The organism is Prosthecobacter vanneervenii (assembly GCF_014203095.1).
GTDB classification, from domain to species: domain Bacteria; phylum Verrucomicrobiota; class Verrucomicrobiia; order Verrucomicrobiales; family Verrucomicrobiaceae; genus Prosthecobacter; species Prosthecobacter vanneervenii.
Genome location: NZ_JACHIG010000003.1, coordinates 346,029 through 403,699, shown reverse-complemented (window position 1 = coordinate 403,699; position 57,671 = coordinate 346,029). Strand labels below are relative to the sequence as shown.

Annotated in this window: 36 protein-coding genes and 1 tRNA gene (2 of these 37 cut by a window edge); 16 read left to right on the top strand and 21 right to left on the bottom strand. The window is 59.8% G+C overall.

Going from position 1 to position 57,671, the window contains the following annotated elements:
• Nucleotides 1–131: the 5' portion of a sulfatase family protein gene (locus HNQ65_RS09515; protein ID WP_184339289.1), read on the bottom strand. 1,363 nt of this gene lie to the left of the window's left edge; 131 of the gene's 1,494 nt are visible here — the first part of the coding sequence; it begins with the start codon at nt 129–131; its stop codon lies off the left edge, out of view.
• 13 nt (nt 132–144) lie between these two features.
• Nucleotides 145–936 carry a 3-keto-disaccharide hydrolase gene (locus HNQ65_RS09510; protein WP_184339288.1) on the bottom strand — a complete coding sequence of 264 codons (792 nt, stop codon included), beginning with the start codon at nt 934–936 and terminating at the stop codon, nt 145–147.
• A 107-nt stretch (nt 937–1,043) separates the two neighbouring features.
• Between HNQ65_RS09510 and HNQ65_RS09505 the strand changes: the two genes are divergently transcribed.
• The 3 genes from HNQ65_RS09505 (at nt 1,044) to HNQ65_RS09495 (ending at nt 6,194) form a co-directional block, all read left to right on the top strand.
• Entirely contained in the window at nt 1,044–2,366 is a 1,323-nt protein-coding gene (locus HNQ65_RS09505) for an alpha/beta hydrolase family protein (RefSeq protein WP_184339287.1), read from the top strand.
• A 64-nt stretch (nt 2,367–2,430) separates the two neighbouring features.
• Entirely contained in the window at nt 2,431–3,702 is a 1,272-nt protein-coding gene (locus tag HNQ65_RS09500) for a DUF1552 domain-containing protein (RefSeq protein WP_184339286.1), read from the top strand.
• A 5-nt stretch (nt 3,703–3,707) separates the two neighbouring features.
• Nucleotides 3,708–6,194: a DUF1592 domain-containing protein gene (locus HNQ65_RS09495; protein ID WP_246437984.1), complete on the top strand. Its 2,487-nt coding sequence runs from the start codon at nt 3,708–3,710 to the stop codon at nt 6,192–6,194.
• A 59-nt stretch (nt 6,195–6,253) separates the two neighbouring features.
• Here HNQ65_RS09495 and HNQ65_RS09490 read toward each other — a convergent pair whose 3' ends face one another.
• On the bottom strand, nt 6,254–7,147 hold the full coding sequence (locus HNQ65_RS09490) for a ThuA domain-containing protein (protein ID WP_184339284.1): 894 nt from the start codon (nt 7,145–7,147) through the stop codon (nt 6,254–6,256).
• Nucleotides 7,148–7,319: 172 nt separating this feature from the next.
• On the opposite strand from HNQ65_RS09490, the gene HNQ65_RS09485 reads away from it, so the two are divergent.
• From HNQ65_RS09485 to HNQ65_RS09475, 3 genes are all read left to right on the top strand, one after another.
• A complete protein-coding gene (locus tag HNQ65_RS09485; protein WP_184339283.1) occupies nt 7,320–9,518 on the top strand; it encodes a heavy metal translocating P-type ATPase in 2,199 nt (732 codons plus the stop codon).
• Nucleotides 9,519–9,613: 95 nt separating this feature from the next.
• Nucleotides 9,614–13,360, top strand: a complete 3,747-nt coding sequence (locus HNQ65_RS09480) for a protein kinase domain-containing protein (RefSeq protein WP_184339282.1) — start codon at nt 9,614–9,616, stop codon at nt 13,358–13,360.
• A 218-nt stretch (nt 13,361–13,578) separates the two neighbouring features.
• The gene (locus HNQ65_RS09475; protein ID WP_184339281.1) at nt 13,579–13,980 is read left to right on the top strand and encodes a hypothetical protein; all 402 of its coding nucleotides are present in this window, start codon (nt 13,579–13,581) and stop codon (nt 13,978–13,980) included.
• A 328-nt stretch (nt 13,981–14,308) separates the two neighbouring features.
• Here the strand turns inward: HNQ65_RS09475 and HNQ65_RS09470 are convergent, their stop codons facing one another.
• The 9 genes from HNQ65_RS09470 to HNQ65_RS09430 form a co-directional block, all read right to left on the bottom strand.
• Nucleotides 14,309–15,919, bottom strand: coding sequence for an ABC-F family ATP-binding cassette domain-containing protein (locus HNQ65_RS09470; RefSeq protein WP_184339280.1), 1,611 nt, complete (start codon nt 15,917–15,919; stop codon nt 14,309–14,311).
• A gap of 211 nt (nt 15,920–16,130) precedes the next feature.
• Entirely contained in the window at nt 16,131–16,679 is a 549-nt protein-coding gene (gene nusG / locus HNQ65_RS09465) for a transcription termination/antitermination protein NusG (protein WP_184339279.1), read from the bottom strand.
• 241 nt (nt 16,680–16,920) lie between these two features.
• Nucleotides 16,921–18,024, bottom strand: a complete 1,104-nt coding sequence (locus tag HNQ65_RS09460) for a hypothetical protein (RefSeq protein WP_184339278.1) — start codon at nt 18,022–18,024, stop codon at nt 16,921–16,923.
• A 15-nt stretch (nt 18,025–18,039) separates the two neighbouring features.
• The gene (locus HNQ65_RS09455) at nt 18,040–19,338 is read right to left on the bottom strand and encodes a DUF1552 domain-containing protein (RefSeq protein WP_184339277.1); all 1,299 of its coding nucleotides are present in this window, start codon (nt 19,336–19,338) and stop codon (nt 18,040–18,042) included.
• Between the two features lie 19 nt (nt 19,339–19,357).
• A complete protein-coding gene (locus HNQ65_RS09450) occupies nt 19,358–22,048 on the bottom strand; it encodes a DUF1592 domain-containing protein (RefSeq protein WP_184339276.1) in 2,691 nt (896 codons plus the stop codon).
• 104 nt (nt 22,049–22,152) lie between these two features.
• Nucleotides 22,153–23,376 (bottom strand): hypothetical protein, encoded by a 1,224-nt coding sequence (locus HNQ65_RS09445; protein WP_184339275.1) that lies wholly within the window; start codon nt 23,374–23,376, stop codon nt 22,153–22,155.
• A 35-nt stretch (nt 23,377–23,411) separates the two neighbouring features.
• On the bottom strand, nt 23,412–24,773 hold the full coding sequence (locus HNQ65_RS09440) for a DUF1552 domain-containing protein (RefSeq protein WP_184339274.1): 1,362 nt from the start codon (nt 24,771–24,773) through the stop codon (nt 23,412–23,414).
• Between the two features lie 18 nt (nt 24,774–24,791).
• Nucleotides 24,792–27,227, bottom strand: a complete 2,436-nt coding sequence (locus tag HNQ65_RS09435) for a DUF1592 domain-containing protein (protein ID WP_221306099.1) — start codon at nt 27,225–27,227, stop codon at nt 24,792–24,794.
• A 64-nt stretch (nt 27,228–27,291) separates the two neighbouring features.
• Entirely contained in the window at nt 27,292–27,771 is a 480-nt protein-coding gene (locus HNQ65_RS09430) for a methylated-DNA--[protein]-cysteine S-methyltransferase (protein ID WP_184339272.1), read from the bottom strand.
• 171 nt (nt 27,772–27,942) lie between these two features.
• On the opposite strand from HNQ65_RS09430, the gene HNQ65_RS09425 reads away from it, so the two are divergent.
• Nucleotides 27,943–29,397, top strand: coding sequence for an AlkA N-terminal domain-containing protein (locus tag HNQ65_RS09425; RefSeq protein WP_184339271.1), 1,455 nt, complete (start codon nt 27,943–27,945; stop codon nt 29,395–29,397).
• On the opposite strand, the gene HNQ65_RS09420 is transcribed toward HNQ65_RS09425, so the two are convergent.
• The gene (locus HNQ65_RS09420; protein ID WP_221306098.1) at nt 29,398–30,351 is read right to left on the bottom strand and encodes a glycosyl hydrolase; all 954 of its coding nucleotides are present in this window, start codon (nt 30,349–30,351) and stop codon (nt 29,398–29,400) included.
• Between the two features lie 111 nt (nt 30,352–30,462).
• Nucleotides 30,463–30,552, bottom strand: a tRNA-Ser gene (locus tag HNQ65_RS09415).
• Between the two features lie 118 nt (nt 30,553–30,670).
• On the opposite strand from HNQ65_RS09415, the gene lpxA reads away from it, so the two are divergent.
• A complete protein-coding gene (gene lpxA / locus HNQ65_RS09410; RefSeq protein WP_184339269.1) occupies nt 30,671–31,462 on the top strand; it encodes an acyl-ACP--UDP-N-acetylglucosamine O-acyltransferase in 792 nt (263 codons plus the stop codon).
• Between the two features lie 126 nt (nt 31,463–31,588).
• A complete protein-coding gene (gene lptD, locus HNQ65_RS09405; RefSeq protein WP_184339268.1) occupies nt 31,589–34,081 on the top strand; it encodes an LPS-assembly protein LptD in 2,493 nt (830 codons plus the stop codon).
• A gap of 562 nt (nt 34,082–34,643) precedes the next feature.
• On the opposite strand, the gene HNQ65_RS09400 is transcribed toward lptD, so the two are convergent.
• Nucleotides 34,644–35,660: a hypothetical protein gene (locus tag HNQ65_RS09400; protein ID WP_184339267.1), complete on the bottom strand. Its 1,017-nt coding sequence runs from the start codon at nt 35,658–35,660 to the stop codon at nt 34,644–34,646.
• A 141-nt stretch (nt 35,661–35,801) separates the two neighbouring features.
• Here HNQ65_RS09400 and HNQ65_RS09395 point away from each other — a divergent pair, with 141 nt between their 5' ends.
• Nucleotides 35,802–36,773: an SDR family NAD(P)-dependent oxidoreductase gene (locus HNQ65_RS09395; protein WP_184339266.1), complete on the top strand. Its 972-nt coding sequence runs from the start codon at nt 35,802–35,804 to the stop codon at nt 36,771–36,773.
• Here the strand turns inward: HNQ65_RS09395 and HNQ65_RS09390 are convergent.
• From HNQ65_RS09390 to HNQ65_RS09380, 3 genes are all read right to left on the bottom strand, one after another.
• Complete coding sequence (locus HNQ65_RS09390; protein ID WP_184339265.1) at nt 36,770–37,648, bottom strand: HAD family hydrolase; 879 nt, start codon at nt 37,646–37,648, stop codon at nt 36,770–36,772. The genes HNQ65_RS09395 and HNQ65_RS09390 overlap by 4 nt on opposite strands.
• Before the next feature lie 64 nt (nt 37,649–37,712).
• The gene (locus HNQ65_RS09385; RefSeq protein WP_184339264.1) at nt 37,713–38,609 is read right to left on the bottom strand and encodes a TIGR01777 family oxidoreductase; all 897 of its coding nucleotides are present in this window, start codon (nt 38,607–38,609) and stop codon (nt 37,713–37,715) included.
• A 16-nt stretch (nt 38,610–38,625) separates the two neighbouring features.
• Nucleotides 38,626–39,693, bottom strand: coding sequence for a class I SAM-dependent methyltransferase (locus tag HNQ65_RS09380; RefSeq protein ID WP_184339263.1), 1,068 nt, complete (start codon nt 39,691–39,693; stop codon nt 38,626–38,628).
• 75 nt (nt 39,694–39,768) lie between these two features.
• On the opposite strand from HNQ65_RS09380, the gene HNQ65_RS09375 reads away from it, so the two are divergent.
• Entirely contained in the window at nt 39,769–42,285 is a 2,517-nt protein-coding gene (locus tag HNQ65_RS09375) for a transglycosylase domain-containing protein (protein WP_184339262.1), read from the top strand.
• Nucleotides 42,286–42,319: 34 nt separating this feature from the next.
• Here the strand turns inward: HNQ65_RS09375 and dctA are convergent, their stop codons facing one another.
• Nucleotides 42,320–43,609, bottom strand: coding sequence for a C4-dicarboxylate transporter DctA (dctA, locus tag HNQ65_RS09370; protein ID WP_184339261.1), 1,290 nt, complete (start codon nt 43,607–43,609; stop codon nt 42,320–42,322).
• Between the two features lie 107 nt (nt 43,610–43,716).
• On the opposite strand from dctA, the gene leuC reads away from it, so the two are divergent.
• From leuC to HNQ65_RS26555, 5 genes are all read left to right on the top strand, one after another.
• Nucleotides 43,717–45,132 carry a 3-isopropylmalate dehydratase large subunit gene (leuC, locus tag HNQ65_RS09365; RefSeq protein WP_184339260.1) on the top strand — a complete coding sequence of 472 codons (1,416 nt, stop codon included), beginning with the start codon at nt 43,717–43,719 and terminating at the stop codon, nt 45,130–45,132.
• Nucleotides 45,133–45,236: 104 nt separating this feature from the next.
• The gene (locus tag HNQ65_RS09360; RefSeq protein WP_221306097.1) at nt 45,237–46,331 is read left to right on the top strand and encodes an alpha/beta hydrolase fold domain-containing protein; all 1,095 of its coding nucleotides are present in this window, start codon (nt 45,237–45,239) and stop codon (nt 46,329–46,331) included.
• Nucleotides 46,332–46,339: 8 nt separating this feature from the next.
• Nucleotides 46,340–47,437: an SGNH/GDSL hydrolase family protein gene (locus HNQ65_RS09355; protein WP_184339258.1), complete on the top strand. Its 1,098-nt coding sequence runs from the start codon at nt 46,340–46,342 to the stop codon at nt 47,435–47,437.
• A gap of 18 nt (nt 47,438–47,455) precedes the next feature.
• Nucleotides 47,456–48,778 (top strand): neutral/alkaline non-lysosomal ceramidase N-terminal domain-containing protein, encoded by a 1,323-nt coding sequence (locus tag HNQ65_RS09350; RefSeq protein ID WP_184339257.1) that lies wholly within the window; start codon nt 47,456–47,458, stop codon nt 48,776–48,778.
• Between the two features lie 3 nt (nt 48,779–48,781).
• Nucleotides 48,782–50,404, top strand: a complete 1,623-nt coding sequence (locus tag HNQ65_RS26555; protein ID WP_221306096.1) for an SGNH/GDSL hydrolase family protein — start codon at nt 48,782–48,784, stop codon at nt 50,402–50,404.
• Between the two features lie 7 nt (nt 50,405–50,411).
• Here the strand turns inward: HNQ65_RS26555 and HNQ65_RS09335 are convergent, their stop codons facing one another.
• Both HNQ65_RS09335 and HNQ65_RS09330 read right to left on the bottom strand, forming a co-directional pair.
• Nucleotides 50,412–51,461, bottom strand: a complete 1,050-nt coding sequence (locus HNQ65_RS09335; RefSeq protein ID WP_184339256.1) for a ComEC/Rec2 family competence protein — start codon at nt 51,459–51,461, stop codon at nt 50,412–50,414.
• A gap of 53 nt (nt 51,462–51,514) precedes the next feature.
• A protein-coding gene (locus HNQ65_RS09330; RefSeq protein ID WP_221306095.1) for a hypothetical protein crosses the window boundary here: on the bottom strand, nt 51,515–57,671 show its 3' portion. Its footprint extends 113 nt past the window's final position; 6,157 of the gene's 6,270 nt are visible here — the last part of the coding sequence; its start codon lies beyond the right edge, outside the window; it ends in the stop codon at nt 51,515–51,517.

Genomic DNA, 57,671 nt, shown 5'->3' with positions numbered 1-57,671 from the left:
GGATGGCCATTGTAGCCGGTCTCCTCCCAGCCATGGTCGTCCCCCATCATGAGGATGATGTTGGGCGGTGGCTCCGCCGCCGATGAAGCGCCAAGACAGGCAAGAAAGGAGAGAGCGAGCAGGTGTTTCATAAGCGGGTGCAGATCACTTCTTGGTGGCCGGTGGCAGCACTGGTCCGGTGCCCTGAGGGCTCTTGGTGCGGGGCTTTTCAATTTTCTGCGCTCCTGCGGGGAGCTTGGCGGCATCAAACGGCTGCGGGGCCTCCACCGGCAGCACCTTGATGCGCAGGTCTTTAATGTGCACGCTGTTGGGATTTCCGCGATGAAGCTGAATGGCGAGCAGACCTGCGAGGGCAAGCTTGCTCTCATCGCAGTCGGTCAGTTCGGAGGTGATCCTGCCATTGATCTTGTGCACCAGGTGGTTTCCACGGGCGATGACGGTGTATTCATTCCATTGCAAGACGTCCACCTTCACCGGCTCATGCATGGAGAGCTTCCAAAGCGCGCCAGCGGGGTCGAGCAGGACATTGGTGCCGTTGAGGCCGAAGATACCGCGCCCTTTTTCCTCATAGGTCATGCCGGTGTGCTCGGTGGCAGGGTGGATGTCGATCTGGTAACCGGTGATCACCCAAGGCGCGACCTCTGGCAGCTCGCGGCTGCGGTATTGAATGCCGGAATTGTTGTCGCCTTCCACACGGACAGTGGCGTGGAGTTCGAAATCTTTGACCTCGCCGCCACGCCAGATGAGGAAAGAATTGTGCGGCATGGCGTCTGGTCCGGTGCAGGTGCCGATGATTTCTCCGTTTTCCACCTTCCACAGCTTGGGGTCACCATCCCATCCCGTGAGGTCTTTGCCATTGAAGAGTGCGGTGAAGCCGTCTTCAGCGGAAGCTGTGGCGGCGAAGATGAGGAGGGAAAGAAGCGCGGGGAATCTCATGAGGGGAATGGCAGGTGAAAAGGTCGGGTGAGGGAAAACGAGTGCGGCGTGCCAGTTTCTCTTCATGCATGCAACTTTCTCACTTCATTCCGTGTAGGTTTGCTCCCATGCGTTCACTTGCCCTTCTCTCCCTCCTGGCGCTCACTGCCCCTCTGCTGGCACAGCAGCCGCCGTATGATGTCTTTCCTGCGGCTGATCCGCCCTACTACCGGGTGCGTTATGAAGCCTCGACCACCCCAGGAGAACTGATTTTCCCCGTGAACTACACGGTTTGGGTGCCTCCGGGGGTGAAGAAACTGCGCGGAGTCATCGTGCATCAGCATGGCTGTGGCGAGGGCTCCTGCAAATCTGGGCTGACCGGGGCCTTTGACCTGCACTGGCAGGCACTGGCAAAGAAGCACGGCTGCGCCCTGCTGGCTCCCTCCTATGAGCAGCCGGAGAAGGCGGATTGTCAGATGTGGTGTGATCCGCGCAATGGCTCGGACAAGGCCTTTCAAAAAGCCCTTGCCGATCTCGGTGCGAAGTCCGGTCATCCTGAACTCTCCAAGGTGCCCTGGGCCCTGTGGGGGCACAGTGGCGGTGGCCACTGGACCGGCGGCATGACCATCCTGCACCCCGATCGCGTGGCAGCCGCCTGCCCGCGCTCCGGCGTGCCGCTGCTGGAGGAGAATCCCACCCGGCCCACGATCAAGGCCTACACGCTGCCGGATGCCATCTCTGGCGTGCCCATCATGTGCAATCTCGGCACCAAGGAAGGTGTGACTGTCAAGGAGGGCCGGTTTGCGGGAGCGTGGGCCGCCAATGAAAAGTTCTTCACCGCCGTGCGTGCCAAGGGGGGACTCATTGGCATTTCCGTGGATCCTTTCACCAGCCACGAATGCGGCAATCAGCGCTACTTCACCATCCTCTGGCTGGACGCCTGCCTCAGCGCGCGCCTTCCCGAACAGAGCGGCGACCCGCTGAAGCCCATGCCTACCAAGAATGCCTGGCTGGCCCCGCTGCTCGGGACGGAGGCCACCCCGTCCGAGAAGTTTGCCGGAGACAAGGCCCAGGCGCTCTGGCTGCCAAACGAGGCTATCGCCAAAGCCTGGATGACTTATGTCAAAGACACCGCGATTGCTGATACCACACCGCCGCCTGCGCCCACGGGCCTGGAGGTGAAGGATAACGTGCTGACCTGGAAAGCTGAGGCCGATCTCGAAAGCGGTCTGGCGCATTTCATCATCATGCGCGATGGCGAGCAGGTCGGGACTGTGCCGGAGCAGCCGAAGAATCCCTTTGGCCGCCCGATTTTTCAGGGACTGCAGTACAGCGACACTCCTACCAATCCGTTGGTGGAGATGCGTTTTGCCGACACCAAGGCCGAAGCAGGCAAAAAGCACCAGTATCGCGTGATTTCCGTCAACACCGCAGGTCTGAAATCTGAGTAAAAAGGGCGTGTTTCCTGCTGCAACACTGAGGGGTCTGGCTACGTAGTAGTCAGACCCCCAAATCATGAACAGACGCCGCTTTATCCTTCAATCCCTGGGCACCTCGCTGGCCCTGCCAGGACTCCCCTCCCTCATGGCCGCGAATGTGGGTGGCAATTCCGCCTTGAAGGCCACCAAGGGTGCAGGTGCCGGAGCGCGTCGGTTTGTGGCCATCGGCAATCTGCTGGGCTACCAGACCAAGCAGCTTTTCCCGACCACCAAGGGACGCGACTACGAGAAGACCACGCTGCTGGAGCCGCTGTGGGACATCCGCGACCACATGACGGTCTTTCGCGGCCTCGATCATGGCGTGAAGGGCGGGCACTTTGCCGTGCATTCCTTCCTTTCCGGCGTGCTGAACTCCGAGGCGCAAAACCGCCCAGACGGCAATGTGACGATTGACCAGTATCTAGCGGACGAGATCGGCTTTGAGACGCGCTTTCCTTCGCTGACCGTTGGCTCCGAAGGCGGCATCCATGGCGGCTGCCAGATCGCCTGGACGAAGTCGGGCGTGCGTGTGCCGCCTGTGACCAATCCTTCGCAGTTGTTTGAAAAGCTTTTTGTCAGCGACTCCAAGGAGCGCCAGGCACGCCGCGTGCAGGAAAACCAGGTGCAGGCTTCCATCCTCGACTCCGTGCTGGATGAAGCCAACCGCCTCTCCAAGCGTGTGAACAAGGAGGACAAGGACAAGCTGGATGAATACCTGACCTCTGTGCGCGACGTGGAAAAGCGCCTGGAACTGCGCCAGCGCTGGGTCAGCCAGCCGAAGCCGAAGGCCCCCTTTGACAAGCCTGCGAACCACAACGCGGTGGAAGACCTGCCGATCCTGTATGAGCTGATCGCGCTGGCTCTGCAGACAGACAGCACGCGCATCGCTACGCTGGAGATCGGCGGTGACTTCATGCCGCAGCATCTCGGCATCAAGAAGGACTGGCACGGCCTTTCCCACCACGGCAATGATCCGGAAGCCATCGCCAGCCTCATCACGCTGGAGAAGTACCAGATCGAGCATTTCGGCAAGTTCGTCGCGCGTCTTTCCAAAATGAAGGACGGCGACCGCACCCTGCTGGACTCCACCACTGTCCTCTTTGGCAGCGGCATGGGCGACGGCAACTCGCACAAAAACTCCGACCTGCCCATCCTCCTGGCGGGCGGCGGCTACAAGCACGGCGAATTTCGTGAAGTGCCGCGCGAGGGCATCAACAAAGTGCCGCTGTGCAATCTCTTTGTGGACATCGCGCAGAAGATGGGCGTGGAGACGGACTCCTTTGGCAACAGCACGGGTCGCTTCTCGTGATGAGCATGACAGCTCCGATAATTCGCTCCAGCGCACTGCTTTGCCTCACGCTCCTCACCACGGTTCATGCGGCAGACGATGCGCCCAAGCTCGCGCAGCAGTTTCTCGGGAAGTACTGCCTGGAGTGCCATGATGCCGATGTGCAAAAGGGAGACCGTGCCTTTGAGAAATTTGCGCTGCCGCTGAAGTCTGTCCCGGATCTCATCGACGCACGTGACATCATCGACCAGCTCACGCTGAAGGAGATGCCGCCGAAAAAAGCGGACCAGCCCAGCGATGAGGAGCGTCTGGCCATGATCCGCGCGCTGCGTGATGGCACGGTGGCGGCCTATGGCAAATTCCAGAGCACGGGCAGCCGCACGGTCATGCGCCGCCTGTCCAGCCGCGAGTATGAGAACACTCTTGCTGTGCTGTTTGGCCGCCGGGTGGATACCCTGGGGCTCACAGCCGATTTCCCGAAGGAAAAGACGAGCCAGCACATGGACAACATCGGCAAGTCCTTGGTGACCTCGGGCTTCCTGGTGGATCAGTATTTCCAGTCTGCGAACCGATTGGTGGAAACACGACTGGGCAAGCCGGCCACCGAGCCAAAGAGCTGGCATTTCAACAGCCACTTTGTGCAGTACGAAGAACTGCAGGGCTCTCACAAGTCCGCCTTCAACTTCCGCTACCTTTGCCTCTACGAACAGCCGAACACCGACACCCGCCAGGGCGGCTACGGCCATATCGAGGACTTCAAGCAGGGAGTGCCCGTGTCCGGTCTTTATGACATCGAAGTGGAGGCTGTCGCACTGCACCGGGACACGCACTATGATCCTGCCATTTTCGGCATCGACTTCTCCGAGCCCTTCATCCTCGGAGTCGTGCCTGGAGATGTAACCAAAGGACACATTCATTACCCGCAGGCCATTGAGCCGCTGCTGGCGAGCACCGTGGTGCCGGACAACACGCCTACCGTATTTAAATTCCGCGTTTGGCTGGAGGCCGGGCAGACCCCCCGCTTCATCTTCCCCAACGGCCCGTATGAATCCCGCGCCTCGGTGGTGACGATCAACAAACGCTACAAGGACGAGTTCAAGGCAGACGTCGGTTCTTCAGGCGTCGGCCGCGCCCACATTCTGCTGGAGGGCAAACTGCCGCACATCCGCATCAGTGATATCAAGATCAACGGCCCTGTGCCTGAAGAGAAAGGCGGAGCCGAGGAGATCGCTGTGTTTGGCAAGGATGGATTTCAAGAAGCGCACGCGCTGGAGCAGCTCGATGCCTTTGCGGAGAAGGCCTATCGTCGTCCGCTTACTGACGCTGATCGCCAACCCATCAAGGCTTTGTATGAAAAGCGGCTGGCTGAAAAAAACACACCCCGGCAGGCTGCGCTGGATGCGCTGAAGCTGATCCTGTGCTCCCCCTCTTTTCTCTATCTGAGCGAGATTACCGCTGAGTCTGAAAAAACCCTCAGCCCCTACGACCTTGCCTCGCGCCTCGCGTATGCTCTGTGGGCTGCACCACCGGACGCAGCGCTGCTTGCCTCTGCAAAGTCTGGCAAGCTGACGCAGGACGCGGAGCTGAAAAAGCAGATTCAGCGCATGCTGGCCGATGAACGTGTGACGGGTTTCATCGGCGGCTTTTTGGACAGCTGGCTGAATCTGCGTGAACTCGGCGGCATGCCGCCGCCACGCGAGGTTGTGCGCTCCTATTATGCGGAGGACCTGCCCACCTCCATGAAGACCGAGGCCAGCCTCTTTTTCCGCGACATGCTAAAAACCAACGGTTCTGTCCTGCAGTTCATCGACTGCGATCACAGCTTTGTGGACAAGAAACTGGCCAGGCTCTACGACCTGCCCGAGCAAAAGACCCTGCGCCTGGCCGATGGCTTCAAGAAAGTCAGCTTCAAGGGCGATGCGCATCGTGGCGGCCTGCTCGGCATGGCTGCCGTGCTGACGGTGAGCGCCAATGGTGTGGAGACCTCGCCCGTCACGCGCGGCGTGTGGGTCACCGAAAACATTCTTGGTGTGCCGCCGCCCCCGCCGCCGGATGTGGTGCCGGCGATTGATCCTGATGTCAGCGGAGCCACCACCATCCGCGACCGCCTTGCCAAGCACCGTGCCGATGCTGCCTGCGCCGAATGCCACCGCAAGATTGATCCGCTGGGTTTCAGCCTGGAGTCTTTCGACCCCGTCGGTCGCTGGCGCACCAAGTACCCGCAGGTGAACAAGAAGACTCCTGCGCCCAAGATCGACACCACCGGCGAATTTCCCTCAGGCGAAACCTACACGGACTTTGCCAGCTTCAAGAAGGTCATCCACGATACCCGCGCCGATCTTTTCAGCCGCCATCTCATTCGTCAGGTGCTGACCTACACTACCGGGCGCACGATGGAGCTGAATGACGACTTCATTATCGACAAGCTGCACGACAAGGTGAAAAAGCAGGGCCTCGGCCTGAACACGTTGCTGGTTGAATGCCTGATGAGCGAGGTATTTCGCTCAAGGTAATCGTTGGCGGTCCGCAAAGGGGATTTTGCAGACCAATGTCTGAACCGGCCGCAGATTCTCTACTTCACGACAGGTGCTGCAGGTGCAGCTTCAGGCTTCACCTTTTTGGGTGGTGCGATGCGCGGTGTCAGGAAGGAATCGATCAGCGCCTTGTCCGCTTCGCATTTCGCGCCTGTGGCAGGAATCCCCACTCCAGCTGACCACAGCACGCCATTGATCACCAGCTGACGCATGCCCGCCTGCTCCCAGGCTCCGTGGGCATCCAGCCCGCTGAAGCTGAAGGAGCGTCCGCCGCTGGGACGCTCATAAGCCCAGCCGACGATGTCCTTGTCGCCACCTTCAGGGGAGCCGAGCTTCTCCTTGCCCGACCAGACCAGTGGAGTGATACCCTTCATTTCTGCCGGGAACTGCAGGTGGTTCAGCCAGCCGTCATTGATCTTCCATGGAGTGACTCCGCTGGTGATTGCGTGCTTGGGAAAGGTGTCATGCACGCTGTCCCAATGGCCGCGGCTGGAGAGCCCGTTGTACAACGCACCGAGCCAGCCCATGGACTGCTGCGCAAAGGACGGTGTGAATTCCACGGCCTGATGCAGGTTCACCAGTCCCACCTTGCCGTCCGCCATCTTTTGCACGGCAGCCACATGTTCGGGCGAGGCCAGATAGGCCTGCTTGCCACCGCCATCGGTGTAAAACACGACGGCTGCTGCGCCTTCGAAGATCTTTTCATCCGCGGGCCATTCCTCATTCACCAGCACGGCATCCACTCCCGGTGTCTGCTTGAGCAGCACCTGCATGAGGCGGCAGCCGCCGAGGTAGTCATGATGGCCGACCTTGTCCACCTCCTTCACCTTGCCAGCCACGAGGACGATTTTAACGCTGTCAGCCGCCCACGAGGAAGAGGCAAATACAGTGGTGAGTGCGAAGGAGAGCAGAAAACGGGAGCGTGAGATCATGGGTGGTTGAATCTGATGCCGAGAGAAACGCAGCCGGACCGGGTGAAATGTCGGCAGATGTGGGATTTGCTGATTTGCCTGCCGCGGAAGCACGAGCCTGCCTTGGAATGACGCAGCATTCGCCAAGAATCGGCTGGTGATGACGTTGATTGTGCGGCTATTTATCGCTGCAATGTCTCCTGAAGCCCCGACATCCTGCCCGCACTGCTCTTCGCATGAGAAGAAGCCGGCTGCTGCTGTGAAGGAAGATCTGCCGCCCGCAGCCTACATCTGCCCCATGTGCGCGGATGTTCGCTCGGATACCCCTGGTGCCTGCCCGCATTGCGGCATGGCGTTGGAGAAAAATCCGCTGGCCCGCCGTAATGAGCCCGAATGCTGCGGTGACGGTGGGGATGAAGAGGTGCAGGATCTCTGGTGGCGTGTGCGCTGGAGCGCCGCCATGGCTGCGCCGGTCGTTCTTCTTTCCATGGGCATGGACCTGCCTGTGATCCGTGACATCCCGCACGAGGCCTCCGGATGGATGCAGTTTGTGTGGGCCTCTCCGGTGGTGTTCTGGGTGGGCTGGCCGCTGCTGCAGCGCTTTGTCGCTTCTCTGCGTACATTGCGGTTCAACATGTTTACGCTCATCGGCCTCGGCGTGCTGGCGGCGTGGGTTTACAGTACGGTGGCGCTGGCCGTGCCGCAGTGGCTGCCACATCAGGCCGGGCACATGGTCTTTTACTTTGAAAGCGCCGCCGTCATCACCGTGCTGGTGCTGATCGGGCAGCTGCTGGAGCTCCGCGCCCGCAGGGCCACCGGCAGCGCCATTCAGGCGCTGATGAGCCTGGCGCCCAAGACGGCCTTCCGTGTGCGTGAGGGTGTCGAGACTGAGACCCCCTTGGACGAGATCCTGGTGGGCGACGTGCTGCGCATCAAGCCCGGCGCGCAGATCCCGGTGGATGGCAGCGTGCTCGAAGGCAGCTCCACTGTGGATGAATCCATGCTCACGGGTGAGTCCATGCCGCAGGAAAAAGCGGCAGGCGCAGCAGTGACTGGCGGCACGGTGAATGGCAGCGGCACCTTCCTCATGCGTGCGGAGCGCGTGGGTGCGGACACCCTGCTGAGCCAGATCGTGGAAATGACCGCCAAGGCCCAGGCCAGCCGCGCTCCCGTGCAGCGTCTGGCAGATCGTGTGTCGGCCTGGTTTGTGCCGGCTGTCGTTGGCGTGGCGCTGCTGACCTTCCTGCTGTGGTGGGCCTTCGGACCGCAGCCTTCGTTTGCCTTTGCCGTGGTGAATGCCGTTGCCGTGCTCATCATCGCCTGCCCCTGCGCGCTCGGTCTGGCCACGCCCATGGCCGTCACCGTGGGGTTGGGGCGAGGCGCGCAGCTCGGTGTGCTGATCAAAAACGCCGAGACGCTGGAGCGCCTGCAGGGGATCGACATCGTGATGCTCGACAAGACCGGCACGCTGACTGAGGGAAAACCCTCGGTGGTGGAGATCTTCCCGTTGCCCGGGCTTTCCGCACGTGACCTCCTCGCCTGCGCCGCTGCCGTGGAGGTCCCCAGCGAGCACCCGCTCGGCACCGCTATCGTCAATGCCGCCAAAGAGCGCGGCATCCCTCTCGCAACCGTCGCGGACTTCCAGGCTATCCCAGGCGGTGGGGTGCTGGGAAATGTGGGCGAAAGCGAAGTCTTCGTCGGACAGGAGTCGTTCCTGAAAAAGAACGGCGTTTTGATCAGCCCTGAGTGTCAGGCGCAGTCGCAGAAGATGCAGGCTGAGGGAAGCACCGTGGTCGTCGTGGTGCTCAATGAAAAGCCTCTTGGGCTTATTGCCATCAAAGACAAGATCAAGGAGTCCGCGCCGCCCGCCATTGCGGAGTTGCACGCGCTGGGGCTTAAGCTGCAGATGATCACCGGAGACCTGCAGGCCACCGCGCAGCGTGTGGCCAAAGACCTCGATATCGACGAAGTGGCTGCAGAGGTTTCCCCGAAGGAAAAGCTGCTGCAGGTCTATCAGGCGCGGGGGAAGGACCGCCACGTGGCCTTCGCCGGAGACGGCATCAATGACGCGCCCGCGCTGGCGGCAGCCGATGTGGGCATCGCCATGGGCACCGGCACGGGGGCGGCGATCCAGAGCGCCTCAGTCACGCTGGTGAAGGGGGACCTGCGAGCCCTGCACCAGGCCTTTGCCCTCAGCCGCGCCACCATGAAGGTGATCCGCCAGAACCTCCTCTTTGCCTTCCTCTACAACGGCCTCGGCATCCCGCTGGCCGCAGGCATCCTCTACCCTCTCACCGGGTGGCTGCTCAATCCTATGATCGCCAGCATTGCCATGTCTCTGAGCAGCGTGTCCGTTATTTTGAACAGCCTGCGTCTGCGGCAGTTTAAATAAAGCCGCCATGGTGATTTCCTTCTCTTACTCCATCACAGGGCTTGCCCATTGTGGCCTAATCTGAAACATTTCCCTTCCTCACTCGACTCCTCTCTGTGAACCCTGAACCGGCCCAACCAGCACGCTCCTCTGAAGACAAAGAGGCAAAGTCTCTTCCTGTGGAGGAGACTCCGACGGGAATGGTCACGCTCGGGCCGGAGGATGTGACGATCGCCATCCCCAAGCTCAAGCCTGGAGAGCCGCCCACCAGCCAGTTCAAGGCAGACTCCTCCGCGCAGGGCTCTCCCACGGGCATGATCACCCTTGGCCCGGAGGACATGACCATCGCCATTCCGACCCCAAGCCGCAGCCTGCCTGCCGCGACCTTGGGCGCAGGCCGCAAGCCCATGCCGATGGACACCGGCAATATCACGCTCGGTCCCGAAGATCAGACCATCGCCATTCCCACCGGCAGGCCGGCGACCCTGCCGAGTGCAGCCACGCTTCCCGGGGCTGCCACGCTGGCCAGCCACGGTGGGCTGCCTGCCGCCACCGCCAGCTCCATGGCCTCGATGGGGGTCACCTCCAAGCCGAGGTCACACATGGAGTCCCTCACCGGCAACGATGGCTGGATCGGCGACCGCTACCGCCTTCTCGACAAGCTCGGCGAAGGCGGCTTCGGCGTCGTTTACCGCGCCGAGCAGGTCAAGCCCATCCATCGCATCGTCGCCATCAAGATCGTCAAGGCCGGCGTCACCTCGGCAGACATTCTCGGACGCTTTGCCATCGAGCAACGCACGCTCGCCATCATGGAGCACCCAAACATCGCCCGCATCCTCGACGCGGGCGAGACGGACATTGGCGCTCCCTACTTTGTCATGGAGATGGTCAAGGGCCGCTCCATCACCCAATACTGCAAGCAGAACGAATTCGATCTCCGGCAGCGCCTCGCCCTCTTTATCCCTGTCTGCCGCGCGGTGAACCACGCCCACCAGAAAGGGATCATTCATCGCGACATCAAGCCCGGCAACATCATGGTCATGGATGAGGCCGGCAAAGCCGTGCCCAAGGTCATCGACTTCGGCATCGCCAAGGTCTTGGAAGGTGAGGGCTCCGGTCACACCATCGCCACCGGTGTGGATCAACTCGTGGGCACCCCCGGCTACATCAGCCCGGAGCAGATCGAAAACGGCAGCTCCCATGTGGACACACGCTCAGACGTGTATGCTCTTGGAGGTGTGTTTTTCGAACTGGTCTGCGGCAAGGCGCTCATCACCCCCGCAGACATCTCGGCCAAACCCATTCACATCCTGCTGCGGGATCTCGCTGAGAAAGACCCTCCCAAGCCCTCCAGCATCGAGCCCTCCGTCAAAGGCGATCTTGACTGGATCGCCCTCAAGGCTCTGGAGCGTGACCCCGAGCGCCGCTATGGCAGCGCCGATGACCTGGCCGATGACATCACGCGTTATCTCAATTTCGAGCCCATCACCGCCCGTCCGCCCAGCCGGCGCTACCTCATTACCAAATTCGTCCGCCGCCATCGCGTCGGTGTCGCTGCGGCCATCGCCATTTCGCTAGCGGTCCTCATCGGCGGCATCACGAGTACCGCCCTCTACTTTGAAGCCGAGCGCAATCACCAGGAAGCCGAGCGCGGGCGTGAAGATCTGCGCCGCTCCTACAGCCGCTCAGATGAGCAGATGGCGCGGCAGTTCACCGAGCGCGGCCAGCACAATGATGCCGTGGCCTACCTTGCCCGCTCTCTGCGCACCGATCCCCAAAACGACCGCTCCTCGACCAATCTCCTCTCCCTCCTTGCCAACGTCCACCTCATCCGCCCGGACACCGCGCCCCTGGCGCTGCCTCAGGGCGCCACAGAGGCCGCCAGGATCGTTGTAAGCCCGCAGGCCGGGCGTGTCGTCGCAGCCAGCTTCATCGCTCCCAAGGCCGGCGCGGCTCCAGAGCCCGGCGGCAGGCGACAGACCATCTCCATCTGGGACATGAAAACTGGCGAGCGCACCGACCACCCTGTGCCTCCCGAAGTCGAGATCACCTGTCTCGAGGTCACTCCCGATGGGCAGCAGGCCGTCATCGCCCGTGACGATGGCAGCGTCGAGCTCTGGAACCTCAAAGACGGCAAACGCCGCACCCTCCAGCCGCTCATGCCCAGTCTCGTCACCTGCATCGCCATCTCCGGCAATGGCACCAAGCTTCTCGCTGGCAGCGAGGTTGGCTTGGAAGGCATGGGCACTATCCACGTCTGGGACCTCCGACAGCCCCAGGAGCCTGCCAAAGTGCTCAAGCAAAAAGGCGTCGTTGGCGAGATCGCCGTGGACAATGACGGCATCTTTGCCGCCTCCATCTTCAGCGGAGACCTCATCAATCCCGAGGGCGAAGACGGTGCTGCCACCACCTGGGACCTCCGCCTAGGCCAGCGTGTGGGCGAACCCATCGAGGTCGAAAAAGGTCTCCTCCATGTCGCCATCGAGCCCACCAGCGAGCTCATCGCGCTCGGAATGAACAAAGGCGAAGTCTTCGTCGGCAATTTCCGCAACGGCGGCGAGGTCCTCCCTCCCATCACCCACCCCTCCTCCATCACCTCCCTCGCCTTTAGCGACGACGCCAAATCCATCGTTGTCGGGGATGGCGGCGGCTACGTCCACATCTGGAATCTCAGCGACGGCAAGCTCCGCTTCCCCACCCGCCCGCACGATGGTGAAATCCTGAAAGCCATACCCGCCACAGACACCAGCCTCATCACCTCCATCTCCAGACATGGTGACGTCAGTGTCTTCGATATCCAGACGGGAGCCCTGCTCTCCTCCCACATCGAATACGTCGTCAAAGACGCCAAAATCACGCGCGACGGCTCCCTCCTCGCGTTAGCCCCGCGTGGCATGCCCTTCGTCCAAGTCTGGAACATCCACGAGCGCATGTCCGGCCGAAAATTTGTCGATGTGCTCGACAAAAATCTTATCACCCGCATCAAGGGGCCCGACAACTCCCCTGACCAGCTCCGCAATTCAGAAGCCGGTGGCGCCAACCGCAAAAAGTCCCTCTACGCCGCCGCCGACCCTGACGGCACCGTCTTCATCTACGACGCCAAAAAGCTCCAGCCTATCGGCAAGCCCTTCCACCATCCGCCCGCCGTCGGTGCCTGCACGCTCACGCAGGATGAAAAATTCCTCATCACCTCCGGGCGCGACCGCGCCGTGCGCGTGTGGGACATCGCCTCTCGCGAAAACGTCGTCACTTTCCAGCACCACTCCTACGTGCCCGTCATCGCCCTCAGCCCCGATGACAAGCGCCTCGTCACCGTCACCGACGAGGGCGAGATGCGCGTGTGGGAGCTCGCCTCCGGCGCGTGTCTCACCCCCGGCATCCGTGACACCCCCCGCAGCAGCCAGGATGAGGAGGGCATCGTCGTCGCACGTGTGTCTGACGATGGCGCCAATGTACTCTTCCGCGTTTCAGGCCACGGCTTCTTCACCGCCGCCATGCCCCCCCAAGGTGTGCAGCTGCCAGGGTGGTTCCTCACGCTCGCCGAAGGCATCGCCCGCCGTCATCTCTCCGCTGACGGCAATCTCCAGGATGTCTCCCTAGAGGACTACGAAGCCGCCGTCTCCGCCGTGCCCAAAAAGCCCGCTCCAGGCGAGGAGATCGCCTTCAAGTGGGCTCGCTGGCTGCTTACCAGCGCCGTCACGCGTCCGCTCTCGCCCTTCGAGACGCAGACCTTCGACGACTACCTGAAATCCCTCAAAGCCCAGGGCTCACCCGCCGCTGCACGCGAATTGCTTCGCTATCGTCCCAAAGACAAAGACGCCGCCGAGCGCGCCAAGCTCCTCGTTCCCTCCCTGCCCAAGTAGTCCTGTTCCGTTGTCCGGCCAGTTTGCAATTCTCAGTTTTCAGTTCCCAGTTTACAATCTCCACCCCATATCATCCTGCACCACCGCGCCTTCGCTTTCTCCTTCCAGGCTGATGCCAGGTATTGAGACTTGGCTCTGCAAGTCACCAACAACTCAACATGAGGCTTTTTCTTTGCTTCTCATTGGTCTGCATGAGCGGATGCGCAATCCCCACCTCAATGAAGCGGCATGCAGTGGAACATGAACTGCACGCAGATTTGAAGAAACTGTTTGATCAAGAAAACCACGTTCCGCCCGAAAGAGACGTTCTAAACATTAATGACTTGCATGAGCGCCATCATGAATTGGTTTTGCGCAGCGTGACGACAGATCAGGGGAAGAAGAAGTTGCTCCCTCAGTTAAGAAAGCTGTTTGTTCTGTGTGGAAGCAACGACGCCTTATTCTCCTCAACCCTCCAGGGCATCGTGCTACAGACAGGAGTCAGTACCTCACTTCAATCGGCACTGTGGGTATACTTTGATAAAATCCCCTTCGATTTCCTCAGCGTGGGTGGTCAAACACTCAATCCTAATTACCGCTACAGTCGTGTGATATTGGATTATAAAGTGCTGTACAGATAAGAGTTCGAAAAACTTTGGGAGGAATCAAAACAGGTGTGACGGCGCTCTCCCGTCGCAGCCCCCATCGTGGTCCGCACCACGCGAAGCCAGCCTACGGCCCCCATCGTGGTCCGCACAGTCCTCTGTGCGGCACGCTACCTCCCTGACTCACGAGTCACTCCATCCCTCTGCGCAGAACCCACCGCCCCGCATAAAAGTACGATGGACACCCATGTCCGTCGCCCAGCGCCCCCTCAAACACCCACCACCCAAAGCCCCCACTTCTGGAAACTCCGGGCCAACCACCGCAAGCAATCGCAAACCACCACCAACGGCCCTCCGGGCCCCACTACCCCGCCACCACCGCCGCGCGCGCATTCTCCTCCGCGCCCGTCTTCTCCAGGTAGTAGTCATAGTCCCCCGCATACGCCGTCACCTTGCCGTCATTGATATGCAGTACCTTCGTCCCCAGCGACCGGATGAAATGCACATCATGGCTGATGAACACCAGCGTCCCCTCAAACTTCTGCAGCGCCAGGATCAGCCCCTCGATCGCCCAGATGTCCAGGTGCGTTGTCGGCTCGTCCATCAGCAGCAGGTTCGGCGGATCCACCAGAAACTTCACCAGATTCACGCGGCTCTTCTCGCCGCCGCTCAGCACCCGGCACTTCTTGTGCACATCCTCGCGCTTGAAAAGGAATGAGCCCAGGATGCTCCGCGCCTCATCCTCGCGCAGCTCCGGCGCCACACGCTTCAGCTCCTCCAGCACGCTACAGTCCGGGTCCAGCGTATCCGCCCGGTGCTGGGAGAAATACCCCAGCTTCACATTCGTCCCCAGCTTCCGCTCACCCTTCTGGAAAGGCACCTCACCCGCCAGGATCTTGATCAGCGTGGACTTGCCCGCCCCGTTGGGCCCCACCAGCACCGTCCGCTCCCCGCGCTCGATCTCCAGATCCAGACCGCGATACACCTGCTTCGTCCCATAAGCCTGGTGGATGTCCGTCAGCGTGATCAGCCGCTGCCCGCTGCGCTGCGGTTGCGGGAAGTTAAAGCGGAAGCCCTTCCTCAGCGGCCGCGGCTTCTCCAGCTTGTCCATCTTCGCCAGCTGCTTCTCACGGCTCTGCGCCTGAGACGCCTTCGACGCCACCGACCTGAATCGGTCGATGAAATCCTGGATTTGCTCGATCTCCTTCTGCTGGTTCTTGTACGCCTGCATCGCCCGCTCGTAGTTTTCCTCGCGCTGCTTCAGGTAGTCGCTGTAGTTCCCCTGGTAAGAGATGAGCTTGCTCTCCTCGATCTCATACACCTGCTGCACCAGCTCATCCATAAAGTCGCGGTCATGCGAGATGATCAGCAGCGCCCCCGGATAGTTTTTCAGGTAATTCCGGAACCACATCAGCGACAGCAGGTCCAGGTGATTCGTCGGCTCATCCAGCAGCAGCAGATCCGGCTCCATCACCAGCAGTCGCGTCATATGTGCACGCATCACCCACCCACCGCTAAATTCGCGCGCCGGGCGGTTAAAATCCTCCTCCTTGTATCCCAGCCCTTTCAGGATCTTCTTCGCCTTTGCCTCCGTCTGCGGGTCCTGCAGCGCATCATGCTTCGCATGCGCCTCAAAATACTCCGGGCTCGAAACATCCCCCGCCGCCTCAAAGGCGCTCAGCGCCTTCTCCAGCGCCTCAATCTCCCCCGCCTTCCCCGTCGCCACCTCCAACACCGTCTCATCCCCCACCGGCTCGCTCTCCTGCGGCAGAAACCCCACCGTCGTCCACTCATCCCGGATCACCTCCCCGGAGTCCGGCGTGTCCGTCTTCAAAATCAGCGAAAACAGCGTCGATTTCCCTGCTCCATTCGGCCCCACCAGCGCCACCCGCTCCCCATAGTTGATGGTCATCGACGCGGCGCTGAAAAGCGTGCGTGCATTAAAAGTCTTCGTGACGTCGCGGATGGTAAGCATGGGAAAAGAAAAAGGGAAGGGGGAGCAACTCAGCTACCCCACACCACGCCACTTGCAAGGCCCAGCATGCCTCACGCCTAATCTCTTCCCATTCAAAAAGTTTTGGCCTGATCGAGTCGAGAATGGCTCTGTAGAATCATCTGTCCAAGGCTCGTTGACGTTCCAATGGCTCCAGCGTGTTCCCTCGCTCCGTTATGACCATCGCAAACTCTTACTTGGCCGCCAGCACTGACCGCGGCTGATGCTCCGTCAAAATCTTTGACAGCGGTACCTCCACCGCATTCTCCCGTCCCAAAAACTCCAGCAGAATCCGCACACGCTCAACGCCCGTGAGCATCGCATTCACAATCCCCTTCATCCCGCGCATCGGACCTTCGGTCAGCTCCACGGTGTCACCGACTTTCACACCCACTTCCACCTCGCAAATCTCCACGTCCTTCATCTCGGCCTTCAGCTCCTCGATCGCCGCATCCGGTACGGGCGTCAGCGTGTCCCCAAAGTCCACCACCTTGATCACGTTCTGCGAGTAGTTCACCGCCCGCAGCGACTCCAGAGGCACAAACCGCGCAAAGAAGTAGCTCGGAAACAGCGCCTCGACGAACCACACCTTGCCCCGCCGCGTGTTCTTCTGAAACCGGATGCGCGGGCAGTATGTCTCCACGCCCTCCAGCCCCGCCATGAGCGATGCGGCGATGTGCTCGCACTTGGGGCGAGTGTGCACCACGTACCAGGCCAGGGTGGATTCTTGTTTGGGTTTCATCAGGAAATGGTCTTCTCAAACTGTCTTGCACGCTCGCAGAGGCAACCACAAACCGCTGTGTCGGATAAAAAGAAAGCGCAAGGTGACGTCAGGAAAAATGCCAGAATCGCACGTGCATGCGCTTGATTTTCAATGGGTGGACCTGTCTGCAACTGCGAAAGGACATGCAGGTGCGGAAGCTTTGGAGGTGCGCGATGGTGATCTGACGAGGGATGAGCAGTCACTATGCCACCATGGGCTGTTACGGCCGGGTGATCTGCCCATCCCGCTGAAACATCTGCCAGTCGGAGGCATAGTCCGCATGAATGAGCCAGGAGGCGGCGGCTTTGTCTCCCGCGAAGGAGGCGAAGGGGGCTGTCGGCAGCGTTTGGTAGCCGCCACGTGCAGCGTCCCAGTTTTGCCCGAGCGAGCCCTGCTCAAGCGCCAGCGCCTGGAGCTGCACCGGGCCTTTGAGCGGATCGGCAGATGCGGGCACGCGGGCGGCAAAGGTATGGCGCAGGAAGGAGAAGACCAGCGGCCAGGTCTTGTCGCCAGGGCCGTGGCCAGTCTTGGGCTCCATGGCGTAGTTCCACAGGGCGCGGTGTTTCCTGCGCATGGCCTCGACGACGCCCATGTTTTCCTCCTTGGAGGGACGGGCAAAAAACGGATCGTCTTCCCCAAAGATCACCAGTCCCGGGATCTGTGCCGCGCCGGGCTGGTACACCTGATAGGTGGTGCCTGGGCGCATGGACACCCAGCCCCACACGCGCGTGCTTTCGGCGGGATAGATGGCGGAGAAGCCGGTGCCGTTTGAGTGGCCGTAGAGAAAGAGCGGTGCGTTTTCGAGCTCGGGATGCTGCGCCCTTTGGCCAAAGGTCCTGAGCCGCTCATCCAGCAGGCTCCTTGGCCAGAAGCCGCGCTGCATGGGGTTGCCATTGAATTTGAAAAGCGCCAGATGCAGCTCGCGAGAGATCTTGCGTAGCTCCGCATGCTTGTAGAGCGCCTCTCCGCTGCCATGGCCGGACATGACCACGATGCCCCTGGCCACCGCCACGCCCTCTGGAATCCAGAGGTCAAACTTCACGTCTTCCTTTTTGCCTTCGCCTTTTTCCTTCACGGCCTGCTGCCATTGCTCATCGCTGAGCTTCCAGTCCCAGCTACGCTCCACCGCCTGCTGTGGCGAAGGCGTGCCCCATTTGGCCTCGTCCAGCACGCCGTTCCAGTTCTTCTGCCCCTTCACCTGGGTATTCGCCCGCACCCAGCCGATGCTGTGGCACTCGGGCAGTTGGAGTGTCTCGGTCAGCTCGATGTCGGCGGCGTGGAGATTGGCCGCGAGCAGTGTTGCGATGAGAAGTGACGATTTCATGAGCAAGCGAAAGGGCTAGGCGATCAGTTCCTTGAGCACGCCTGAGCTGTCGCCATGGCGCTCCACATTCACGCCAATGCCATGCAGCAGAGTCAGCCAGGCGTTGCACAGCGGCGTGTCCTTGGGCGCGACGATGTTGTGCCCGAGTTTGATGCCTGCTCCGCCGCCAGTGAGCAGCGTGGGGCAGTTGTCCAGGCTGTGCTCGGTGCGGATGTTGCTGCCATAGGCCAGCGCCACGTGGTCAAACAAGCGGCTGCCGTCCACCTCCTTGGTCGCCTTCAGCTTGTCGATGAGACCGGCCAGCAGCTCGCTCTGCGTTAGGTCGCGCTGCTTGGAGGCATCCAGTTTTTCACCCAGGGTGGAATGATAATGACTCATGTCATGCGGAGCCACTTTGATGCCGATGCTCGTCAGCAGCGTGCTGACGGGCTGACGGTAGGTGAGCACGCGTGTGCTGTCTGTCTGCATGGCGGCAATCATGATGTCATACATGATCTTGATCTCCTCCTTGCCAGCCAGACCGGGAGCAGGCTCGGGGATCGGCGCCTTGGGCTGCGGCACGCCGATCCACTGCTCGTCTTTGCTCAGGCGCGTCTCGATGTCGCGGATGCCCTGGAAGTATTCTTCGAGCTTGCCCTTGTCCGTCTTGCCAAGTCCGCTCTGCAGGGTGCGTGCGTTTTCCATCACCGTGTCCAGTACGCTGCGCTTCTGCGCCAGCATGGCCTTTTGCTGCTCGATGGGGGTGGTGTCCTTGGAGAAAAGCCGGTGATAGGCCTCTACGGGGCCTTTGTGGCCGCCGATGGGTTTGCCGCTCACGTCCCAGGCCATCGAGAGTCCGGGGCCGTGGCCGGAGGCTTCCGCATTTTCGCTGCCGTTGAGCTGCAGGGAGGCAAAGCGCGTGTCCAGACCCAGCTTTGCCGCCGCCACCTGGTCTGCTGAGATGCTGTTGTGAAAATTTTGTCCGGGCTCGCCAAAGCGGTTCGCCCCCGTGAGCCACATGGTGCTGCCCCAGTGGCCGTCGTTGCTGTATTTGTTCCACAGCCCCTGAACCACAGTGAAGTCCGTCTTGTGCCGTGCGAGCGGCTTCAAGCCTTCTGGCAGAGTGTAGTCTGTGCCCGGCTGCTTGATGTCTGGAAACCAGCTCTCCGTAGTGATGCCCCAGCCAAAGCCCAGAAACACCAGACGCTTTGGCGGTGCCACAGGAGCGGCTGCCGAGGCAAAGCGACGAAATCCGAGAGACTCCAAAGCAGGCAGCGCGATGAGCGCCGTGCTGGATTGCAGGAAGTGGCGACGTGAGACGGGAGAGGGGCTCATGTGATTTTTCGGTGAGAGATTACTTCGTGTGGAACTCCTGACTTGCGACCAGCGCGTGGATAAACTCGCGGATGGCGAGATTCTTTTTTCCAGCCTGCTGAACCATGCTGGTGAGGAGCGGCTCATCGCGGAAGCCGGGCGGTCTTCCAAGTGCAAACTCCAGCAGCGCCTCGCTGAAGCCTCGGGCAAAGGCGTCTGATCTGGCGGCGATGATGTCGCGCAGGCCGTAGAAGTCCTTGAACGCAGGTCCTTTGTAGAGCGCCGACGCAGCCTCGATCGTCCACGTTTTCTTGGATTTTGGATCGGCTTTGCCGTTGGCATCCACTGCCATGTAGCTGTCCTCGGTGCGCCATTGTCCGGCTGCATCAAAGTTCTCCAGGCCAAAGCCGATGGGGTCGATCTTGCGGTGGCAGCTTGCGCATTCCGGATCTTCCTGATGCGCGAGCAGGCGCTCATGGGTGGTGAGCACTTTTCCAGCGAGCCGCTTGATCGCGGGCACGTTTGCCGGAGCAGGCGGGGGCGGATCATGCAGCAGCTTGCGCAGCACCCAGGCACCGCGCTCCACAGGGCTGGTACGCTCGCCATTGCCGCCCATGAAATGCACGGCCGCCATGCCGAGCAGACCGCCACGAGGCGAATCTTTGGGCAACTTGATCTTTTCATATCCGTCTCCCTTCACACCTGGAATGCCGTAGTAGTGGGCTAGCACGCGGTTGATCATCACATAGTCAGCCTTCAGCAAGTCGCGCAGGCTGGAATTTGTCTGCATGACATGCGCCATGGTCTCATGAATCTCGGCTTTCGCAGCCACCTTGGTGCCCGTGTCAAAGCGCGGATACAGCGTGCGGTTCACCTCGAAGAAATCGATTCGATCCAGCCCCAGCCACTGATGCGTGAAGGCTTCGAGGAAATTCGCCGAACGCGGATCATTGAGCAGTCGCTCCGTTTGGGCGGCCAGCACTTCGGGCTTCAAGAGTTCACCATTTTTGCCCAGATCACGCAGCGCAGCATCAGGTGGTGCGCTCCAGAGAAAATAGGCCAGACGTGTGGCGAGCTCCGGACCCGTCAGAGGGCGGTGTTTCTCATCAGGGATCGGCTCCGCCAGATACAGAAACATCGGTGACGACAGCACGACAGAGAGCGTCTCCTTCAGCGCAGCACTGTGTTTGTCGCCAGCCTTCCGCCGCACCTCATAGAGCCTGGCCAGCTTGTCGATATAATCTGCCGTGGGCGCGGTCCCACGAAATGCCTCCGTAGCAAAGCGTTCCAATCCTGCGCGGAGTTCCTGCGGAGTGGGCGCAGGGGCCTTGTCATCCAGCGGAATGCCCAGCGCCGCAATGCCTGGCGGTTTCGGCTTGGCTGCATCCGGCACACGCTCCACCTCGATCCAGTCCACCCACAGCGTCAGCTCCGGACCGATGCCGTTGCGCTTCACCGCCTCGGCGCGTTTGCGCCCGCCTTCCTCGTTGGTGTCCCAGCTTCCTTTTTCGCGCACAAAGAGCAGACGGTTTTCCCGTGTCATGTTGCTGCGTGTCAGTGTCAGCGGAATCTTGATCACCTGCGGCTTCTCAATGCTGGCGGTGATTTCATGCGTCGCCATCACGCGCCCGGTTCGCGCATAGATGCCGAAGTCGAGAAAGCGCCGCTCGGGCGGGGCATCCTTGGTGGCGCCAGCGCAGACGCGCACCACGTAATTTCCCACCGGCCAATCAAATGGCACCAGCAGCTCGATGTAGTTCACATTCAGCTCCGCCGGGTGCCGAGTTTGGGTGCCCAGGTAAGCTCCTTTGTCCACCGCAGGCTGCGCGATGTAATACTGGTGATACTTCAGCCAGCCTGCTCCCAGCGAGTCATTCGCCAGGTCCGCATCATTCTCGCCCTTCTTGTCGAAACCAAAAGAGCGTGGATTCGGCGCTCCAGGGATCCGTGCCCACTCGCGGCGGAAGATGCTGTCGTTCTTCGACTCCTTCCGGATCTTCGCCACGATGTCCTTGTTCTCAGGCTTTGCCGCCGCCTCTTCCACGGCCTTCACCCAGTTTTGGGCACGCTTTTGGGCGTCGATCTGGTAGTCCACAAACTTCCGAACTACTGGCGTCGTGGTCTCACCCTCATAGTGAAGTTTCTTCTCCACACTCGCGGCTGCCTGCCAAGCAAAAGCCTCCTCCATGGCTTCACGTCCGATGAGCTGATACTGCTCAAACTGGTTCGCCGACATGAAGAGGTTGGCCCCCACGGTGTCAAATCCGCCGCCGCCGTCCGCAGGCAGATCCGAGACGTTCACGTCCACGCCCAGAAGCTGCCTCAGCGTGTTTTTGTACTCACGCCGGTTCAGGCGGCGCATGGTGATGACTCCTTTTTGATCCCCCAGGCTGCGGCGTGCCGCCACCATCACATTGGCCAGATCGTCCAGAAAATCCGCCTTCGCCTCTTTCGTGGGCTGCTTCTCGTCTTCCGGCGGCATGTCGCCAGAGTTCATTTGATTCAGCACCTTCTGCCACTTCTCAGCCGTCTCGATGTCTTTGATCTCAAAGGAAAGGTCGTCCACACGGAACTTGCCCTTCTGCTTTTCGGGGCCGTGGCATGAAATGCAAGTCTGCTGAAACAAAGCCTTGTGGCGTTGATCCATCACGGCATGGCCCACCGTCTCGGTGGTCTGAGAAAAGGCGCCGGTTGACAGCAGGATGGCGAAAAACAAAAACAAACGATTCATCAGGGGAAATACCAACGTGTTTGGCAGGCCATGTATCTCGCTAGCGGTGTCAAAACCGGACGAATAAATCAGGGATGCATGGCCTTCCGCCTGAGTGATAACCATCACTCCTTGCCGAAATATTCCTCCTCTTTGGGCAGGGCGATGACTTTCCAAGTCTCGGGATAAAAACGCACGACGCGCCTGGGGCGGTAGCCTTCCAGCATCATGTCCATCCTGATTTTCATCTGCACGCCACTGCAGCCGGGAGACATCGGGATTTTTTTCACTTCGATGATTCCACCCGTCTTGCGGTCATTCACTGGATCGTAGGTCATGAGAGTCTCGAGTGCCACAGCCAGGCCACCGCGTGGCTCAGGAGGTGGCGGGCTGCCATCCTTGGGCGGCGGGGCGTTTGGATCTTTGATTTTCAGCTCGTCAAAGAGTTTGGGGTCCACGTTGTCAAAAAAGACGACGGTGACGATTTGCTTCTCGTCATCGACTTCAGTGATCCATCCGGGCAAGCCGCGCTCGCGGATGTAGGTGCGGTGCCTTTCGAGCTGGTTTGCTGTGACGAGCGTGCGCGCCTGTTCATCCAGCCAGATGTCAGTGACACGGCCTGGTCCATAGAGCGTGACCCAGGTGAGGTTGAACAAAACCGTCTGCCCGGGCTGAATCGCCTTCAGGTCTGCGATGCTGTTTTTCTGAAAAACGCGGGTGCTGCTGAGCAGATCAAAGAGCTTGGGCTGGCCGCTGGGCTTGCCTCTATCCTGCAGCGTGGCGGTGATCTTCTTGGTGGCAAGATCCACACTGTCGATTTTCCAAAGCTGCTGCTGCCGCGCGTGGAAGGAGAACTCGTCCTCGATACGAATGCAGCGGCGGAATTCCCACTCGGGCGTCTTGCGCTTGTACCAAGTGTCTGGCAGCGGTGTCTTGTCGTCAATTACTGCCTGGTAAAACCACCCATGCAGGTGGGTGCCGAGCGGGATGTCCTGCAGCGCGGCAGGCGCGCCCTGATACCACACGGAGCCATAGGGCAGCAGCGTGGCGTCCAGAGGCAGATCCCAGATGCCGCGCTCTTGGCTGTCATTTCGGTCCACACGAATCTGAACCCGCCGCTCCAGATGCTCGACGTGGATCAGCTCACCCATGACTGCATGGGCTGATCCTTCGGGCGGAAACTCTCCGGCGGTGAGCGGAAACCACTCCGGCGGATCCTCCGGCTTACGATCCTTCGGAGCCTTGCGTTTCTCGTTCGCTTTGACAGGGCCGTCGGCATCCGTGCGGAATTTGGGTTTGTCTTCAGCGTGAACCAGTGAGAGTGCGAAAAGGAGAACGAGGAAGCGCATCGAGAATCTGGAGGCGGGTGATAAACAGTCCGGTGCTACGCCACGATCTGTGAGATCGGCTTGAGGCTGTCCTGGAACACATCCGTCTTCACATCCACGCGCTGCAGCATGGTCAGCAGGAGGTTGCTCACGCGGGCATCGCTGTCCACAGGGCGGGAGCAGATCTTGTAGTGTTCGGTGGCGTTGCTGACGTCATATTTGCCAATCTTGGGCAGGTTGAAGTCCACGTGCGTGCCGTGCTTGTAGCCGAGGGCTTTGCCTCCGGCGAGGATGGTGGGCAGGTTCGCGTTTCCGTGGCTGTGGCCATAGGCCATGCCACTGCCCCACAGCACCTGGGTGGTATCGAGGAGGCTGTGGTCCTCCTCCTTGAGCGCCTTGAGCTGGTCGAGGAAATAGCTGAACTGGCCAACGAGGAAGGTGTCGGTTTCGGTCAGGCGGCGGAGCTGCTCGGGGTCGCCATTGTGGTGAGAAAGGCCGTGGCGTGTCTGCAGGATGCCGATCTCAGGAATGCCGCTGGCATTGCCCTCGCCGCCGATGCCGCAGGTGATTACGCGGGTGGAATCTGTGCGCAGCGCCATGATCATGAGGTCGTAGAAAAGACGATAGTACTCACCAGCCTCCGCCATGCTCAGCTTGCGCTGAAGGCGGGCGGCCTCAGCTGCGGGCACCGCAGGTTTTGGCACATTGAGCCACTCATCAGCGCGGCGGGTGCGTTCCTCCACCTGGCGCACGGCGGTGAGGTATTCATCCAGCTTGCTGCGGTCGGCGCTGCCCAGCTTGTTGTTCACCCGCTTCGCATCATCGGCCACCAGATCCAGGATGCTACCGCGGCGCATCAGGCGGCGGCGGATGGTCTCCTTGCTGTCTTTCTCGACACCGAAGAGCATGTTGAAAATCTGCTGCGTATTCCGCTCTGCGGGGAGTTGGATGCCGTCCTTTGACCACGCGAGCGAGGTGCCCTCGATGGCCATCTCCAGCGAGGAGAAGCGCGTGGCATTTCCCTGCACCTCAGCGATGAGCTGATCCGCAGATACCGTGTTGCGGAAGGCTCCGCCATCTCCGGGGACATTCGCGCCGGTGAGCCAGACCTTTTCGCAGTTGTGATGTTTGCCCAGCACCATCGGGTGGTGCAGGCCGCTGATGGGCGTGATGTCCGCGCGGTGCTTCTCCAGTGACTTCAGAGGCTTGGTAAATTCATAATCAGCACCTGCTTTCTCAATCTGCCAGGTCAGCGTGTTGACCCCGTTTGGGATGTAGAGAAAGACGCTGCGTTTGGGTTTGGACGGAGCGGGAAGCGCGCCCATGGCATCGAGCAGAGGCAGGGAGATGGTCGCACCAAGGCCGCGCAGCATCTGGCGGCGGGAGATTTGCCAGCGGTTGAGATTCAGGTTGCTCATAGTGGTGTGGGTGGGCGGTTAGCGCTTCTGGAACAGATCAGAACAAACGAAGGCCTCGACGATGTCTCTCAGGCGGTAGTCTTTGGCCTTGCCTGCGGCGGCGATGGTTTTCAAATCATCTCGATCATCAAACGACATGCTGCGGCGCAGGCCGTAGGTGGCGAGCTTTTCGATGAAGGTGGCATTAAAGGCGTCGATGTCTGTCAGCAGCAGTTTTTTGAAATCATCCGCATTTTCATACTCGCGGCCGTCGGGTAGCTTGCCAGATGCCTTCACCTTCGGGTTGGCCCCGGTGCCATCCGTGACCTCCTCCGTGCGCCAGCGACCGATGGCATCGTAGTTTTCAAAAGCGAGGCCCAGCGGATCAATCTTGCCGTGGCAGGACGCGCAGTTGGCATCGTGGATGTGCGCTTCCAGCTTCTCGCGCAGCGTGGCCTTGGGCGCCGCAGGATTGGTGGCGATGGGGTCCACATTGGCAGGAGGCGGAGGCGGTGATCTGCCAAAGATGGACTCCATGACCCAGACACCACGATGCACCGGGCGATGGCGCACGCCGTCGGAGGTCAGCGAAAGGATGGACGCCTGCGTGAGCAGTCCGCCACGGTGGCTTTCGGGCGGAAGGGAGACGCGCTGAAAGTCACCGCCATTTGCCTTTGCCTCGGGTAGTCCGTAGAAATGCGCCAGCAGCCCGTTCATCATGCTCCAGTCCGAATGGAGCAGATCCCGCAGTGTGTGGCCGCCCTGCAGCACCTCTCGGAAAAAGGCCTTGGTTTCGCTGATCATGCTGTTCTCCAGCGCCTTGTCGTAGTCGGGGTAGAGCTTCTTGTCCGGCTGAAACATGCCCACTTTGCGCAGGCGCAGCCACTGGGTAGTGAAAGAGTCTGTGAAGCGCTTTGACCGCTCGTCTTTAAGCATGCGCGCCACTTGCCTGGACAGCTCGGCCTTGTCATGAAGATTGTTCCCTTGAGCCAGGGCGAAGAGCTCCGCATCCGGCATGGTATTCCAGAGCAGGTAGGAAAGGCGGGAGGCGATCTCCCAATCGTTCAGTGTCTGGCGGCTCGCGTTTTCATCGCCCTCTGCCAGGAAGACAAAGCTCTTGGAGCACAGGATGGAGAGCATGCCCGCCTTCATGGCATCGCGGAATTTTTCCTTCGCTGCCAGCTCGGCTTTCACGATGCCCATATAGCCGTCCAGCTCTTCATCCGTGACCGGGCGGCGAAAGGCGCGCTTCGCCAGCGTGGCCAGGCAGTGGCGTGCCTGCTCCAGGTTGCCCTCTTCCTGAGGCATGTAGTCATTCCGCAGCTTCTTCTCGCCCTCGCTCACCAGCGGCCCGCGCCACGTGATGGAGTCCATGATGAGGAATGGATAGCGCGGCTTGCCCTGCTCATCGGTCAGCTTCATCTGCCACGGGATGCGACCGATCTTGGTGCTGATGAACGGAGTCTCGCCATGACGGCCCGAGCGCGGCAGGTTGGAGGGACCGGGCACATCATTGTACACCTCGATGTTCGGCCGCCCTTTGGGAAGATGCGCACGGAAAGTCACTGTGACCGGCTTGTCTTCGGGGGCGATGATGTCCTGCTCGAAAAGCACGCGGTCCAGCTTGGACTCATAGACCTTGATGCGCGGTGCGCGGCCTTTTTCCGGCTTCAGACCGCTGAGGGTGTAGCTGATCTCGTAAACTCCCGCCTCTGGCAGGGGATCCTTGAGTGCTGAGTAGCGGAAGATGTCGCCCGGCCACATGTCATAGCGCACCTTGTCCAGCAGGCCCAGCTCTCTCAGGCGCTCACGGTGCCGCTCGCTGATCTGCTCTTCATAGAGAACGGGCTTGGAGCCGCCGAAGGGTGGGGCAGGCTTGGCATTTTTGGCCGGTGGCTCGGGATAGGCCTCGGTCAGGATCGTCTCAGCGGCGGCCAGATATTTTTCGATGTTGGAGGGGGAGAGTGTTAGCACCGAGCCAATGCGCTCAAAGCCATGCCACTCCGGGTCCTCCAGAAAAGCACCCGGGTCTTTGGCGTCATACTCCACGCCCAGAAGGTCACGCACGGTGTTTACGTATTCGTCCCGAGTGAGGCGGTTGTAGTTCACCCTGGCACGCGAGGCCATGCGTGCATGCTCGCCTTCCTTCATCCTGGCGGCGATCCACTCCACCACCTGCGCACTGGCCGCTGCTGCAGGCTGCTTTTTTTCCTTCTTCGGAGGCATCTCGCCCGAATTGATCCGCTCCATGATCTCCAGCCACTGCGGCGTGTTTTCAAAGCCCACCTTTGGAGACAGTGTGTCCATGCGGAAGTCTCCCTTCTGCACGTCGGCATCGTGACACTTCAGGCAATGCTCCTCAAAGTAGGCCTGCACCTTCGGGTCCAGAGCTGCGGCTGGCGCAGCCTTTCCGGCCCCGCTCAGGGCGGCGAGCAGACCGGTGGCAAGGCAGGGAATTAGAGTGCGGTTGGGCATTCCGCAGGAATACGGCCCACATGGGGCGTTCATGCACCACCCCCGAACTATCGGGGGTTACCCTTCAGCTCAGATGCAGCGCCAAATCCCTGGCCTCCAGCTTCAGCAGAAATGCTTTGGCCTCCACGCCTCCCGCAAAGCCTGTCAGCTTGCCGTTTGAGCCGATGACCCGATGACATGGGGCGATGATGGAGATGGGATTTCTGCCATTGGCTGCGCCCACCGCACGCACCGCCTTGGGGCTGCGGATCTGCTCGGCGATCTGTGCGTAGCTGCGTGTTTCGCCGAAGGGAATCGTCAGCAGCGCCGCCCACACCTGCTTCTGGAATTCCGTACCCGTGAAATCGAGCGGCAGATCAAACCTCCCGCGTTCTCCGTTAAAGTATTGTTGCAGCTGGCGCTCCGCCTCCATCAGTACCGGGTGGGCTGCGTTTTCCTGCAGCGGGCCTAGCCGGACGCGCTGCGGGTCATCATCCTCCCACAGCACCGCAGCCAGCCCGCGCTCATTCGCCACCAGGGTGAGTGTTCCCACTGGCGAGGGCATGGTTTTGCAAAAGCAGGGAGAAAATGTCGGGTGGTTTTTCATAGGCCGATGATGACCTGCTTCGGCAGTGTCTGCTGGCCGTTTTCGGACACGGAGTTAAAATAACCTCATGTCCGAAAACAGCCAGTCAGCGTAGTTCATTGACTCTAGCATGCGTCATCTCCAAGTGCCATGAATCTCATCGATGACGAAGCCGCCTACAGCGCCCTGAAGTCCCATGATCCACGTTTTGACGGCGTGTTTTATGTGGGCGTCACTTCCACCGGCGTCTACTGCCGGCCCGTCTGTCCTGCCCGGGTGCCGAAACGTGACAACTGCCGCTTCTTCAGCAGCGCCAGCGCCGCGGAAAAGGCGTCTTTCCGTCCCTGCCTGCGTTGTCGTCCGGAGCTTGCTCCCGGCCATGCGCCAATGGATCAGGCGCATCGTCTGGCAGACCTGATCGTTCAGCGCATGGATGAAGGCCTGGCGGATGAAGGCGCGGGGCTTGAGGACATCGCCACGCAGTTTGGTCTCAGCTCGCGCCAGCTACGCCGCATTGTGCAGCAGGAGCTGGGTGTCTCGCCCATCGAACTCATCCAGACGCGCCGCCTTCTTCTTGCCAAACAGCTCCTCACCGACACCAGACTTCCGGTCATCGAGATCGCCTTTGCCAGTGGATTCTCCAGTCTGCGCCGATTCAATGATGCCTTTAGTACTCATTACCGCATGCCGCCCACACGCCTGCGCAAGGAGGCTGCTGCGCAGCCGGGTAGGCTCCAAATTGGCGACACCTCCACTCTTCAACTCGGCTACCGTCCGCCTTACGATTGGGAGGCCATGCTGCAATTCCTCGCCGGACGTGTCATTCGCGAGGTCGAGTCCGTCTCAGGCGGTACCTACTCCCGCACCGTCCGCCTCGGTGAACACAGTGGCTGGATCAAAGTCTCCCATGCCGCGGGCAAGGACGCACTGCAGGTGGAGTTCAGCCATTCTCTGACGCCCGTTCTGCCCGCACTGCTCGGACGCCTGCGCCATGTGTTCGACCTCAGCGCACGGCCCGACATCATCTCCGCGCATCTCATGCAGGACGCCACGCTCAAAAAGGCCGTCATGCAAAAACCCGGCCTGCGCGTGCCCGGAGCGTTCGACGGTTTCGAGATGGCTGTGCGAGCCATCCTCGGCCAGCAGATCACCGTGCAGGCAGCCACCAAAATCGCCTGTCGTTATGCCCAAGCTTTCGGTGAAAAAATCGAAACACCGTTTCCCGAACTCACCCGCCTCACACCATTGCATTCCATGGTCGCCCGCGCTTCCCTCGAAGACATCGCTCGCCTGGGCATCATTCGCGCTCGCGCCGCCTGTATTTTAGCCATCGCCAATGCCTTTCAGGTCGGCTCGCTGCATTTGGAGCCCGGCTCCAACCCGGAAACCACTATCGCGCAATTAGTGGCTCTGCCCGGCATCGGCCCATGGACTGCCCACTATATCGCCATGCGTGCCCTTCGCTGGCCTGATGCTTTTCCCAAGGAGGATATTGCCGTCCGCAACAAACTCGGCGGAGTCACCGCCAGGCAGGCTGAAGAGATGTCTCAGCGTTGGCGTCCTTGGCGCAGCTATGCGGTGCTGCATGTCTGGAATGGACTCTGATTACTGCGCTCTTCCAAATGCCGCCTTAAATGCCTGCGTGGTCTTAGGCCATTCTTTCTCGCGCTGATCGAGCTCGCCGGGATAGCTTGAGTTGGAGTTCCAGTAGGTGTGTGAGCGTGCGCCGTTCGTTTTCAGAAACGCAGCCATGGCCTCCACAAAAGGGGCCGCATCAGGGCCCCACACGCCCCATTCGTCGATTTGAAAGGGCTTCCCATGCGCCTTGGCAAAGGCCAGCATTCCTGCCACGTGCCATTCGTTGTAGCCGTGCGGGCTCACGCGTTTTTCCCAGGCCTCTTTGGGATCGTTCGTCTCCCAGCCCTCGCCACCCATGGCTTTGGGTTTCCAGTACACGTCCTGGGCCACGATGTCCACATACTCGTCTCCCGGCCACATGGGGCGGGGATCGCTGGCACCTTCCGTGGTGGAAAAGCTGAAACGGAAACGCTCTCCCCCCGGCACGCCGCGAAATACCCCATGAAAGCGCTTCCATGAAGCGATGAAGTCTGGGATCTGTGATGCCTTGGCCCCGCCCACCCCCCAGACAAACCACTCGCCGTTCATCTCATGGCTGGGGCGGATCACGATCTCATAGGTGCCGGGATTGTTTTCCAGGATCGACCCCGCCAGACACTTCCAGTGCTCGTCATAGGCACCGGTTTTGGCTTCTGCATAGCTGGTGCCTTGGATGATGATCGGCACATCATACACCAGCCTGCGGTCACCGCGCTGCCCATACACCGTCTGGCTCAGCCAGCTGGCATAGCGGTAGTTTTCCCATTTCTGAAAATCGATCGTGCAGAGAATGACATCCACCGGCCTTCCCACCCATTTCTCAAAATTCAGCACTCGCTGCATGGAGTTTTCTCCGAAGACACCCATCAATGGCTCTGCAGCTGGAGTGCAGAGTGGAAGAAGCAGGGCCAGAGAGGCAAGAAAAACGGGCCGAAAGAACATGGGGGATATTTGATGGAGGCTTGTCAATGGAAGCCGGCGAGTCTAGGCGACCTCGTCCTTCGCTCTTCGAGTTACGGAGAGTATTCTTTGCCTCCTGAAGTCGGCGAAGAATGGCGGAGAGGGTGGGATTCGAACCCACGGTGGGGATTAACCCACGCCAGTTTTCAAGACTGGAGCCATAAACCACTCGACCACCTCTCCTAGGGCTGTGTTGCGGGAGAGCATTCTAGGCAACGCAGAGCTGACTGCCAAGAGGAACTTTGCGTGAGCTGCAAGTCTGGATTGATCCCTCGCGGGGGTAAGTCCATGATCCATGCGCATGATTCATAAAACCGCCCTGATTGATCCGAGCGCCCAAATCGACCCCTCAGTCGAAATCGGCCCCTATGTGGTGATCGAAGGAGCCGCCGAGGTGGGGCCTGGCTGCAAAATCGAGGCGCATGCGCAGCTGGTAGGGCATGTGGTGGTAGGTGAGGGGACCCGGATCGGGCGTGGGGCGGTGATCGGGGGCGAGCCGCAGGATCTGGGTTTTGATCCTGCTACGCAAAGCAGTGTCATTTTGGGCAAAAAGAATGTGATTCGGGAGCATGTGACCATCCACCGAGGCAGCAAGCCGGGTTCAGCGACCCGGATCGGCGACAGCAACTTTCTTATGGTGGGCAGCCATCTGGCGCACGATGTGGTGATGGGAGACCGGAACATTCTTGCCAACGGGGTGCTTTTGGCGGGGCACATCCATGTGGGAAACAACACCTTCATGGGGGGGGGGGCGGTTTTTCACCAGTTTCTGCGGATTGGAGACTACTGTGTGGTGCAGGGAAATGGCAGTTTCAGCAAAGACATCCCTCACTACTGCGCCGCACAGCGCGTCAACCGCATCACGGGCCTGAATGTGATCGGCCTGAGGCGGCAGGGATTCACCTCAGAGGAGCGTGGGGCCATCAAGGAGCTCTTCCGGCTGCTCTTTTGCGGAGGCATGAATCTGGGCCAGGCGCTGGAGAGCGCGGCTGCGAGAGAATGGCCGGAAAAAGCCGCCAGACTATTGCAATTTGTTCAGGCTCCGAGCAAAAAAGGGGTTTGCCCGGTCAGGTTGGGCCGGGGGGACGATTAGGCGAAAAATGTCTGCTTTTTCTTGTCACTGGGACACAGGTGGCCTATTTAGGTGGTTTGGTTTAAAGCCTACCTGTTTGATGACGTGGTGAGTTTCCGATTTATGATTTTTTCCAGAATTTGCGTGATGCTCTTTGTTTGCGTCCTGGCGGCAGCCGGGGCGGCGAGCGGGCAATCCCTCCTCGACAGCCTCACAAGCGATCTGAATATTCGTGGTCTGACCACGACGCTGGACCCTGAAACAGGAGTCGCCACAGTCACTGGCGACGTGCACATCCGCTACGGGGAAATCGAAATGCGATGCGGCAGCGCCCAGTATAATCAGTCCACTGGAGAAGTAGTCGCCAAAGACGGTGTGACAGTCTGGCGCGATGGCATGCTCTATCGAGGGGATTCGATCACCTACAATTCTATCACCGGGGAGATGTCTGGGCGAAATGTCATTACCGGTCTGGGAGCGGGTGCCCCTGGGATTCCTGGCACTGCCTTCACGGGTGCGGCAGGTTCTACCGGAGGTGGTCTCCGGAGATCCTCTGGCATGTTCTTTTTCCGTGCTGAGGACTTCCATTCGGGCAGCAAGCTCGAAAACAGAATTGATGCCACGGGCGTGTCCTTCACTTCCCACGATGTGGAGAATCCCAACTACCGACTGAGCGCCAAGGAGTTGACGGTGTATCCGGGAGATCGTGCCATCTTCAAGGATGTGAAGCTTTACGCCGGTAAAACACCCTACTTCTACATTCCCCAACTGACGAAGTCTCTTGAGGAGGAGGCCAACCTGCGTCTTGGGCCGGGCTATCAAAGCCGATGGGGGGCCTTCCTGCTGACGCAACTCGCCGTGGTGCATGGTGATCACACCTATGCCAGGTATAAATTCGATCTTCGAAGCAAGCGCGGTGTGGGTGCCGGGGTGGATTTCATCTCTCTGCGACACAGCGCCAACCGGCAAAATTTTGGTACACTGAAGATCTATGGGGTCAATGACACTGCCCCGACGACAAACGCGACAAGCGCTACTCGTTATCCTGTGCCCACCAACAGATATCGGGTGAATTTCCAGCATCGTATCTACCTGCCCGGGCCGGATGTAAGCACTTGGTATCTCGATTTTGACATCAACAAAATCAGCGACATCCACTTCTACGAAGACTTCTTTTTCAATGACTACCGCACCAACCGTGAGCCTGACAATCTGGTGTCGTTGGTGCACACGCATGATGCCTACGTCGCCACTCTGGTGGCCAAATTCAAGCTTAACAATTTTTACCGCACCACGACCAGGCTTCCTGAGCTCTCGGTTGATTTCACTCGCAGGCCCCTCTGGAATTCAGGCATCTTCCACCAAGGAACGATTACAGCCGGCATCATTGGCGAGCTGGTAGGGCAGCAGGAAAAAGCTGAGTTGCTGAGGCTTCAGGCTCTGGGCGCAGGTGGTTTTGCAGGGGTTCTTGCAGATCCTCTGGGGACTGCTCCAGCATCTTTCGTCAGCCTCGCGGGAGCGCCAATCAGTGCGAATCTGACTCCGCTGGATGTTACGCAAGGAATGGCGGCCATCTCAAGTCGCCTCAAGCAGCCTGGCTATGGCCGCTTTCACACCTACCACGAGTTTCTCTACCCGAAGACATACATGGGCTGGCTCAATGTCACGCCACGCATGGGTCTTGGGGTGACCAGTTACAGTGGTATTGTGGGCAGCGCCACCGGACTCGGGAACTACACCCGCGGTATCTTCCATCTGGGACTGGATGTCTCGTTCAAGCTGAGCCGCAGTTGGAGTGACGTTCAGGTGCCTCTCCTTGGACTCAATGGCATCAGACACGTGTTCCAGCCTTACTTGAACTACTCCTACCTGGATGCCAGTCAGAATGCAGCGCTGCCTGCCATTGATCGCTTTTCCACCACTACCCGTCCGCGTTCCATTGATGTGCCGCTCTTTACTGCGGTGGACAGTTTGCATTCCTGGAACGTGGCGCGTCTGGGCTTCCGCAATCTCTTTCAGACAAGGCGTGATTACATGGTCAGCAATGGCTATGGTACCTTTTGGGAGACCCCAGAGGGTGGTGACGATCAGACCTATAACTGGGCTGGCATGAACACCTACATCAACGTGTTTGCTAAAGACCCTGAGTATGGCCGCAGTATCTCCAATGTTTACAACGAGTTTTTCTGGGTGCCTGTACCCTGGGCCAGCTTTAAATCGGACCTGCAACTCCCGATCACCAGTGGTGTAGGCAGCTTCACTGAGGCCAATAACAGCCTTACCTGGATGCTCAACAAATCCACCTCAATCGAGATGGGGCATCAATACATCTACGACCATCCATTTTTCCGTAATAGCAGTCTGATTTACACCCGCTTCTATTCACGTATGAATGAAAACTACGGTTTCAACATGTACCACATTTATGAGGCCGTCAGCGGAAACCTTCAGTTCCAGAGCTACAGTCTGTCCAAAGACCTCAGCAGCTGGATTGCCTCTTTCGGCTTCATGTCCAGGAACAACGGTAACGGCATGTCTGACTTCGGTCTTCTGCTCTCCTTCACGCTCAAAGACTTCCCCAAATTCAACTTCGACCTCGACATGGATCCGAATCCTGGTGGTCGCGGTGGCAAGCAGTAAGGTGCCTACGAGTCGTTGGTTGTAGCTGAGGCTCTCTTCCACTTGTCTGAATGACATTAGTGGCTCGACGTTTCCATGACCTCAAGACGAGGGCTGCGCTTTAACTAGACCCCGCACAGATGAAAAACGGGTCTCATGGGGGCAACAGCCTTCCATGTGACCTGTCGGCGCTCTGGCGAAGAGGAATCGTCCCGATCCCTCACCCTCCCGCATGCATCTGCATTCCCGCGTCTCCACAATGCCAAGCCTCCCTCCTTATTCAGGCCATCGCGCATCGGTGAACACGCTGCAGGAGGGGGGGCAAGATAATCCCCCTCCGTCGGCTCGTGCCTCCACCTTATCGAGGGGCCGAAACGCAAAAAAATTGAGCGTTCCTGCAGGGCAGGAACGCTCAACGCGCAATTGATGATGCTTCAGTGGGCGAGCTTTTCGTGTGCCTTACATGGCCCCACCGCTTTTGGCGAGGAAGTTAAGGGCAAGAGTGGCAACGGCGAGAAGGAAGACTAACCAGGCGAGCGGCATATGAGTCAGATATTGAGGTGTAAAATGCTTATCGACTGCTTCAGGGGATTTTCATCAGCCTGCTGGAGAAATTGTTCTGCCAGCCGCTTTTGCTCTGATCTTCCCAAGCCATTTTGCCACTTTCGGGCACCTTAAGGGATGACTCAGTCTTTGGCTCGGCGGTCCAGACAGCGTCTGCACCCATGATCTGGATGAACATTAAGATGGCGGAGAGAACGAAGCAGATCACCGAGAGGGGGACCAAGCCCGCTTCCGGGTCTTTTTCTTCGTAGAACTGCTCTGCATCAGCAGCGGCGCTACGCTTGACCGGGGCGCTGGGAGGCGCAGAAACGGAAGGACGCTGCATGGCCTGCGTCGGCTGCAGCTTAACGGTAGCCTTGGGGAGCGGGGCGGCGGAGCCAGCAGAAGCCATGGGTGCCGTGCCGGCGCCTGGGGCGGCAGGACGTGGGCCTGGAGTAGGCTTTTGCAGCGGAACCGTGGGAGCTCCTGTTTCCATGCGCGGAGCAGGAGGGGCGGCGGGGTTCTGCGCAAGCGGACGGGTAGCTGCAGGAAGACCAGCCACAGGAGGGCCTGCCGGACGCGGAGCGGCGGGTGCCACTGGGGCTCCTGGCGGCTTGGGGGCGGTAGGCGGAGCCAAGGGGCGTGCCACAGGTGGAGGCATGGCCCCAGTAGGAGCAGGTGCGCTCGGAGGGGGGGCTGAAACAACCGGAATGGCGGAAGTCGTCTTCTTGGAAGGCGGCGACATCGGTGGCGCAGGAAGCTTCACCGGCGCAGTGCTGGACTTTGGTGCAGGAGGTGGCAGCGGAGCGGAGGGCAGCTGAATCGGTGCCGTGGACTTCTTGGCCGACATAGGGACCACGGAAGTCGTGTTGAAAGAGGCTGGAATGCCGCCGGTCGTAGGGGCAATCGGGGAGGTCGACTCACGAGGCTGGGTCACACCAGCACCTGGGCGGCCACGCAGAGTGATGCGCACGGTCTCTTTTTTCAGCGGGACTGCAGCAGTCTTTGGCGTGGAGCCAGACGGGGGTGTGGGTGGCGTATTTTCGGGTTCGCTCATGATTCGGTAATTTCCCACCATTTAGCGAAATTCGCCCCCAGGCGTCAATCCCTTTCTCCAGACGCCTTGCATTTGTCCTCTCGCTGCCCGTTAGTTAGGCACCTGGTGGACTGCAACTCTTACCACCAGACCTCTTTCAGCATGAATATTCTTGTCACAGGCGGAGCTGGCTTCATCGGCTCCCATACCGTCGAGCGCCTCATCCGTGAAGGCGCGGGGCAGGTCACGATCATCGACAGCTTTAACGATTACTACAATCCCACCATCAAACGTGAGAATGTCCGAGCCTTCGGTTCCCAGGTGAAAGTTTGCGAAGGGGATCTTTCGGACTCCAAGTTCGTTTCTCAGGTCTTCGAAGAGGGACGTTTTGACGCAGTCATTCATCTCGCAGCTCGAGCGGGGGTCCGTCCATCCATCGAGCAGCCAGAGCTTTATATCGACACCAACATCAAGGGCACCTTCCACCTGCTGGAGGCCTCCAGGCGCACTGGCACAAAGCACTTCGTCTTCGCCAGCAGTTCCTCAGTCTATGGGGTTAACAAAAAAGTCCCTTTTGCCGAGACGGATCCCATCCTGCAAACCATCAGCCCCTATGCCATGACCAAGATGGCAGGCGAGCAGATGTGCTCCAACTACAGCCATCTCTACGGTATCAAGACCGTCGCTCTGCGCTTTTTCACGGTTTATGGGCCGCGCCAGCGCCCGGACCTGGCCATTTCCAAGTTCACCCGTCTGATTCAAGAGGGCAAACCGATCGACAAGTTTGGCGACGGCCACACCGCCCGCGACTACACCTTCATCCACGACATCGTGGACGGCATCATCGGGGCTCTCAATTACCGATCCGGCCCGATTTGCGACATTTTCAACCTTGGAGGCTCTCAAACCGTGACCCTCAACGACCTGATTGCCACGATTGAGCAGGCAGTGGGAAAAAAGGCGGTCATCAATCAGCTGCCTGAGCAGCCTGGAGACGTGCCCCTGACCTCCGCAGACGTCAGCAAGGCGAAGGCCCTGATCGGGTTCAAGCCCAGCACGACCATTGCCCAAGGCGTACCCACTTTTGTGGAGTGGTTCCGCGACATGCGGTCCAAGGGGATTGCCGTGTGCTAAAAATGAGGCGCTGACACAGTGCCCTCTTCGATCTCCAGCCGGCGCTTGCGCACGATGCCGTCGGCGATGTCCGTGACCATTTCCTCTAGAAGCAGCCTCAGGTGGCTGCCGGGACGGTAGTCTGCGGGGGCGATGTGTTTGACCCGGTCTGCCTGGCCGGTGAGCTGGTAGCATTTGCGGAAGCTGCTGCGGCTGGCCTCATCGGGGTTGTAAACCGCCACGGCATGCCCGCCGTAGCGCTTCATGAGAGTAAAACAGGGCACATCGGTGGGACCGTCTCCCACATAGATCATGTGCTGAAAGGGTATGGGGCGCAGTTCGTGAGCCATGTGGTCATTCACATCCTCGTGCGGCTCCAGCATGCCCTTGTTGATTCGGAAGATGTACTGGGTCTTGGTGGTGTGGCTGATCACGCGCTTGGGGAAGGTGATCCGGCCGTTTTTATCCTCGCCAAACTCGCAGCCAAAGATCCGCCGCACAAAGGGGGCCAGCGCTGAGCCATCCAGCAGCGCCTTCAGCCCGCTGGAGATGATGTAATGCTCGATCTTCACACCCAGCAGGCGGTGCTGCTCGTTCAGCACCTGGTTCAGTTCGTTGAAGAGCTCAGGCACGCCTTTAAAAAAATTCAGCTTAGCCCCCAGCTTGCGCAGTTCCTCATTCGTCGGCCGGTCCATGTCCAGATAGTCCAGCATGCATTTCAGGTAGGCCAGCTCGCCATCGTATCCCTCATGATTTACCAGTTCCCGGCTGCGTTTCCAGAACTGCTCCGGGTTGATCCCAAAGTGCGGAAAGAGCGTTTCATCCTGCATGTAGGTCGGACTCAGAGTCTGATCATAGTCGTAAATGATGCCGATGGTGGTCTGCTGGGAAGCCATGGATGAGTTTAACGTGGTTTCCAGTTGTTGACAGTGGTTTGGCGCGGCAGTCAACTCCCCCTTTCTAGACGAGTGCCTTGAAGGCGCCGGCGATGTCCGGATATTGGAAAACATGGCCCATCTCCGTGGCGGCACGGGGAACCACGTGCTGTCCGCTCAGCAGCATTTCGCTTGCCATTCCGCGCAACAGGAAACGAAGCGCAAAGGAAGGCGCATGAAAAAAAGCCGGGCGTTGCAGGGCGGCAGCCAGCTTTTGCGTAAACTCCGCATTGGTCACTGCCCCCGGAGCACAAACATTGATCGGACCACGAACACTGTCAGTGGCGGCCGCTCGCAGCATGATTTGCGCAGCGTCATCGATATGCACCCAGGACATCCACTGCCGCCCGGAGCCAAGCCTTCCTCCCATGCCTAGGCCAAAGACCCGCCGTAGCAGCGGAAAGGCACCGCCCTCACGGCCCAGCACCATGCCAGTCCGCAGGGTGACGACACGCATGCCTAGCTCTTCCGCCCGGTGTGCTGCTCCCTCCCATCCTGCGCACACATCAGCCAGGAAGCCTGCCCCTCTGGGAGATGTTTCGTCCACAGAGCGGTCTCCGGAGTTGCCATAAAATCCTGCACCGGACGCGCAAATCAGCGCACGTGGGCGGTGCTCGGTTTTCCACGTGCCCAGGTGGGCCACCAGGGCTTCGGTAAAGTCCACACGGCTTTTCCAGATGCGTTCCTTCTTGTCCGGCGTCCACAGGCCCATCAGCGACTCTCCCGCCAGATGTACCAGGACATCCAGCGGCGTTTCCGGCAGCGCATGCGGAGCGTCTTTGGGCTGTTGCAGCTTTGCATCTGCAGCAGGCACGGAGCGTTTACCACGAGTGTAGGCGACTACCGAGTGCCCTTGATCATGCGCCAGTGATGCCAGACGGCTGCCGATGAATCCCGTGGCTCCTGTGATCCCAATGCGCATATGCCTTATTAACGTTTCAACCGGCGGACGGTTTCCCTAAAACGAGGCAGCGGAAAGACCGGCCCATCAGCGCGGGATGGGTGAGCGACTGAAACTGCCGCATGGTGGCGGCATCTGGTGGAGCGCCTTCCAGGCTTCGCAGCCAGGGGGCTGCCATGCGGCCAAGCACGCGCCCCTGAAGGTCGTACTCCCGCTGTGGGAGCCCCAGCTCAGCAGCCTCGGAGATCAAACGGGTGAAATTCACGTGGGTGGTCAGGTCGCATTCGCCGAGATTCTCCAGCACCCGGCCATCCATTTGGTGCTGGTGGTAGCGGCGGATGGTGCCATCCGCTCGAGCGTCCGCATAAAACTCCTCTTCATCGAGGCCGTAATCGGCGATGAAGATGGATCCACGGAAGGCGGCTTTGGCAAGAGAGCGGAGCCACTCCAGCATGGCTAGATTAATCTCCAAGGTGTGGCCAGGTGTGAGATCCAACGGCAGATTTGCGATCTCCGCCGCCAGTTTCGCGCTGGAACATTCACCGGGAACCAGTCGAATTTTCCCAGCATCCGCAGCCTCCACGTAGAGCTCTTCCCATTGAGCCCCATTCCAGCGCACGAGATGCACAGGAAAGGCGTCCGGTAGTTCATTACAAATGAAAAAGGCGTAGGCGGGTCCCTTTTGAAGGGCATCCAGGCTGTCCACCCATTCGGCTTGGTCCCCGAGGCGTCTGACCTGGGCGGCTCGGTATCTGGGATTGGGCTCCACGATGAGGTAACGGATCATCGGGTGGTCAGCGAGCGCGTTCAGCACATCCTCCGCCAGCTGCCCGTCGTGGGCTCCTTGCTCGATGATGGCAAAATCTTCCGGCTCTCCCATTGCCCGCCATTCCTCCACAGCACGCAGGGCCAGCAGCTTTCCAAACAGCGGTCCGACACTCACACTGGTGAAAAAATCCCCCGAACGGCCGATTTTTCGCGGCCCAGCCCCATAATAACCATGCTCAGGATGATAAAGCGCCAGATCCATGACCTGCACAAACGGCAGCCTGCCGGACGGGGTGGCGGCGAGTTTTTCATGGAGGATTTGGGGCATCGAAGACATGCGGGACAAGAGGGAAAGAACTGGCGCGGATTGTGAAGGGCGGGTAGTTTGACTACCCAACGTTTTCCCCAATCCATGTTCCGTGACGATCCCGATCCCCAGCCTGTGCGCAACTGGCGTGGCGAAGCCGGCCTGAAACTGCCGATTTACCGCCGTGGCTGGTTTAGTGCGCTCGTGGCCCTAGCACTGCTTGGCGTTGTATCGGCTTTCGGGGTTTACAGCGTCGTTGTGGCCCCTCTGCGCAGGGATGCTGAAAAGTTCGATCTGGAAGAGCTCAAGAAGCTGGAGTCTGCCAGCATCATCTATGACCGCGATGGCGACGAAATGGCCCGTCTCTACGTGCTGAATCGCACCCCCGTCCCTGTGACGGAAGTGCCGCAGCATTTCATCGACGCGCTGGTGGCCCAGGAAGACTCGCGCTTTTTCAAGCATGACGGAGTGGACTACATCGGCCTCCTCCGTGCAGTGAAGGAAAACATCATGGCCCGCGAAGTCACGCAGGGGGCCAGTACCATCACCCAGCAGCTGGCCCGCCAGACCTTCAAGCTCCTGGAGCGCAGCTACAAGCGCAAAATCCTTGAAGCGTTCATCGCCCAGCGCATCGAGAAGCACTTTTCCAAGTCTGAGATTTTGGAGTTCTACCTGAACCGCATTTTCTTCGGCGTGAATTTTTACGGCGTGCAGGCTGCGTCCCGCGGCTATTTCGGCAAAGACGTGAAAGAGCTGAGCATCGAGGAGTCCGCCACCATCGTGGGCCTGATCAAAAGCCCGAACAACATCCAACCCATCAAGCACCCCCAGCGTGCCATGAAGGAGCGCAATTACGTGCTGGAGCGCATGAGCATCGAAGGCACGCTGACGAGAGATGAGGCTGCCAAGCTCAAGCGGAAGCCCCTCGTCACCGCGCCGCAGAGCTCCGACCCGCGCCTGAGCTACGTCTTTGACGCTGTGCGTCGGGAGGTGGTGGATCTGGTGGGGGAGGAGCGTGCATCAATTGGTGGATTCAAGATCTACACCAGCATTGATCAAGATCTGCAAAAGGCCACGGAAGAGGCGGTGAGCAAGCGTCTGGCCGAGGTGGAAAAGCGCCCGGGTTATGAGCACCAGACCTTTGCCCAGTTCCGGTCCATCATGACCGACTACCGCGCACGCCTGAAGCGCGGAGAAATCGACCCTGCTACTCCCAAGCCGCTGCCGGAATATCTCCAGGCCGCCGCCATGATGATCGACAACAAGGACGGCAGCATCCTCGCGATGGTGGGTGGACGTGATTTTGGCGACAGCCAGTTCAACCGCGCCACGGACGGGATTCGCCCCGTGGGCACAGCCTTCACGCCTCTCGTCTATGCTGCAGCCTTTAGCAGTCCAGGCCTTTATCCGGGCACCAAGGTGGATGACGCTCCCCTGGACAACCGCCGCGTGATGATTGGCGGCCTGACCGGCATCTTGGGCGAGTGGGGCGCTGAAGTGGACAATCCCAAATGGACGCAGGCACCCATGAGTTCCCGTGAGGCGCTGGTACAGGGTCGAAATAGCGCCACCGTGCGCCTCGGCGAGCGCGTCGGAGTGCCTACAGTCAAACAGGTGGCGCAAAAAGCAGGCATCACGACTGAGATGCGCGACTACCCCTCCACCTTTCTCGGTGCCAGCGAAGCCCGCCTCAGCGAGATGTGCCTGGCTTACTCCAACTTTCCCACCCTCGGCAGCCGCCCGCAGAAGATGAGCCTCATCCAGCGCATCACCGACAGCAATGACAAGGTGGTGTTTCAGATCTCCGAATCCGCCCTGCGCAGCGTGCAGAGCATGGACCCCATCGCTGCCTACCAGACGCACACCTGTCTCATGGATGCACTGCACCGCGGCACCGGCAGCCCAGCGGTCACGGATTACAAGCTGGGCGAGTTCGTTGCCGGCGGGAAAACCGGCACTCACTACGAATTCAAAGACCTCTGGTTTCTGGGCTACACCTCAGGTGTGACCTGTGGGGTCTGGGCGGGTTTTGACAAGCAGAAGACCATCTACCCGGGCGCATTCTCCAACCGCATCGTACTTCCCGTGTGGGTGGACATGATCAACGCAAGCGCCGAACGCTACGTGCCGCAGGAAATTCAGCCTCCGCAGACGGCCGAGCGCGTGGAAATGTGCCAGCGCAGCGGCATGCGTGCCACCGACTACTGCTACGAGAAGGTCAAGGGGCCAGATGGGCGGGAGAAATCCGTGCGTTCCACCTATTTCGAATACCTGCGGCCAGGCACACCGCTGGAAGGTTTCTGCACCCTGCACACCGGGGAGGGGCTGCCCAGTGAGATCAAGCAGTTCGGGTATCAAAATCCCGTGGCTGGCTTTGACTCTGCCCCGACGATCGCCGCTGCCGCTCGCTGGGCTCACATTGAGCCTGTGCGCATGAAAGCACTCACCGTCATTGGTGGCGACCCCTACAATTCCGAGCAGGCCGTTCCTCGCGCCGCGCCTGTGAACGATGACGGCTCGCCGATCCGCAAAGCCATTCCGGTGGATGCCGTCGAGACGCCTGATGAGGACGCCCCCAAGCTCAAGCTGGCTCCGCCGCCGCCGATGAAGATCGAGCTTTGATCCGGTTGCGGTGCAGAGGAGGGAAATGCGGCGCCTAACGCAGCAGCATCTTTCCTTTCTCCGCATCGAATTCTTTTTCCCACTTTGCAACCACGAGAGTGGCCAGGGTGTTGCCGATAAGATTGGTGATCGCACGGGCTTCGGACATGAAGCGATCTATCCCGATGAGCACTGCCAGGCCTGAGACTGGAATGCCGGTGTCGATGGTGGACAGCGTGGCCACCAGCGTGATGAATCCGGCACCGGTTACACCTGCCGCCCCCTTGGAGGTCAGCAGCAGCACCAGCAGCAGAGTGAGCTGGTGCCAGAGGGTGAGATGAGTGTTGGTGGCCTGGGCTACGAACAACGCCGCCAGTGTCAGGTAGATACAGGTGCCGTCCAGATTAAACGAATACCCCGAGGGAATGACCACGCCCACCACGGATTTGTCGCAGCCAGACTTTTCCAGCTTCTGCATCAGCTGCGGCAGCGCTGTCTCTGAGGAAGAGGTGCCCAGCACAAGCAACAGCTCGTCTTTGATATGAACGAGCATTTTCCACAGACTGAAGCCGTTCCACCAGGCGATGCTCCCCAGCACAACGAAGACAAACAACCCGCATGTGAGATAGACGCAGGCCAGCACCTTGGCCAGTTTCAGCAGCATGCCCGGCCCTTCTGAGGCCACCGTGTAGGCCATGGCTGCGCACGCGGCGATGGGGGCCACACGGGTAATGATGGCCACCAGCTTGAAAAAAACCTCCGAGACGCTGTGCAGCAGATCCAGGACGGACTTGCCCCTCTCTCCCATCTGGCAGAGCGCCACCGCCACCAGCAGGGCCAGAAAAAGGGCGGGCAGCACGGAGTCGTCTGTAAAAGCGCCCACAAAGGTCTTGGGAACGATGTTCATCAGAAAGGCTTTGGTGCTCGTGTCGTGTGCCTTGGCTTGGTATTCACCCAGTTTGGAGGCGTCTTTGGCGGTGGCGTGGTGCTCCATTCCAGCACCGGGTTCGATCACATTGGCCACGACTAGGCCGATGATCAGCGCCACCGTGGTAACGATTTCAAAATAGATCAGTGCTTTCAAGCCCACCCGCCCCACCCGCTTCAGGTCCCCCATGCTGGCGATGCCACAGACCACCGTGCAAAAGATGATCGGAGCGATCAACATCTTGATGGCCTTGATGAAAATCTCCGCAAAAGGCTGGAGATCCGTCGCATTAAAGGAAAAGGTCCATTCGAAAATCTTGACGGCAATGGCCCGTTCCGGCGGGACAAGCAGCCCCAGCATGATGCCCAGCAAGATTCCGACGAGCACCTGCACATAGAGATTTTTCAGCCATTTCATGGGCGCGGATGCTGGCAGGTCCGGTGGCAAAAGCCAAGAGGCATTCTTGCACCCTCCGCCGGGCGTGCTAGGCTGCGGGTCCTCTAAACCACCAATCCGCAAGCAACATGGGCAAAACACTCTTTGAAAAAGTCTGGGACTCGCACGTCGTCGGCACCCTCGACAATGGCCAGACACAGCTCCTGATCGACACCCATCTCGTCCATGAAGTGACCAGCCCGCAGGCCTTTGGCATGCTGCGCGATCTGAACCTGAAGGTGGCCTACCCGCACCGCACCTTCGCCACGGTGGACCACATCGTGCCGACAGACAGCCAGGTTTCCCCCTTTGCCGATCCTCTGGCCGAGGCCATGATCCAGGAGCTGAACAAAAACGCCAAGGAGTTTGGCATCACCTATTTCAGCCTCGCCAGCGGCAAGCAGGGCATCGTTCACGTCGTCGGGCCAGAGCAGGGCATCACCCAGCCCGGCACCACCATTGCCTGCGGCGACAGCCACACCGCCACCCACGGCGCTTTCGGAGCTATCGCCTTCGGCATCGGCACCACCCAGGTGCGCGACATCCTGGCCACGCAGACCATGGCACTGGGCAAGATGAAGGTGCGCCGCATCAATGTGGACGGGCAGCTCCGTCCCGGTGTGTATGCCAAGGATGTGATCCTGCACATCATCCGTCTGCTCGGTGCCAATGGCGGCATCGGCTACGCTTACGAATACGGCGGCAGCCTCTTTGACGCCATGACGATGGAAGAGCGCATGACCGTGTGCAACATGAGCATCGAAGGCGGTGCACGCTGCGGCTACGTGAATCCTGACGAGAAGACCTTCGAATACCTCAAAGGCCGCCCCTACTCCCCCTCCGGAGAGGCTTGGGACGCAGCCGTGGCCAAGTGGCGCGCCGTCGCCTCGGACAAAGACGTGGTCTATGACGATGTGGTCAACATTAAGGCCGAAGACGTGCCGCCCACGGTCACCTGGGGTACCAGCCCAGACCAGGCCATCGCCGTCACCGAAAACGTGCCGACTCCTGATAGCGCCGCCACCGAGCCCGCCCGCATCTCCATCCAGGATGCGCTCGACTACATGAAGCTGCCTGCTGGCAAACCGATCAAGGGTACCAAGATCGATGTCGCCTTCATCGGTTCCTGCACCAACGGCCGTCTCAGCGACTTCCGTGAAGTGGCGAAGTTCATCAAAGGCCGCAAGGTGGCCGCTGGCGTCAAGGCCATCGCGGTTCCTGGCTCCCAGATCGTCGATACCCTTGCCCGTCAGGAAGGCCTGCATGAGATCTTCAGCGAGGCCGGCTTTGAATGGCGCGGCGCAGGCTGCTCCATGTGCCTGGCCATGAACCCCGACAAGCTCGTCGGCGACCAGCTCTGCGCATCCTCCTCGAACCGCAACTTCAAGGGCCGCCAGGGCAGCACCACCGGCCGCACCGTTCTCATGAGCCCCATCATGGTCGCTGCTGCCGCCCTCACCGGCAGCATTGCAGACGCCCGCGAGGTCTTCACCATCGCCGGTTGATCGGACAGCCAGTTCTACGAAAAGGTGCGGGTCGCGAGATCCGCACCTTTTTTTATGAGATTCGTGAATCCAGAAGCGCTCTCGGCGCGGATGGTGAATGATTTGTGAAACTCGTGGCCCTCTTACTGGCACTCATTCTTCTGGCTCTGCTGGCGCTGAACGCCTGGGTCATGTCGCCGACACGCTGGCAGTGGCAGTTGCAACTGGCTGCCACGGAGCTGGGCCACTGGCTGGCGCTGCTAAGCCTGGCGCTCATCTATCCCGCTCTTCAGCATTCACGCTGGCTGGCCGTTTTTTGCCTGCTGCTGGCTGTGGTGTTCTTCATCCCCGCCTTCCAGGCGCACCGTATAGCTGCATCGCACGGGCTGCGTTTTTCCTGGCTGCGGCTATGGAAGCCGGTGCATGTGGAAAAGCACCAGGTGCGGACGGAGCGACGCACCTTCTGGCGGGAGGGGGATGAGTCGCTCGATGTGGTGATCTACCGGCCTCTCGACGTGGACAAGGAGCTGCCCTGCCTGCTCATCGCCCACACCGGCGGCTGGGACAGTGGCGATCCCGGCGAGTTCACCGGTGCAAACACGGAGCTGGCATCTCATGGCTACGTGCTGTGCTCCTACGGCTACCGTCTGGCGCCGAAGCACCCCTGGCGGGCTCAGGCGGAAGACACCCGCCGCGCCTATGAGTGGGTGCGTACGCATGCCGCTGAACTGGGCATTCGGACAAATCAGATCGTGCTCATGGGCAGATCTGCCGGCGCACAGATCGCCACCGCCTGCGCATATGGCATGCCGGAGCTGGAGGTTTGTGCCTGCATTGATGTGTATGGCACGCCCAATATGTACCTCGCCCGCGAGTGGTCGGTGCCGAATGACATTTTGGATTCTTTGACACTCGTCCGTCAGTACATGGGTGGAGATCCTCACGAGGTGCCAGAGGCCTACCGCACCGCTTCGGCCACGGAATTCCTCGACCAGCGCCGCCTGCCCACGCTCATCCTGCATGGCACGCAGGACTCCCTCGTCGGCATCGGCCACAGCCGCCGCTTTCACCAGCGGCTCGGCGGACATGAAGAGCATTGTTTCATCGAGATGCCCTGGGGCACGCACGGCATGGATTTCTTTCCTGCCACTCCAGGCGGGCAGCTCTCCATTTCTGCCATTGAGCGCTTCATGGAACGATTTGCCCGCAGCGCTCCGTAGTGGGTGTCATGCACCGGTTTCTCAGCCTCTACTGCGCACTCACCTTTTCCGCCTTCGCCGGAGATCTCCAGCTTACTCTCCCGCCCGTGGTGTACGCCACGCCGGACGTACCGATCAGCATCTACTACGACAACATCATCCTCACCGAGAAGCCCGAGGACTACCGCTTTGAGTTCAAATGCAAGCTGGGCGCCAGCGAAGATCGCCGCTGGACCGTCACGCCTTCTGACAAGGACGTCGGCGACTACCCCCTCGCAGTCACCGTCAAGGATGTCGGCGGCAAAGTGCTGGAGCAGGCGCAGACCACGCTGCACATCTCTCCGCGCAAATCTTCATCCACCAAGCCGCTGCGAGTGCTCATTGTTGGCGACAGCCTCACGCACGCCTCATTTTATCCCAACGAGATCGCACGACTGCTAGCTCTGCCAGGTAATCCCAAGGCCACGCTGCTCGGCACGCACAAGCCTGGAGGTGCCAAGCCTGGTGTTGCGCATGAAGGTTACGGCGGGTGGAAGTGGTCTGACTTCCTCACCAAGTTCGCTCCGGAGACTCCCGGAGTCGCAGCAGGTCCGCTCGCACGCAAGGCCACCAGCCCGTTCATCTTCCCCTCGGCAGACGGCAAAAAAGGCGACTTCGACCTGCTGCGCTATTTTAAGGAGTATTGCGATAATCAGCCGCCCGATGTCGTCACCTTTCTGCTTGGTATCAATGACTGCTTCGGGGCTGATCCGAACAACCCAGACGCCAAGATCAACGAGGTGCTCGACAACGCGGACAAGCTCCTCGCTCAATTCCACAAAGCTGCTCCCAATGCCAAACTCGCTGTGGGGCTGACCACGCCGCCGAATGCACGTCAGGAGGGGTTTACAGCGAATTACAAGGACAAGTATCCGCGCTGGGGCTGGAAGCGCATCCAGCACCGCATCGTGCAGCACATGCTCAAGCGCCTCTCTGGTCGCGAAAAAGAAGGCATCTTCGTCGTCCCCACCGAGCTCAATCTCGATCCCGTGGATGGCTACCCAAACAACAACGGTGTGCATCCAAACCCCACGGGCTATGCCCAGATCGGTGCCAGCTTTTATTCGTGGATGAAATCCAAGCTCTGAGAAAGGCGTAGTTTGCGCATGTCACTCCGCGTCTTAGCCATTGCCCTTGGTTGTGCCCTCTCCGCAGTTGCAGCACCGCCGGGGGCTACGCCGCTTTCGCCTGCTGGTCCGCCGAAGTCGGTGGCGCCTTATCTCCCTGCCAAATGGAAGGCCGGATCCGCCACCGTCGCGGTCACGCCGCAAAAGCTGCTCTGGATGGCCGGATATGGTGCCCGCAAAAAACCAGCGGAGGGCAAGGTCCAGGAGCTGTATGCCAAGGCATTGGCCCTGGAGGATGAGCAGGGAAACAAGCTCGTGTTTGTCACACTTGATCTCATCGGTGTGCCACAGCCCCTGCGCCACGTGGTGGCGCAGCGTGCGGAGCGGGACTTTGGCCTGCCTCCTGCGCATCTGGTGCTGAACGCCTCTCACACGCACAGCGGGCCCTCTCTGCGCACCACTCCACTGACAGATGCCGAGAAGGACAACCCGAAGGCAAAGGATGCCTGGGACTACACGCAGAAGCTGCAAAGCGACCTCATCGCGCTCATTGGAAAAGCGCTGGCAGACCTGCAGCCAGCGCGACTCACCTGGAACAAGGCGCGCTGTGGTTTTGCCATGAACCGCCGTCGGGACTACACCCTTCCAGAGGGCCATCCAGACGCCAATAAGGCTCCGAATCCCAATGGTCCCGTCGATCATGAGGTGCCCGCTTTGCGAGTTGAGGCACCAGACGGCACACTGCGTGCCACCTTGTTTGGCTACGCCTGTCACAACACCAGCCTCGGCTTTTATAACTGGTGCGGCGACTACGCGGGCTTTGCGCAGGAGTATCTGCAGGAGCATCGTCCGGGTTTCACTGCTCTCTTTCTCATGGGCTGCGGTGGAGATCAGAATCCCTATCCACGACGCAGCGATGTCGTCCCAGGTGTCACCGATTTGGAGCTCGCCATGCAGCATGGCCGCTCTCTCTCAAATGCGGTCGAGATGGCCCTCGTGGTGAATCCACGTCCTGTGAACGGCCCCATCCGTGCCGCTTATGAGGAGATCAAGCTCAGCTACGCCAAGCCTGGACGTGCAGACCATGACTATCCCGTGCAGGTCATCAAGCTGGGAAATGACCTGACGTTCATCACTCTCGGTAGCGAGGTGGTGGTGGATTACTCTCTGCGCTTCAAGCGCGAACTCGCCGGCGACGCTGGTGTGTGGGTGGCCGGCTATTCAAACGACTACACCGGTTACGTTCCCAGCCTGCGTGTGCTCAAAGAAGGCGGCTACGAAGCCGCTGCCGGCTGGGCGGACAGTGTGGAAGACCGCATCGCCGCCAAAGTGCACGACCTGCATCAGAAGCTTTCCAAATAATTCATGAAGACGCTCACACTCCTCCTCGCGCTCTCTGTTTCGTGCCTGGCCGCAGAGACACCACTCTCTCTCACGCTCCAGTCTCGCGCCCCTGCTGGCAAGGCGGCTTTGGTCAAAGAGCAGTGGCTGCCCTCACGCACCGCCATCATCGTCTGCGACATGTGGGACCTGCATCACTGCAAAAACGCCGTGACGCGCGAGGTCGAGATGGCCCCGCGCATGAACGAGGTCCTCGAAAAGGCCCGCAAGGATGGAGTGCTCATCATCCATGCGCCGAGCAGCTGCATGAAGGCCTATGAAGGCACCCCCGCACGTGAGCGTGCGAAGTCTGCCCCCACAGCTGCGCGCCTGCCTGACAAGATTGCTGAATGGTGCAAGCAAATCCCTGCCGAAGAGATGGCCGTCTATCCCCTCGACCAAACCGACGGCGGCGAAGACGACGATCTCACCGAGCATGCCGCTTGGGCCAAAGAGCTCGCGGCCAGAGGCCTCAATCCCAATGCACCGTGGACCAAGCAGATCGATGTCCTGCGCATCGACCAGGAAAAAGACGCCATCAGCGACAGCGGCGTGGAGATCTGGAACCTCCTCGAAGCAAAAAACATCGACAACGTCATTCTCATGGGGGTGCACCTCAACATGTGCGTCTCAGGCCGCCCCTTTGGCCTGCGGCAGATGGCCAAAAACGGCAAACATGTGGTGCTCATGCGCGACCTGACAGACACCATGTACAACCCCGCACGCTGGCCCTTCGTCAGCCATGCACGCGGCACTGAGCTCTTCGTCTCCCATGTGGAAAAGCGCATCTGCCCTACCATTACCTCAGACCAGTTCATCGGTGGCAAGCCCTTCGTTTTCAGCGATGCCACGGCGGGCAAAAAGCGTCTTCAGATCATCCTTCTTGGCGACAGCACCACCGAGGCGAGCATTCCAAAGAAACTCGCCCCAGATGAGCCGCAGATCGAGGACACCCTGCGCATCAAACTGGCCGCAGAAGCCGACCTTCCTCTCTGCGATGTTTACAATGAAGGCGTCAGCGGCGAGTTCATCCGCCGCCTCCTCGACACCCGCTATGACAAGGCGGTGAAAACCAAGCCCCAGGCCGACTACATCTTCATCCGCTACGGGCTCAACGACCAGGCGAAGGTCAAAGACTTCAAGACCCAGTTTGCGAAAGACTTTCATGAACTGCTTGAGCGTCTGCGCAAAGACCATCCCAAGGCGATGCTCATTCCCATGACGGTCATCCCCTACGCACTTAACAATCTGCACGAGGACATCAATGCTCTCATCAAGCAGATCGCCAAGGATGAAAAACTCACGCTCTTCGACATCGCGCCGCGCTACCTGGCTGAATTGAAGAAGAATCCTGACGGCCTCAATTATCGGCGTTTTCCGCTGTCGAAAATCCCCGAAAACCTCCGTCCCCTCGCCACCCCCTACATTCAGCCCGGCACCGAGCCCACCGTTGTCGTTCTCGACAATCATCTGGACGGCGTCTTTGGCCATCTTCCCGGGTGGGCTGGCGACCGCCATCCCAACCTCGCGGGCTACAACGTCATTGCTGATGAAACCGCCAAATGGCTCGCTCCTGTCATTCGCTCCAGACTGGCAGTCAAGAAGTAGTGCAGCGCTACTTTGATCGAGTCTGGAAGGTGCGGCTGTGTTTTTGCGAAGGTACTTCCACCGTGTAGCTCTTTGCATCCGCGGTCACCGTGCAGTGGATGTGATGCGCCGCGCAGCCTTCAGCCAGGTCGCCATGGTTGGCTATCATGCTCTTGTCGGCTGTATTCTCATGGTCATCGCGCACATTTTCATGCACCTGATACATCGCCTGAATGGTCGGTGTGGTTTTGAGCGCATCCATCGCTGACTTGCTCGTGCCTTTGCGTGGGCCGTTGTTCATCACTGAAACAGTCGGCTGAAGGCTGTGAATCAGCATCGGGTTGTTGCTCACATCCAGTCCATGATGATTCACCTGATACAGATCCACGGTGCCTACGAGGTTGTAAGGAGAGACCAGTTTCTCCTCCACATTCCACGACAGATCACCGCCGTCAAAGAAGCGGAAATCGCCAAACTGCAGCAGCATCACCACGCTGTTGGCATTATCCGTGGTGTCCACAGCCTTGGGCGGCACCGAGCCCTTCAGTGGATTCTCCGGCTGGCTGGGAGAGGGGGGGATGAACTGCTGGTTGGCCCCCAGGCAGCGCAGCGTCAGCTTGGGGCTGCCCTCGGTTTGTTTCAGTGGCACCACGGAACCCGCGGCCAGTGTGACACGCTTCTCCACCTTGGCGTCCCGATACGGGCGGCTCGTTAGCGTCCAGCGCATGTCCTGCGCCTTGCCATCCGGGCTGCCTTCGGGAATGCCTTTGTCATAAAGCGTGCCCACTGGCATCAGCTCAGCCAGTTCGGCCAGTCCCCCGAAGTGATCCGCGTGAAAGTGCGTGATGATGACGTGATCAATCCGTGTCAGCCCTGCCTGCTCCTTTGCCGCCTTCTGAATGCGCTGCGGATCACGCCCGCCTGGATTGCCCGTGTCGATGAGTACTGACTCCCCGGCCGGTGTCACCAGCAGCGTCGAACCGCCGCCTTCGGAGTCGATCCAGTAGATGTCGAGCGTCTTGTCACGCGCGGAAAGAGTGAGGGAGCAGGCAAGCAGGGCGGCGAGGATGGATTTCATGCAGAAGGGTGATCTGATCACGTGCTGACGGTGCCGGTTCTCTCAAAGACAAATCATTGTCCCGGAGGCTGCACTTCCTTCACTGCGGCGCCGTGGGTGTCGCTCAGGATGAGGATGGCCAGCTTTTCCACCGCTGGCAGTTCGGCGGGCTTGAGCATCTGGTAGTCGAGACCGTTCGCTGGCGGAGCCTCATGCACGGGAGGCAAAGGAAGATTGGCAGCGCCGTCAGGTCCGTTCAGGCTGGCATAGTCAAAGCGGCCGCGCAGGTCGGTATAGCCGTCTTTAAAGAAGCGCACCGTGCCATTGGCCAGCTGCGCATACACTTTGACATAGGTCTTCGGCAGCGGCTTGTCCGTCGTGGCGTCCCGTACTTCCAGGCGGCCGTAGTTTTCCGTCAGCGCGAGCTTCAGCGTGCTGGCGTGATAGGCCTGCGTCTTGCGCAGTCCGGCTCCCAGCACCTCCACGAGCACATTGGATTTGTTGAATTCCGCAGGAAGAGCCAGTTCGAGCGCGCTTGCGTTCTGAGGGAGTTTATGCGTGGCTGTCTGGTTGGGTTTGATGATGCTGAAGCGCCCGGCATCCTGGCTCACAAAAGGATTGCTGCTGAAGCTGAACTCCGGGTCCATCAGGTAGTAGTTCAGCGTCACTTCACTGAGGTTTTTCCAGGTCAGAGAGAGGGTCTTGTTCTCAATCTTGAGGTCAAAGCCCGGCTCTGTGCTGGCAAGCGCCGACTGCTGCTTTTCACGATCAGGTTTGCCATCAGCCGCAGGTTTTGCTCCCTTGCCTTCGATTTCGTCCAGCTGAGACGTTACCTCCGCAAAAAGCTTCCTCCAGCGCGGTACCGGATGGTCTGCATGCCTGGCGGCTAGGCCGCGTGCCGTGGGCAGCGCACCCTCATAAAAGGCGGCATAACACTTGAGATAGTCATGCTGGAGCTGTGTGGACAGCTTGCTGGCGTCGATCGATTTCAGTCGTGTCAGGGCCTCGTCCACGCGGTCTTGCAAAAACAGGTAATAGACCACGCTCAGATTGTCTGCGGCATCGAGCTGAGGCTTGTGCGCCAGGATGGCAAGCAGCTTGTGGTACTGCCCCAGCAGCTCCGTGTTGGCGATCCTCCATTCATTGCCCACACGATGGGCCCTCTGATTGACCAGCGGCAGATATTCCAGATGCTCGTAGCTGTGGCGCTCGATGGGATCCAGCGTGAGCAGCTTGCTGGAAAAATACGGTCCGCATGCATCGCCAAAGCGCTGCTTCAGCCACTCCCGCAGCGTGGCCTCGTCATTGTGGAGCAGCGCATACGTAAAGATCGTGTCGCTCTTGAGGTGGTGCGTCCGCATGAAGGCGATGAGCTTCTGGTAGAAGCCTGCGTTTTCACGGCAGCGCCAGGCCACTCGCTCCAGGTCCAGGTTTTCAAGATTGTTCTGTTCAAAGAAGCTGAAGACATCAGCCTCGCTGCCATGTTGCGATACATAATCCCAGGATGTCTTGTCCACTTCGGTCAGCTTGGACACCACATTGAAATCAAACGGCTTTGCCGCCGACGCCCCGGCTTGGGTCGTCACAGTAACTGGGAAATGGGCAAACTTGAGTCCCTGTTGAGCGGGGGTTGAGGGGAAATAGAAGTGATACTCGAATGTTTGCGTGGTGTAGGGTTCCAGTCTCACCTGATTGGACTTGGTGGTCTGGCTGCCTAGCACCGGCAGGGATCCCTGCGGGATTTGCAGCAGCACCACGGCCTTGACAGGACTGCTGGTGGGATTGGTGACCACGATGCTCGCACCATAAGTCACGCCTGTCAGAAACTCCGTGGTCACGTATTTCTCGTGCTTCTCGTTCCGCTCCTGGCGGTAGCGGTCGTCCTGCCGGAAAAAGCTCTGGGAGACGAGCAAATGGCCTTGGGCATTGCCATCGGCGGCGGCGGTTTTAATCTCCTTATGATACAGGATGCAGGGGCCGCCAGCGGTGAAGGTCAAGCTGCCGTTTTCGGCCTTGGTGCTGTGCTTTGCGGCCTCATATGGCAGATCGAGCACCGCCAGCGCCAGCATCATCTCGGCAAAGGTGCTGCTGGCCTCGGCGACATTCGCCGAGACAAATCCACCTTTCGAACCCGCCGCCACCCAGGCTGCATAGTCGCGCCAGAAGCCGTTGATGCTGATGAGGCTGTCATTCTGATCCTCGATGCGCAGCTTGTAGTAGTTGTTCTCCGCCCACTCCTTGGTGGATCCAAGTGCGCGGAATAGCGCGCGCACCTCCTGACGCACGTCATCGGCAGTCGTTTTATCAAAGAGCGCGATGGTGCCGGCATTGATGGAGGTGGCACCGGTGTAGGTGCTGGCACCGCCGAGTACCATCAGTGAGTTAACGCTACGGTCTTTGAGGAGTTCCACGGTGTTTGCTTTTCTGACGGCTGTCGGGTTGCGCAGTTCGCCGACTGTCTGCGAGCGTTCTACAATCGCGTTTTCACTCAAGGGAACGATGACAACGGCATCAGGTCCCACCTTGTATTTCATCTGCGCCAGCTCGGTGACATACCTCAGGGCCTCCGACAATGGCACATCTCTGAGATCAAGGCTGATGCTCGCGTTCAGCTTGAACTCTGTAGGTGAAATCACAAGACGAACCCCTCTTCCTCCCGCTGACGAGGGGCTCCGATCGAGCTCCCTGCTTTTGCGCTGGAGAAACGCCACCGCTTCCTCAACCGAGGCATTCTGAAAGTTCACCGAGGGCAGAATGATCGAGTTCATCTTCTGCACTAGGCGCGCCACGTCTGGATCCTGCATGGCGCCGTATTCGGCTGCCGGTGCCGCTCCTCCAGCCGCAAAAGGGTCCGCCGCCACAGCAGCCCCGGTGTTATTGACCCCGGGAGCGGCAGGTGCCGGTGCGTCAGCTGCACCATAGCTCAACCCCAGGCCCGTATTGTTTTCCAGGCTGCGTCCGCGCATGGCTGTTTCAAAAAGAAAATCTCGCTGCTCAGGGTTCGGTGGAATCATCTCCCAGAGCTCCCGTGCATGTCTGGCTGTGTTGGGGGCTTCCCCTGCGATTCTCTGTGCCAGCAGAATGCGCTCCACCATGTTGAGTCGAGCATAGGCCCAGGGTTCCAGATGATGCGCGAGGTCCCGGCCAAGGAGAAACTCATCCATGAAAGTCTTGTCCTTCTTGTTCTCGAGGTAGGGCTTCACGACTGCGTCAAAGAAGGCCTTGTCCTTGCGCTGGACAAAGAAGTTGAGCTCATGGCAGGCAAACTCGCCATACTTCTTGCGCTTCTCATCCTCCTTCAGCTTGGGCCAGTCCAGCAGCCAGGCAAACTCGGCCAGGTGCTCGTCTTGGCTCAGCGTGGTAAATAAAGTGTGGATGCTGCCGAGTGTGTCGTAGGTTTCCAGTTTGCCGGTCTGGGCATCGGTCAGTACGAGTGTCTTGCCGGTTTCCAGCACGCTGATCTCTTTTTCTTCCGTGAATGACTTCGTTGGATCGAGGTTTTTCGCCAGCCGTTGATCTGAAAACTTCGTGGAAGCCTCTGGCAGGGTGAGCGTGCGCCAGGAGGCATGGTGCAGATCTTCAGCATAGATCTGCACGTGCTGGCGGTCTCCCAGTGCCTTCCGCTCAATGCGGACCACGCCATCCTTGTCAGGCACCAGGTTGTAAATGACCGGAGCGGATGTGGCGAGAAAGTCGAGATTGGTGCCGCCCTGCGGCCCTTTTCCTTCCGGCGGTTTGGCAGCAGGTGCGGGCATCGGGGTGCTCATCGCACCTGCGGCTCCACCGCGCGTGCTGCCTGCTGACTGTCCTGCTTGCTGGGAGAGCTCGTTGAGATCGGTGCTGCTGATCTCCCATGGGTTCAGTAGCAGTCTTGGCCTGGTGAGCATGTTGCCTGGAAAGATCTTCGCGTAGCGGCGCTCGAGAATGTAGCGGTACTCATCTCCGATCTCACGGCCTGTGGAGTACAGATTCGGATTGCGCGCTGGAGTTCCCGATCCTGGGCCAAAGCGCCTGAAACCGCCCAGCCCGCCGAAGATGCCGCTGCCCGGGTCAAAGCGTGATGCCGCAAAATGCACGCGCGCAAACGAGCTGCTGTTGGCCAGATTGATGGTGATGAATTCTTGGCCGCTTTCCACACTGGTGATCTGCAGTGGGTTGTTGCCCTTCAGTTCCAGCTGGCGGTGCCTGCCCACCACCCAGCCGCCGATGCTGTCTCCATGCGCCACTTTGACGGTGATGAGCTGCTTGCCGGTTCTCAGCGAGTAGTCTCCTGGCTTGAGACCTTCCATGATGAGAAAGCCATTCTCTGCCTTGAGCTGTTTGGAGAGATCCTCGGTGAAGGTGCCCGCGCTCTGCACCAGAAGTGAAGGAGTCTGGCTGCTCACGTCTCGCAGGGGCACACGTATCACTTCGCTCTCTCTCGCATGAATCACGTCAGCCAGCGTGCACTCACTCTCAGTGAGCGGCCAGACAGTTTCTCGCTCGTTCGGAATCTTGGCGGCCACGGACTCGATGCCTGAGAGCCTGCCCAGCTGCACACGGCCTTTTGCATCAGTGCTCAGCGGGATGATCTGGGGGCGGCTGAATCCATGATGACGAAAGGTGAAGATCACCTGCTGATCGGCTGCAGGCTCGCCATTTTTTCCCAGCAGTTCAAACACCCGCTTGCCGTCAAAGGTGCTCAGGTGCCCGTCATTCACGGCATCGGTTTGGTCGATGCCATTGAGCGTCCAGGTATGGCTGGCGGTGAGTTCTTTCTTGCTGCCGCCTTCACTCACCGCCTCGATCTGCGCGCTGAAGGTGACGCTGAGGGAGGCAAGCCGTTCAGGCACCGTCAGCCTGTGGGTGAAGACGCTGTCGGCGCTCAGCTTCAGCCCCTTGATCTCGTGTGTGGTGGAAATGCCGTCATGCGTGGTGCTGGTGATGGCGAGCTTGGGCTCGCTCAGCATCCCCGGGGAAAGCTGAGCTTCCCCCAGCATCAGGGCGGTGCGCACCGCCAGGGTGGCCTCGCGCCGTGACAGAAGCTGCTCGCGCTCGATGTGGAATTGCGCATCCAGCTCATAACGCTCCGCATGATGAGTGAAGCTTGCTAGCGTGGCAAAGGTGCCGGCGGCGTCTCCGATGATGAGGTTTTTGCCCCCGGGCTGGCTGGTGAATGGGATCACGATGCGCCCCAGCTTTTCATGGCGTGTCAGCTTGCGTCCCTCAAACCACGCCACGGCATCGTTGACCGGCTGGTTCTTTTCATCAAGCACCAGGATCAGGTCTCCTGCGGGGCCGGTTTGCTGTAGGAGGTGGTACTCTCCGCTGCGGATGAGGGCACGGCTGCTGCGGCTGCCGCCGATGAACTCGATGATCCACGCGCCGCGTTTGCCTTTGAGCGCGGGAAACTTGAATGTCTGCCGCTTTCGCAGAAAGGGGCCGCCCTCAAAGGTGTGCGTCTCCTCGCTGTTGGCCACCAGCCCGTCCAGATTCACGTCGGTGTTCAGCTGGCGCTGCTGGGTCTGGAAAAAGTTCAGCGTGTTCAGCTCAAATATCTTCACGATCAGCTTGGGCGTGTTTTTGACGGTCACGTCAAACTGGATGTCATCTCCCGGCAGAAACTGCGGCTTGTTGGTGGCTGGAAACTCAATGTCCACACGCTCCTTCAGCTTTTGAAATGCCGCAGGAGTGAGCAGGGACGCCCAGCGTTCCGGGCTGCCGATGCCCTGGGTGATCAGCGCCTCTGCCAGCACCGGCGTCAGCCACTCTTCCGCGATGTAAGTCGTCCACTGCGCCAGCACCTCGTTGGGGTCGGCATCCGCTTTGACTTCGGCGGCAAAGAGATTCAGGAAGTACTCGCGAACGAGTGGCTCGTCTGTGGTGATGGGCGGCGAGACCAGCAGCGCCTCCCCCAGATCCGCGTTCAGGTTGCAGATCTCTCCCGGCTTGATGTCCTTGATGTAGGTGTAGTTGATGTAGTCGAGCTGGCGCGGCAGCTTCAGGTACTCGCTGAAGCGCGCGCGATCATACACGCCCTTTTTGCGGTCATGATCCAGACGCTGGTACAGGATGCGTGCCTTGAGCGTGTTTTGGGAAGGGGGCAGCTTTTGGGCAAAAGCCCACACACGCTCCAGCCAGGCCTCACGCTCGGCATCGTCATACTCCAGGTTCACATCGGCGGACGGGGCCATCTTCCGCAGCCGGGTGTAAACAAACGCCTGCTGTCCCAGCCAGTGGGGGAAAGTTTTC

What these genes read in the sequence shown, in the direction of transcription:
- HNQ65_RS09500 (WP_184339286.1), top strand. Translation starts at nt 2,431, where the DNA reads ATGAACAGACGCCGCTTTATCCTTCAATCCCTGGGCACCTCGCTGGCC.
- lpxA (WP_184339269.1), top strand. Translation starts at nt 30,671, where the DNA reads ATGATTCATAAAACCGCCCTGATTGATCCGAGCGCCCAAATCGACCCC.
- leuC (WP_184339260.1), top strand. Translation starts at nt 43,717, where the DNA reads ATGGGCAAAACACTCTTTGAAAAAGTCTGGGACTCGCACGTCGTCGGC.
- HNQ65_RS09390 (WP_184339265.1), bottom strand. Translation starts at nt 37,648, where the DNA reads ATGGCTTCCCAGCAGACCACCATCGGCATCATTTACGACTATGATCAG.
- HNQ65_RS09450 (WP_184339276.1), bottom strand. Translation starts at nt 22,048, where the DNA reads ATGAATCGTTTGTTTTTGTTTTTCGCCATCCTGCTGTCAACCGGCGCC.
- HNQ65_RS09490 (WP_184339284.1), bottom strand. Translation starts at nt 7,147, where the DNA reads ATGATCTCACGCTCCCGTTTTCTGCTCTCCTTCGCACTCACCACTGTA.
- HNQ65_RS09375 (WP_184339262.1), top strand. Translation starts at nt 39,769, where the DNA reads ATGTTCCGTGACGATCCCGATCCCCAGCCTGTGCGCAACTGGCGTGGC.
- HNQ65_RS09385 (WP_184339264.1), bottom strand. Translation starts at nt 38,609, where the DNA reads ATGCGCATTGGGATCACAGGAGCCACGGGATTCATCGGCAGCCGTCTG.
- HNQ65_RS09425 (WP_184339271.1), top strand. Translation starts at nt 27,943, where the DNA reads ATGAATCTCATCGATGACGAAGCCGCCTACAGCGCCCTGAAGTCCCAT.
- HNQ65_RS09440 (WP_184339274.1), bottom strand. Translation starts at nt 24,773, where the DNA reads ATGAGCAACCTGAATCTCAACCGCTGGCAAATCTCCCGCCGCCAGATG.
- HNQ65_RS09495 (WP_246437984.1), top strand. Translation starts at nt 3,708, where the DNA reads ATGACAGCTCCGATAATTCGCTCCAGCGCACTGCTTTGCCTCACGCTC.
- dctA (WP_184339261.1), bottom strand. Translation starts at nt 43,609, where the DNA reads ATGAAATGGCTGAAAAATCTCTATGTGCAGGTGCTCGTCGGAATCTTG.
- HNQ65_RS09400 (WP_184339267.1), bottom strand. Translation starts at nt 35,660, where the DNA reads ATGAGCGAACCCGAAAATACGCCACCCACACCCCCGTCTGGCTCCACG.
- HNQ65_RS09475 (WP_184339281.1), top strand. Translation starts at nt 13,579, where the DNA reads ATGAAGCGGCATGCAGTGGAACATGAACTGCACGCAGATTTGAAGAAA.
- lptD (WP_184339268.1), top strand. Translation starts at nt 31,589, where the DNA reads ATGCTCTTTGTTTGCGTCCTGGCGGCAGCCGGGGCGGCGAGCGGGCAA.
- HNQ65_RS09420 (WP_221306098.1), bottom strand. Translation starts at nt 30,351, where the DNA reads ATGTTCTTTCGGCCCGTTTTTCTTGCCTCTCTGGCCCTGCTTCTTCCA.
- HNQ65_RS09510 (WP_184339288.1), bottom strand. Translation starts at nt 936, where the DNA reads ATGAGATTCCCCGCGCTTCTTTCCCTCCTCATCTTCGCCGCCACAGCT.
- HNQ65_RS09460 (WP_184339278.1), bottom strand. Translation starts at nt 18,024, where the DNA reads ATGAAATCGTCACTTCTCATCGCAACACTGCTCGCGGCCAATCTCCAC.
- HNQ65_RS09455 (WP_184339277.1), bottom strand. Translation starts at nt 19,338, where the DNA reads ATGAGCCCCTCTCCCGTCTCACGTCGCCACTTCCTGCAATCCAGCACG.
- HNQ65_RS09430 (WP_184339272.1), bottom strand. Translation starts at nt 27,771, where the DNA reads ATGCCCTCGCCAGTGGGAACACTCACCCTGGTGGCGAATGAGCGCGGG.
- HNQ65_RS09445 (WP_184339275.1), bottom strand. Translation starts at nt 23,376, where the DNA reads ATGCGCTTCCTCGTTCTCCTTTTCGCACTCTCACTGGTTCACGCTGAA.
- nusG (WP_184339279.1), bottom strand. Translation starts at nt 16,679, where the DNA reads ATGAAACCCAAACAAGAATCCACCCTGGCCTGGTACGTGGTGCACACT.
- HNQ65_RS09350 (WP_184339257.1), top strand. Translation starts at nt 47,456, where the DNA reads ATGTCACTCCGCGTCTTAGCCATTGCCCTTGGTTGTGCCCTCTCCGCA.
- HNQ65_RS09505 (WP_184339287.1), top strand. Translation starts at nt 1,044, where the DNA reads ATGCGTTCACTTGCCCTTCTCTCCCTCCTGGCGCTCACTGCCCCTCTG.
- HNQ65_RS09485 (WP_184339283.1), top strand. Translation starts at nt 7,320, where the DNA reads ATGTCTCCTGAAGCCCCGACATCCTGCCCGCACTGCTCTTCGCATGAG.
- HNQ65_RS09380 (WP_184339263.1), bottom strand. Translation starts at nt 39,693, where the DNA reads ATGTCTTCGATGCCCCAAATCCTCCATGAAAAACTCGCCGCCACCCCG.
- HNQ65_RS09395 (WP_184339266.1), top strand. Translation starts at nt 35,802, where the DNA reads ATGAATATTCTTGTCACAGGCGGAGCTGGCTTCATCGGCTCCCATACC.
- HNQ65_RS09335 (WP_184339256.1), bottom strand. Translation starts at nt 51,461, where the DNA reads ATGAAATCCATCCTCGCCGCCCTGCTTGCCTGCTCCCTCACTCTTTCC.
- HNQ65_RS26555 (WP_221306096.1), top strand. Translation starts at nt 48,782, where the DNA reads ATGAAGACGCTCACACTCCTCCTCGCGCTCTCTGTTTCGTGCCTGGCC.
- HNQ65_RS09435 (WP_221306099.1), bottom strand. Translation starts at nt 27,227, where the DNA reads ATGCCCAACCGCACTCTAATTCCCTGCCTTGCCACCGGTCTGCTCGCC.
- HNQ65_RS09355 (WP_184339258.1), top strand. Translation starts at nt 46,340, where the DNA reads ATGCACCGGTTTCTCAGCCTCTACTGCGCACTCACCTTTTCCGCCTTC.
- HNQ65_RS09470 (WP_184339280.1), bottom strand. Translation starts at nt 15,919, where the DNA reads ATGCTTACCATCCGCGACGTCACGAAGACTTTTAATGCACGCACGCTT.